Origin of the sequence: Candidatus Amarolinea dominans (assembly GCA_016719785.1) — a bacterium.
Taxonomy (GTDB): Bacteria; Chloroflexota; Anaerolineae; order SSC4; family Amarolineaceae; genus Amarolinea; species Amarolinea dominans.
Genome location: JADJYJ010000001.1, coordinates 173014 through 230684 on the forward strand (window position 1 = coordinate 173014; position 57671 = coordinate 230684).

At 62.1% G+C, this 57671-nt stretch carries 37 protein-coding genes, 2 tRNA genes and 6 rRNA genes (1 of these 45 running past the window's edge); 11 read left to right on the top strand and 34 right to left on the bottom strand.

What is annotated here, in order from left to right; translation table 11 throughout:
• The 16 genes from IPM84_00780 to dnaX all read right to left on the bottom strand — a co-directional run.
• Window positions 1-1824 carry the 5' portion of a hypothetical protein gene (locus IPM84_00780; protein MBK9091328.1) on the bottom strand. It extends 324 nt beyond the left edge of the window, so 1824 of the gene's 2148 nt are visible here — the first part of the coding sequence; the start codon lies at window positions 1822-1824; the stop codon falls past the left edge of the window.
• A 142-nt stretch (window positions 1825-1966) separates the two neighbouring features.
• Window positions 1967-2647 carry a hypothetical protein gene (locus IPM84_00785; protein ID MBK9091329.1) on the bottom strand — a complete coding sequence of 227 codons (681 nt, stop codon included), beginning with the start codon at window positions 2645-2647 and terminating at the stop codon, window positions 1967-1969.
• Window positions 2648-2758: 111 nt separating this feature from the next.
• The gene (gene recO, locus IPM84_00790; protein ID MBK9091330.1) at window positions 2759-3580 is read right to left on the bottom strand and encodes a DNA repair protein RecO; all 822 of its coding nucleotides are present in this window, start codon (window positions 3578-3580) and stop codon (window positions 2759-2761) included.
• A 4-nt stretch (window positions 3581-3584) separates the two neighbouring features.
• Complete coding sequence (gene cdd, locus IPM84_00795) at window positions 3585-3983, bottom strand: cytidine deaminase (protein ID MBK9091331.1); 399 nt, start codon at window positions 3981-3983, stop codon at window positions 3585-3587.
• 152 nt (window positions 3984-4135) lie between these two features.
• Entirely contained in the window at window positions 4136-5512 is a 1377-nt protein-coding gene (locus IPM84_00800; GenBank protein ID MBK9091332.1) for an HlyC/CorC family transporter, read from the bottom strand.
• Window positions 5513-5620: 108 nt separating this feature from the next.
• Window positions 5621-5737, bottom strand: a 5S ribosomal RNA gene (gene rrf, locus IPM84_00805).
• A gap of 118 nt (window positions 5738-5855) precedes the next feature.
• Window positions 5856-8837, bottom strand: a 23S ribosomal RNA gene (locus IPM84_00810).
• A 276-nt stretch (window positions 8838-9113) separates the two neighbouring features.
• Window positions 9114-9187, bottom strand: a tRNA-Ile gene (locus IPM84_00815).
• Between the two features lie 129 nt (window positions 9188-9316).
• Window positions 9317-10810, bottom strand: a 16S ribosomal RNA gene (locus tag IPM84_00820).
• A gap of 109 nt (window positions 10811-10919) precedes the next feature.
• Window positions 10920-11036 (bottom strand): 5S ribosomal RNA (rrf, locus tag IPM84_00825).
• A gap of 118 nt (window positions 11037-11154) precedes the next feature.
• Window positions 11155-14136 (bottom strand): 23S ribosomal RNA (locus IPM84_00830).
• Between the two features lie 276 nt (window positions 14137-14412).
• Window positions 14413-14486 (bottom strand) — tRNA-Ile (locus IPM84_00835).
• Between the two features lie 128 nt (window positions 14487-14614).
• Window positions 14615-16109 (bottom strand): 16S ribosomal RNA (locus tag IPM84_00840).
• The 16S, 23S and 5S rRNA genes sit together here with 2 tRNA genes alongside, the layout of an rRNA operon.
• Before the next feature lie 783 nt (window positions 16110-16892).
• Window positions 16893-17495 (bottom strand): recombination protein RecR, encoded by a 603-nt coding sequence (gene recR / locus IPM84_00845; protein ID MBK9091333.1) that lies wholly within the window; start codon window positions 17493-17495, stop codon window positions 16893-16895.
• A 20-nt stretch (window positions 17496-17515) separates the two neighbouring features.
• On the bottom strand, window positions 17516-17851 hold the full coding sequence (locus IPM84_00850) for a YbaB/EbfC family nucleoid-associated protein (protein ID MBK9091334.1): 336 nt from the start codon (window positions 17849-17851) through the stop codon (window positions 17516-17518).
• Between the two features lie 145 nt (window positions 17852-17996).
• Window positions 17997-19796, bottom strand: coding sequence for a DNA polymerase III subunit gamma/tau (gene dnaX / locus IPM84_00855; protein ID MBK9091335.1), 1800 nt, complete (start codon window positions 19794-19796; stop codon window positions 17997-17999).
• Window positions 19797-20080: 284 nt separating this feature from the next.
• On the opposite strand from dnaX, the gene rsmG reads away from it, so the two are divergent.
• The 10 genes from rsmG to IPM84_00905 all read left to right on the top strand — a co-directional run bounded on the left by rsmG (window position 20081) and on the right by IPM84_00905 (window position 32506).
• Window positions 20081-20836 (top strand): 16S rRNA (guanine(527)-N(7))-methyltransferase RsmG, encoded by a 756-nt coding sequence (rsmG, locus tag IPM84_00860; GenBank protein ID MBK9091336.1) that lies wholly within the window; start codon window positions 20081-20083, stop codon window positions 20834-20836.
• Window positions 20837-20938: 102 nt separating this feature from the next.
• Complete coding sequence (locus IPM84_00865; protein ID MBK9091337.1) at window positions 20939-21745, top strand: TetR/AcrR family transcriptional regulator; 807 nt, start codon at window positions 20939-20941, stop codon at window positions 21743-21745.
• A gap of 43 nt (window positions 21746-21788) precedes the next feature.
• A complete protein-coding gene (locus tag IPM84_00870; protein MBK9091338.1) occupies window positions 21789-24461 on the top strand; it encodes a phosphoenolpyruvate synthase in 2673 nt (890 codons plus the stop codon).
• Window positions 24462-24723: 262 nt separating this feature from the next.
• Entirely contained in the window at window positions 24724-25227 is a 504-nt protein-coding gene (locus IPM84_00875; GenBank protein ID MBK9091339.1) for an HNH endonuclease, read from the top strand.
• Window positions 25228-25379: 152 nt separating this feature from the next.
• Window positions 25380-26801, top strand: a complete 1422-nt coding sequence (locus IPM84_00880; protein ID MBK9091340.1) for a PQQ-dependent sugar dehydrogenase — start codon at window positions 25380-25382, stop codon at window positions 26799-26801.
• The gene (locus IPM84_00885) at window positions 26798-27526 is read left to right on the top strand and encodes an SURF1 family protein (GenBank protein MBK9091341.1); all 729 of its coding nucleotides are present in this window, start codon (window positions 26798-26800) and stop codon (window positions 27524-27526) included. Before IPM84_00880 ends, IPM84_00885 begins: the two co-directional genes overlap by 4 nt.
• A gap of 37 nt (window positions 27527-27563) precedes the next feature.
• The gene (gene hutI / locus IPM84_00890; GenBank protein ID MBK9091342.1) at window positions 27564-28880 is read left to right on the top strand and encodes an imidazolonepropionase; all 1317 of its coding nucleotides are present in this window, start codon (window positions 27564-27566) and stop codon (window positions 28878-28880) included.
• 152 nt (window positions 28881-29032) lie between these two features.
• A complete protein-coding gene (locus IPM84_00895; protein MBK9091343.1) occupies window positions 29033-30013 on the top strand; it encodes an ABC transporter ATP-binding protein in 981 nt (326 codons plus the stop codon).
• Between the two features lie 5 nt (window positions 30014-30018).
• Window positions 30019-31575: an ABC transporter permease gene (locus IPM84_00900; protein MBK9091344.1), complete on the top strand. Its 1557-nt coding sequence runs from the start codon at window positions 30019-30021 to the stop codon at window positions 31573-31575.
• Between the two features lie 154 nt (window positions 31576-31729).
• The gene (locus IPM84_00905) at window positions 31730-32506 is read left to right on the top strand and encodes a mechanosensitive ion channel family protein (protein MBK9091345.1); all 777 of its coding nucleotides are present in this window, start codon (window positions 31730-31732) and stop codon (window positions 32504-32506) included.
• 10 nt (window positions 32507-32516) lie between these two features.
• Here IPM84_00905 and IPM84_00910 read toward each other — a convergent pair whose 3' ends face one another.
• From IPM84_00910 to IPM84_00925, 4 genes are all read right to left on the bottom strand, one after another.
• A complete protein-coding gene (locus IPM84_00910; protein ID MBK9091346.1) occupies window positions 32517-33332 on the bottom strand; it encodes an ABC transporter ATP-binding protein in 816 nt (271 codons plus the stop codon).
• Window positions 33333-33416: 84 nt separating this feature from the next.
• Window positions 33417-34571 carry an ABC transporter permease gene (locus IPM84_00915; protein ID MBK9091347.1) on the bottom strand — a complete coding sequence of 385 codons (1155 nt, stop codon included), beginning with the start codon at window positions 34569-34571 and terminating at the stop codon, window positions 33417-33419.
• 113 nt (window positions 34572-34684) lie between these two features.
• Complete coding sequence (locus tag IPM84_00920; GenBank protein ID MBK9091348.1) at window positions 34685-35767, bottom strand: HAMP domain-containing protein; 1083 nt, start codon at window positions 35765-35767, stop codon at window positions 34685-34687.
• On the bottom strand, window positions 35764-36471 hold the full coding sequence (locus tag IPM84_00925; GenBank protein ID MBK9091349.1) for a response regulator transcription factor: 708 nt from the start codon (window positions 36469-36471) through the stop codon (window positions 35764-35766). Before IPM84_00925 ends, IPM84_00920 begins: the two co-directional genes overlap by 4 nt.
• A 696-nt stretch (window positions 36472-37167) precedes the next feature.
• On the opposite strand from IPM84_00925, the gene IPM84_00930 reads away from it, so the two are divergent.
• Complete coding sequence (locus tag IPM84_00930) at window positions 37168-38010, top strand: alpha/beta hydrolase (GenBank protein MBK9091350.1); 843 nt, start codon at window positions 37168-37170, stop codon at window positions 38008-38010.
• A 346-nt stretch (window positions 38011-38356) separates the two neighbouring features.
• Here IPM84_00930 and IPM84_00935 read toward each other — a convergent pair whose 3' ends face one another.
• The 14 genes from IPM84_00935 to IPM84_01000 all read right to left on the bottom strand — a co-directional run bounded on the left by IPM84_00935 (window position 38357) and on the right by IPM84_01000 (window position 57318).
• A complete protein-coding gene (locus IPM84_00935) occupies window positions 38357-39523 on the bottom strand; it encodes an aminotransferase class I/II-fold pyridoxal phosphate-dependent enzyme (protein MBK9091351.1) in 1167 nt (388 codons plus the stop codon).
• Window positions 39524-39564: 41 nt separating this feature from the next.
• Window positions 39565-40557 (bottom strand): NTP transferase domain-containing protein, encoded by a 993-nt coding sequence (locus tag IPM84_00940; GenBank protein MBK9091352.1) that lies wholly within the window; start codon window positions 40555-40557, stop codon window positions 39565-39567.
• Window positions 40558-40582: 25 nt separating this feature from the next.
• Window positions 40583-42043 carry an Asp-tRNA(Asn)/Glu-tRNA(Gln) amidotransferase subunit GatA gene (gene gatA, locus IPM84_00945; protein ID MBK9091353.1) on the bottom strand — a complete coding sequence of 487 codons (1461 nt, stop codon included), beginning with the start codon at window positions 42041-42043 and terminating at the stop codon, window positions 40583-40585.
• Entirely contained in the window at window positions 42043-42336 is a 294-nt protein-coding gene (gatC, locus tag IPM84_00950) for an Asp-tRNA(Asn)/Glu-tRNA(Gln) amidotransferase subunit GatC (protein ID MBK9091354.1), read from the bottom strand. Before gatC ends, gatA begins: the two co-directional genes overlap by 1 nt.
• A gap of 326 nt (window positions 42337-42662) precedes the next feature.
• Window positions 42663-45752 carry a DUF11 domain-containing protein gene (locus tag IPM84_00955; protein MBK9091355.1) on the bottom strand — a complete coding sequence of 1030 codons (3090 nt, stop codon included), beginning with the start codon at window positions 45750-45752 and terminating at the stop codon, window positions 42663-42665.
• Window positions 45753-45966: 214 nt separating this feature from the next.
• Window positions 45967-47544 (bottom strand): hypothetical protein, encoded by a 1578-nt coding sequence (locus IPM84_00960; protein MBK9091356.1) that lies wholly within the window; start codon window positions 47542-47544, stop codon window positions 45967-45969.
• 461 nt (window positions 47545-48005) lie between these two features.
• On the bottom strand, window positions 48006-49505 hold the full coding sequence (locus IPM84_00965; protein ID MBK9091357.1) for a hypothetical protein: 1500 nt from the start codon (window positions 49503-49505) through the stop codon (window positions 48006-48008).
• A 14-nt stretch (window positions 49506-49519) separates the two neighbouring features.
• A complete protein-coding gene (locus IPM84_00970) occupies window positions 49520-50065 on the bottom strand; it encodes a hypothetical protein (GenBank protein MBK9091358.1) in 546 nt (181 codons plus the stop codon).
• The gene (locus IPM84_00975) at window positions 50056-53862 is read right to left on the bottom strand and encodes a hypothetical protein (GenBank protein ID MBK9091359.1); all 3807 of its coding nucleotides are present in this window, start codon (window positions 53860-53862) and stop codon (window positions 50056-50058) included. Before IPM84_00975 ends, IPM84_00970 begins: the two co-directional genes overlap by 10 nt.
• 55 nt (window positions 53863-53917) lie before the next feature.
• On the bottom strand, window positions 53918-54076 hold the full coding sequence (locus IPM84_00980; protein ID MBK9091360.1) for a hypothetical protein: 159 nt from the start codon (window positions 54074-54076) through the stop codon (window positions 53918-53920).
• 43 nt (window positions 54077-54119) lie between these two features.
• On the bottom strand, window positions 54120-54953 hold the full coding sequence (locus IPM84_00985; GenBank protein ID MBK9091361.1) for a hypothetical protein: 834 nt from the start codon (window positions 54951-54953) through the stop codon (window positions 54120-54122).
• Between the two features lie 3 nt (window positions 54954-54956).
• Entirely contained in the window at window positions 54957-55238 is a 282-nt protein-coding gene (locus IPM84_00990; protein MBK9091362.1) for a PqqD family protein, read from the bottom strand.
• A 254-nt stretch (window positions 55239-55492) separates the two neighbouring features.
• Entirely contained in the window at window positions 55493-56458 is a 966-nt protein-coding gene (locus tag IPM84_00995) for a hypothetical protein (GenBank protein MBK9091363.1), read from the bottom strand.
• 548 nt (window positions 56459-57006) lie between these two features.
• Window positions 57007-57318 carry a hypothetical protein gene (locus IPM84_01000; protein ID MBK9091364.1) on the bottom strand — a complete coding sequence of 104 codons (312 nt, stop codon included), beginning with the start codon at window positions 57316-57318 and terminating at the stop codon, window positions 57007-57009.
• Window positions 57319-57671: the final 353 nt, after the last annotated feature.

A 57671-nucleotide genomic window follows, 5' to 3' on the forward strand; every position in this document is an offset into this window, starting at 1 on the left:
GCCCAAGTCATCGGCTACAAATAGAAGGTCGCCCGCCAGACGCACGCGCCGGGCCAGGCCGGCCGTCTCCGCCGCAGCCACCCACTGCGGCGCGGCCGGATCGCTGACATCGAGGACGGTCAGCCCCCGCGCGTGGTTGCTGATGACGGCCAGTTGATCCAGCACGCTGATGCCGGTAGCGCCGGGGGTGTAGAAGGCGCTGCGCAAAATCGGCGCGGCCGGATGACTGCTGTCGTAGATCAGCAGGCCATCCTCCACATCGGCCACGTAGACCAGGCTGCCTACCACGGCCACCGCGGCGGCCCAGCCAGAAACGGTGGTGGTGCTGCGCACCAGGGGCGCAGCCGGGTTGGTCAGGTCCACCAGCAAGAGGCGTTTGCCGGCCGCCACCGCGGCCAGGTTGCCCATCAGCGCGACGTCATTGGCTGGAAACTCGGTCGCCAGGGTGCTGCGTACGATCGGCGCCGCGGGGTTGCTCACATCCACGATCACCAGGCCGCCCCAGGCATCGGCCACGGCCGCCAGCGAACCGCTGACCGCGACGCGGCGCGCCTGACCGGGCGTGTCGAGCAGGCCGCGGACGAAGGGCGCAAGGGGGTTGGTGACATCCACCAGGCGCAGGCCGCGCTCGCCCAGGGCGACAAAGGCCAGATTGCCCACCACATCCACCCCAAACGCCGCGCCGATCACATCGAGGGATGCCAGGTGCTGCGGCTGGCCGGGGTCGCTCACATCAAGCACCTGCAAGCCGTCATTGGCTGCGGCGATGAAGGCCAGGTTGCCAGCCAGCGCCACATCGAGCGCCGCGCCGGGCGGATCGTAAAACCCCACCAGGGTCGGCGCGGCCGGCTGGCTGACATTGACCAGCAGCAGGCTTTCACGGTCCGCAATGAAGGCCAGGCCGTTGAGCGCCTGCACATTGACGGCCAGTTCCCGGAACGTGGCGAAGAGCGTCGGCGCAGCCGGGTTGCCCACATCCACGATCTGCAGCGCGTCGCCGTCGGCCACGAAGGCCAAATTGCCCACCACGCTGACCGCCGAGGTCAGACCTGGCGTGTCGAACTGCCCCAGGCGGCGCGGCGCGGCGGGGTTGCTCACATCCACGATGCGCAGGCCCTCGCCCTGGTAGGCGAGGTAGGCCAGGCCGCCCACCACTGTCACGCCAACGGCCACACCGGCCGAACGCAAGGTGCTGCGCACGGTGGGCAGCGCGGGGTTGCTGATGTCCACGATGACCAAGCCATTGAAATCATCGGCCAGGTAGGCCAGGCTGCCGACAATCTGCACGGCGTGCGGGGTGCCGGGGGTGCGCAACTGCGCCAGCAAGGTGGGCGCAGCGGGATTGCTGGCATCAATGAGCGTCAGACCGCGGCCGTAGTCGGCCACAGCCACCAGGCCATTGGCCGCGCTGACTCCTTTGGCAAAGCCGGCCGTCGCCAGGTGACCACGCACGCTGGGCGCGGCCGGGTTGCCCACATCCAGCACGGTCAAACCGCCGGCGCCGCTGACCACGTAGGCCAGGCTGCCGGCCACACTGACCCCTTGCACGATGTCGCTCAGCAGCGGGCTGCGTCCCAGGACAACCGGCGCCGCAGGTTGGCTCACGTCCAGGATCAGCAGGCGCGGGCCGCTGCCGAGGTAGGCGCGTGAGCCGATCACCGCCAGCGCCGCGCTGCTGCTGCCGCCAAGTTGGCCCAGGGGATCAAGCACGATGGGCGGCTGAGCGGACTCCGCGCTGGCCGCGCCAAAGTGTGCGATCGGCAAAAGCAGCAGTACGATCAGCGGCAGGGAGGCGAGCAGTCTGAGCTTCAGACGGTGATGCATGATTGAGCCTCCGTTGTGGGTAGCGTACCCTTGCGGTCGCCCCGCGTCGTGGGTAGGGGCGTACCCTTGCGGTCGCCCCCGTCGCGGTCGCGGTCTCCCCGGTCGCGGGTGGCGACATCGAGGGCAGGTGCAAGACCTGTCTCTACCGATATTTCTCGTACCGTTCCACATCTTCCAGGTATGCCTCTACATTGGCCGGAAACGGACGTTTAGGCAGATTCTGCGAGTTATCTGGGTCCAACGCCCACTTCAATGGGTTCTCTCGGATGTAACGCCGGATCGCGTGCAATTGGGCCTCGCTGCGAATGATGTGTTCGTAATAACTGCGCTGCCAGAATTTGGCCCGACGGGTCGGGTCGTTGGCCCCGATCCCATCCAGGTATACCTTGAACACCAGCGATTTGAACGATCCAACCACGTCGCCCAACGTCGGCGTCAGGTTCACCGCGGTGGGTTCGGGAATGATCCAGGTCCGTTTGTTGGCTTTTGGGGCCACCGCGAGGGTTGCCCCTACGTCTGGCAGGGTTGCGGGGATTGCCTCTGTCCGTTCCGTCCCTACGCCAGCATTTGTACCGACAGGCAGAATCCATACGATGAAATGGGTGTGGTTTGGCATGATGACGAATTCATCCAAATCAATGCTCGGAAACCATCTCGGCAGCGCATACCAAACGTCAATGATGATCGCTGACACGATCGGATCCTCCAGGACACATTCGCGCCCCTGCGTGCAGATGGTGACGAAATATGCACCGGATTGGCTGTAATCGTAACCTGGCAACCGGATGGACTGGCGATGGTGTTTTTCGGGATTGTATGACATGTTTCTTTTCAACTAACAGGGCGGGCGCAAGGCCACGCCCCTACCGATGACCGATGTTTGTAGGGGCGCACCCTTGCAGTCGCCCCCCGTGTGCTTCAACAAAGAAAACGTCTACAAAGGCTGTGTCGCTTGATAGCGCATGCGGCGCAGGAAATCTACGGATTTGAGGTTGCGCTCCAGCAGGGCCATGAGGTAACGTTGCAGCAGCAGTTCGGTCTGGATCATGAGCGCTTCGCTGGGCGCCAGGGCCAGCACGGTGTCGAAATCGGAGCGCTGCACGAAGCGCAGGAGCTTGAAGACGGCCAGAGGTAATTCCTCGCTGCCGGCCAGGGCCTCGCCGCAGCGTGGGCACAAAACCCCGCCCCCAACATGGTTCCAGAAGTTTGTTACCGGCTGCAATTCGTCGCTGCAGTTGACGCAATGATAGAGCTGGGGCTGGTAGCCGACCAGGTTGAGCAGGCGCAGCTCGAAGAAACGCAGCGTGACGTCGAGTTTGGGCATGGAATCGAGACGCTGGAGGGTCGCGACGAGCAGGTCGAAGAGTAGCCGGTTCTCATCATGCTCGGTGGTGAAGCGATCCACCAGTTCGGCCACGTAGTAGGCGTAGTTGGCGCGCAGCATGTCCTCATGGATTTGCGGGAAGGGGTGGATCAGCTCGGCTTGGGTGATGAGGTCCCAGGTGTGACCTTTGGCGACCAGGAGCAGGCTGTGTGCAAACAGTTCGAGGTGACCAGTCTTGCGGCTGGTGGGCTTGCGCACACCTTTGGCCCGCAGCACCCGTTTGCCGTGCATGGGCGTGAAGACCGTCAAGAGACGATCGGTCTCACCGTGATCCTGGCGACGCAGCACCACCGCCTCCGTGCGGTAGACGCGGGCGCGGCGGCTGGTGGTGGCGTCGGTAGTGATTGCTGGCGTGTGCGTCGAAGCGTTCATAGCGTCACGGAGTCAGGTGTTCCGGGCCAAAAAAGCCGGGGATCAAGGCGTGCGCGGGCAGAGTCTGGCGAATCCCCTGCTCATCAGCAATGATGACCGGCATGTCAGGGGCAAATTCGACCATCACCTGCCGGCAGGCGCCGCAGGGAGAGCCACCGTTGGCGGTGACAAGGGCCAACATGACAAAATCGCGCTGCCCCGCGGCAATGGCGCTCGCGATGGCCACGCGTTCGGCGCAGATAGTCAGGCCATAGGAGGCATTTTCGATATTGCAGCCGGTGAACACATCTCCCGCGGCGGTCAGCACGGCCGCGCCCACGAGATAGCGCGAATAGGGCGCGTAGGCGCGCAGACGCGCCGCGCGCGCCTGTTCCACGAGTTTCTCCGGTTGCTCCAGTATCATCGCGTGCTCGGCCATGGCTTTCCCCCAGGTTTTGATCTTGTGCTGGCAGACGCTGTGCCGGCTATTGTATACTGCAAGCAGGCACGAATTGCGCCTGACCCCTTAGGCGGAAAAGTGAAGTCTATTGCCGCTTGCAGTATAGCACAGTGGCGCTAGAAGAAGAAGAGGGAGGAGAGGATGGCGCCTTTGACGGTCGGCATACTTCCCTCGGGGGTTGCTTCAGCCTCTGGGGTGGCGGCAGGCGGTGGGGTAATCAACGCCTGCACGCGATCAATGCTGTTGCCGTCCACCGACAGCACCTTGAGGATGCCCCCGTCGAAGGGTACCTCTTCGCCCTGCATGGGGACGCGGCCCAACCGGCTATAGATGTAGCCGCCGAGCGTGTCGCCGCCCTCGCTCGGTAGCTCGATGCCGAGCGCGTCATTGACCTCGTCCAGGCTGGCGCGTGCGCTCAACAGGTACTCGCGCTCGCTGACCCGGATGATTTCTGGCTCTTCCTCATCGTACTCATCCTGAATGTCACCCACGATTTCTTCCAGCAGGTCCTCGATGGTGACAACGCCGGCCGTACCGCCGTACTCATCCACCACGACCACGATATGCACTTTGCGCTTTTGTAGCTCGCGCAGCAGTTCACTCACTGGCTTAGAGTCGGGCACAAAATAGGGTTGACGCATGAGGATGCGCAGGTCAATGTTGGTTTGCGCCGCCGCGCCTGCATCCACCGTGCGCTGCTGTTCGCGAAAGACGCGCAACAGGTCCTTGGCATACAAGATGCCCACGATATTGTCCACAGTCTCATGGTAGACGGGAATGCGTGAATGACCGGCTTCGAGCACCACGTCGAGCACTTGTGACAGTGGGGTCTGATCGTCCAGCGTCACCAAATCAATGCGCGGCACCATCACCTCGCGCACCAGGGTCTTGTCAAGCTCCAGGATGGAGCCGATCATTTCTTTTTCGCTTTCTTCGATCTGGCTTTCTTCCTCGCTGACGTTGAGCAGGAAACGCAAACCGTCTTCGCTCAGGAAGATGCTCTCTTCGGTGGCTCTGTCATTCTCATCGTGCGTGCGCAGACGTCCGGCTACACGCAGGTACAGCCAGGTCAAGGGTGCCAGGAGGGCGGTGAAGAAGCTCACAAGGGGCGCCAGGAAGAGAGCTACCGGTTCCGGGCTGCGCACAACCAGGGCGCGTGCGACCGTTTGGATCAACACCATGGCAATCAGCAGCAGCGTCTGCAGTAGCAGCAGGGCGCCGAGGCCGAGCTGATAGGTCAAAACCCCGTAGGTTACCGCGGTAGCTGCAGCAATGAGGGCAAGCACTTTGAGTTGCAGGAGGGTCGTCAAGAAACGGCCGGGGGCCTCGAGCAATTCCATCACGCGGCGGGCAGGGGAGAGGCCCTGCTCGCTCATGAGTCGTAAACGGCCGCGGCTGAGGGAGGCGAGTGCCATCTCGGCCGCGGCGGCAAAAACGGTCACCACAATGGCCAGGGCTAAGACGCCCCAAGCTATCGCAGCTTCAAGGTCCAAGATAGAGAAACTCCTTCTGCAAATTCACACGCAAGCAAAATGCGGGCAAAAATGCAGGTAAATAAGAAAAGAGCCGATGATGGCTCTTTTTGAGATGAAATCAGGTTTTGTTGGCAGCGGCCTACTCTTGCACTCAGTCACCCGAGGACTACCATCGGCGCTGAAGGGCTTAACTGCCAGGTTCGAGATGGGACTGGGTGTACCCCCTCCGCTCTAGCCACCAACAAAACCTGTATTCAACTATCAATTTGCGACTTCTGCTGTTCGCACAGCAGCCGTCATCTCAACTCAATTGTGTGTGTGTAGCTTGCACGTCTCGACGCTTAATGCCTGCCGCCTCACGTGGATTAAGTCCTCGTGCATTAGTACGGCTCGGCTCAACACCTCACAGTGCGTACACCTGCCGCCTATCTAACCGGTAGTCTCCCGGTGCACTTACCCTTTTACAGTGGGGGATCTCATCTTGAGGCGCGTTTCCCACTTAGATGCTTTCAGCGGTTATCGCTGCCAGACTTAGCTACCCAGCAATGCCTCTGGCGAGACAACTGGTACACCAGCGGTCTGTCCACCCCGGTCCTCTCGTACTAGGGGCAGCCCCTCTCAAATCCCCTTCGCCCACAGCGGATAGAGACCGACCTGTCTCACGACGGTCTGAACCCAGCTCGCGTACCGCTTTAACGGGCGAACAGCCCGACCCTTGGGACCTCCTTCAGCCCCAGGATGCGACGAGCCGACATCGAGGTGCCAAACCTCCTCGTCGATGTGAACTCTTGGAGGAGATCAGCCTGTTATCCCCGGGGTAGCTTTTGTCCGTTAAGCCACGGCCCTTCCACTCGGAACCGTAGGATCACTAAGCCCGACTTTCGTCTCTGCTCGACTTGTTTGTCTCGCAGTCAAGCTCCCTTATGCCTTTACACTCTACGGCTGGTTTCCATTCAGCCTGAGGGGAACCTTTGCGCGCCTCCGTTACTCTTTAGGAGGCGACCGCCCCAGTCAAACTGCCTACCAGACACTGTCCCCATGCCCGATCAGGGCCACAGGTTAGAGCCAAGACTCCATCAGGGTGGTATTTCAACGTCGACTCCACCGATCCTAGCGGACCAGCTTCTTAGCCTCCCACCTATCCTACACAGACAAAGCCCTAACTCAATGTCAAGCTACAGTAAAGCTCCACGGGGTCTTTTGTCCTGCTGCGGGTAAACGGCATCTTCACCGCTATTTCAACTTCGCCGGGTCCCTTGTTGAGACAGTGCTCTGCTCGTTACGCCTTTCGTGCGGGTCGGAACTTACCCGACAAGGAATTTCGCTACCTTAGGACCGTTATAGTTACGGCCGCCGTTCACCGGGGCTTCGGTTCAAAGCTCATCACCTCTCCCCTTAACCTTCCGGCACTGGGCAGGCGTCAGCCCCTATACGTCAGCTTTCGCTTTCGCAGAGACCTGTGTTTTTGTTAAACAGTCGGCAGAGCCATTTCGCTGCGACCACCAATCGCTCAGACAAGCTAGTCGCCCTCACAACCAGTGGCAGTCCTTTTCCCTAAGTTACGGACTTAATTTGCCTAATTCCTTAACAAGGGTTCTCCCGTTCGCCTTGGTATTCTCTACCCATCTACCTGTGTCGGTTTGCGGTACGGTCACGCATACCTCGCTAGAGGCTTTTCTCGGCAGCTCGGGCTCAGCCACTTCCGGCCCTCTCAGGCTCCGCCATCACCCCTCAAGCTCCAGGAACGGTTTTCCCTATCCCCTTCATCGCCCTACAGGCTTAGCACCAGAATCCAATAACTGGCTGGCCTACCCCCCTGCGTCACCCCTTCACTCAAACGGTATCACGTGGTACAGGAATATTAACCTGTTGTCCATCGGCTACGCCATCCGGCCTCGCCTTAGGCCCGACTAACCCGACGCGGATTGACCTTCCGTCGGAAACCTTAGATTTACGGCGAACACGGTTCTCACGTGTTTTTCGCTACTCATGCCAGCATTCTCTCTTCTGCACGCTCCAGGCGTCTTTCCAGTCACCCTTCTCTGCTGTGCAGAACGCTCCCCTACCACTCATATACCCGCAAGTATATGAATCCGCAGCTTCGGTGACGAGCTTTAGCCCCGTTAAATTTTCGGCGCAGGATCACTAGACCAGTGAGCTATTACGCACTCTTTCAAGGATGGCTGCTTCTAAGCCAACCTCCTGGCTGTCTGGGTAATCCCACATCCTTTCCCACTTAGCTCGTACTTCAGGACCTTAGCTGGCGATCTGGGCTGTTTCCCTTTTGACCACGAAACTCATCTCCCGTAGTCCGACTCCCAAGCTACAACTACCGGTATTTGAAGTTTGGTTTGGTTTGGTAAGCTATACGCCCCCTAGCCAATCCAGTGCCCTACCCCCGGTATTCAACACTTGAGGCTAGCCCTAAAGCTATTTCGGGGAGAACCAGCTATCTCCAAGTTCGTTTGGCATTTCACCCCTACTCACAGTTCATCTCATAATTTTGCAACATTAACGAGTTCGGGCCTCCACGAGGCGTTACCCCCGCTTCACCCTGACCATGAGTAGCTCACCTGGTTTCGGGTCTACTCCCAGCAACTTGTCGCCCTTTTCAGACTCGCTTTCGCTACGGCTCCGGCTGTATCTGCCTTAACCTCGCTACTGAAAGTAACTCGCTGGCTCATTCTCCAAGAGGCACGCCGTCAGACCTCCCCTTTCGGGTATTGTCCTCCGACTGCTTGTAAGCATACGGTTTCAGGTTCTATTTCACTCCGGTTAACCCGGTTCTTTTCACCTTTCCCTCACGGTACTTGTTCACTATCGGTCGCCATAAGTCTTTAGCCTTAGAGAGTGGTCTCCCTTGCTTCCCACAAGATTTCTCGTGTCCCGTGGTACTCAGGGTACTAGCAGGAGTTTCAGACCTTTCGTCTACAGGAGTCTCACCTTCTGCGCTCTGCCTTCCCAGTACAGTTCGACTAGACCTGAAATTTCTTACTCCTTCGTGTCTCTGCAACAACACGCCCTAGCCCTTCAACCCCCACGCTGCAACGGCTGCAGCCTTCTACACAACGTGGGTTTAGGCTCCTCCCCTTTCGCTCGCCACTACTCAGGGAATGTTCTCTTTTCCTCCGGGTACTTAGATGTTTCAGTTCCCCGGGTGCCCCCTGCTCACCCTATGTATTCAGATGACAGTGCCTGGGCATTCCCCCAGGCGGGTTTCCCCATTCGGATATCCCCGGCTCTCACGCTTGATGACAGCTCACCGAGGCTTTTCGCAGCCATCCACGTCCTTCTTCGGCTTCTGGCGCCTAGGCATCCACCGTATGCCCTTACTAACTTAATCCACGTGAGACGGCATTCATTAAACGTCTTCTATCCTCTTCCATCGCCTTCTTCGCTATCATGCCATCTACACTCACACAATTCAGTTGTTAATGTCCTCGGCCAGATCACTACCTTCCAGTAATAACCTCTCCGCCCAGCGTTGCACGCTAGCGGCTAAGCTCCTGCTCTCTCCGCACAAGCTCACCCGCTATCTCACAACCCATTCAAAAACCCGGCTTCCCAACCGGGCTCTCGCTTTATCTCTCGCTCTATCCTTCTTTCCCCCCACTCTCAGTGGGCCTTTCTGGACTCGAACCAGAGACCTTTCCCTTATCAGAGGAATGCTCTAACCAGCTGAGCTAAAGGCCCTCTCTCTCCCTCTCAATGTGCCTTAACCGCTAAAGAGTGATAGGAAAATTCAAAGATAGCTACAGCCCTAACCTCAGAGTAGGCTCCCAAAAACCGCTTCCGCAGCCCTCGGCACGCCTTTCTCCCTAGAAAGGAGGTGATCCAGCCGCACCTTCCGGTACAGCTACCTTGTTACGACTTCGTCCCAGTCACTAGTCCCACCCTCGGCGGCTGCCTCCTCGCGGTTAGCTCACCGACTTCAGGTGTTACCAGCTCCCATGACGTGACGGGCGGTGTGTACAAGGCCCGGAACGTATTCACCGCCGTATTGCTGACCGGCGATTACTAGCAACTCCGACTTCATGGAGGCGAGTTGCAGCCTCCAATCTGAACTGAGGCCGGCTTTGTGAGATTAGCTCTACCTCGCGGCTTTGCAACCCTCTGTACCGACCATTGTAGCGTGTGTGTAGCCCTGGATATAAAGGCCATGCTGACTTGACGTCATCCCCACCTTCCTCCGGCTTGATACCGGCAGTCTCGCCAGACACTTATAACTGGCAACAGGGGTTGCGCTCGTTGCGGGACTTAACCCAACACCTCACGGCACGAGCTGACGACAGCCATGCAGCACCTGTGGACGCTGCCCGAAGGCTCGTTCCCCTTTCGGTTCACTACTACGCCCATGTCAAACCCAGGTAAGGTTTTTCGCGTTGCATCGAATTAAACCACACGCTCCGCTGCTTGTGCGGGCCCCCCGTCAATTCCTTTGAGTTTTAGCCTTGCGACCGTACTCCCCAGGCGGTGAACTTATCGCGTTTGCTACGGCACCGACGGAATTCATACCGCCAACACCCAGTTCACATCGTTTACAGCGTGGACTACCGGGGTATCTAATCCCGTTCGCTACCCACGCTTTCGCGCCTCAGTGTCAGTTGCGAGCCAGGGCGCCGCTTTCGCCACTGGTATTCCTCCCGATATCTACGCATTCCACCACTACACCGGGAATTCTGCACCCCTCTCTCGCCCTCAAGCCAAGCAGTCTTGAACGTCTCCTCCCAGTTAAGCCAAGAGATTTTACATCCAACTTACTCAACCACCTACGCGCTCTTTACGCCCAGTAAATCCGGATAACGCTCGCCACCTACGTTTTACCGCGGCTGCTGGCACGTAGTTAGCCGTGACTTATTCCCAGGGTACCGTCCTTCCTCGTCCCCCGGAAAAGGAGTTTACAACCCGAAAGCCTTCGTCCTCCACGCGGCGTTGCTGGGTCAGCCTTTCGGCCATTGCCCAATATTCCTCACTGCTGCCTCCCGTAGGAGTTTGGCCCGTGTCTCAGTGCCAATGTGGCTGATCGTCCTCTCAGACCAGCTACCGATCATCGCCTTGGTAAGCCGTTACCTTGCCAACTAGCTAATCGGACGCAGGCCCCTCCTCAGCGCATTGCTGCTTTCCTTGTGGCCCTCTAACAACCACAAGCTCATGCGGTATTAGCTCAAGTTTCCCTGAGTTATCCCCCACTAAAGGATAGGTCACCTACGCGTTACTCACCCGTGCGCCACTGTCTACCTAAGCAGACCGTTCAACTTGCATGTGTTAAGCACGCCGCCAGCGTTCATCCTGAGCCAGGATCAAACTCTCCATTTAATCCTAACCTTTATCTTATCTATCAGATAGCTAAAACTGCAACACTATCTCCTCTTACCTTCCTATCACTCTTTAACTGTTAAGGTGCATACAAGATGAAATCAGGTTTTGTTGGCAGCGGCCTACTCTTGCACTCAGTCACCCGAGGACTACCATCGGCGCTGAAGGGCTTAACTGCCAGGTTCGAGATGGGACTGGGTGTACCCCCTCCGCTCTAGCCACCAACAAAACCTGTATTCAACTATCAATTTGCGACTTCTGCTGTTCGCACAGCAGCCGTCATCTCAACTCAATTGTGTGTGTGTAGCTTGTACGTCTCGACGCTTAATGCCTGCCGCCTCACGTGGATTAAGTCCTCGTGCATTAGTACGGCTCGGCTCAACACCTCACAGTGCGTACACCTGCCGCCTATCTAACCGGTAGTCTCCCGGTGCACTTACCCTTTTACAGTGGGGGATCTCATCTTGAGGCGCGTTTCCCACTTAGATGCTTTCAGCGGTTATCGCTGCCAGACTTAGCTACCCAGCAATGCCTCTGGCGAGACAACTGGTACACCAGCGGTCTGTCCACCCCGGTCCTCTCGTACTAGGGGCAGCCCCTCTCAAATCCCCTTCGCCCACAGCGGATAGAGACCGACCTGTCTCACGACGGTCTGAACCCAGCTCGCGTACCGCTTTAACCGGCGAACAGCCGGACCCTTGGGACCTACTTCAGCCCCAGGATGCGACGAGCCGACATCGAGGTGCCAAACCTCCTCGTCGATGTGAACTCTTGGAGGAGATCAGCCTGTTATCCCCGGGGTAGCTTTTGTCCGTTAAGCCACGGCCCTTCCACTCGGAACCGTAGGATCACTAAGCCCGACTTTCGTCTCTGCTCGACTTGTTTGTCTCGCAGTCAAGCTCCCTTATGCCTTTACACTCTACGGCTGGTTTCCATTCAGCCTGAGGGAACCTTTGGGCGCCTCCGTTACTCTTTAGGAGGCGACCGCCCCAGTCAAACTGCCTACCAGACACTGTCCCCATGCCCGATCAGGGCCACAGGTTAGAGCCAAGACTCCATCAGGGTGGTATTTCAACGTCGACTCCACCGATCCTAGCGGACCAGCTTCTTAGCCTCCCACCTATCCTACACAGACAAAGCCCTAACTCAATGTCAAGCTACAGTAAAGCTCCACGGGGTCTTTTTGTCCTGCTGCGGGTAAACGGCATCTTCACCGCTATTTCAACTTCGCCGGGTCCCTTGTTGAGACAGTGCTCTGCTCGTTACGCCTTTCGTGCGGGTCGGAACTTACCCGACAAGGAATTTCGCTACCTTAGGACCGTTATAGTTACGGCCGCCGTTCACCGGGGCTTCGGTTCAAAGCTCATCACCTCTCCCCTTAACCTTCCGGCACTGGGCAGGCGTCAGCCCCTATACGTCAGCTTTCGCTTTCGCAGAGACCTGTGTTTTTGTTAAACAGTCGGCAGAGCCATTTCGCTGCGACCACCAATCGCTCAGACAAGCTAGTCGCCCTCACAACCAGTGGCAGTCCTTTTCCCTAAGTTACGGACTTAATTTGCCTAATTCCTTAACAAGGGTTCTCCCGTTCACCTTAGTATTCTCTACTCATCTACCTGTGTCGGTTTGCGGTACGGTCACGCATACCTCGCTAGAGGCTTTTCTCGGCAGCCAGGCTCAGCCACTTCCGGCCCTCTCAGGCTCCGCCATCACCCCTCAAGCTCCAGGAACGGTTTTCCCTATCCCCTTCATCGCCCTACAGGCTTAGCACCAGAATCCAATAACTGGCTGGCCTACCCCCTGCGTCACCCCCTTCACTCAAACGGTATCACGTGGTACAGGAATATTAACCTGTTGTCCATCGGCTACGCCATCCGGCCTCGCCTTAGGCCCGACTAACCCGACGCGGATTGACCTTCCGTCGGAAACCTTAGATTTACGGCGAACACGGTTCTCACGTGTTTTTCGCTACTCATGCCAGCATTCTCTCTTCTGCACGCTCCAGGCGTCTTTCCAGTCACCCTTCTCTGCTGTGCAGAACGCTCCCCTACCACTCATATACCCGCAAGTATATGAATCCGCAGCTTCGGTGACGAGCTTTAGCCCCGTTAAATTTTCGGCGCAGGATCACTAGACCAGTGAGCTATTACGCACTCTTTCAAGGATGGCTGCTTCTAAGCCAACCTCCTGGCTGTCTGGGTAATCCCACATCCTTTCCCACTTAGCTCGTACTTCAGGACCTTAGCTGGCGATCTGGGCTGTTTCCCTTTTGACCACGAAACTCATCTCCCGTAGTCCGACTCCCAAGCTACAACTACCGGTATTTGAAGTTTGGTTTGGTTTGGTAAGCTATACGCCCCTAGCCAATCCAGTGCCCTACCCCGGTATTCAACACTTGAGGCTAGCCCTAAAGCTATTTCGGGGAGAACCAGCTATCTCCAAGTTCGTTTGGAATTTCACCCCTACTCACAGTTCATCTCATAATTTTGCAACATTAACGGGTTCGGGCCTCCACGAGGCGTTACCCCCCGCTTCACCCTGACCATGAGTAGCTCACCTGGTTTCGGGTCTACTCCCAGCAACTTGTCGCCCTTTTCAGACTCGCTTTCGCTACGGCTCCGGCTGTATCTGCCTTAACCTCGCTACTGAAAGTAACTCGCTGGCTCATTCTCCAAGAGGCACGCCGTCAGACCTCCCCTTTCGGGTATTGTCCTCCGACTGCTTGTAAGCATACGGTTTCAGGTTCTATTTCACTCCGGTTAACCCGGTTCTTTTCACCTTTCCCTCACGGTACTTGTTCACTATCGGTCGCCATAAGTCTTTAGCCTTAGAGAGTGGTCTCCCTTGCTTCCCACAAGATTTCTCGTGTCCCGTGGTACTCAGGGTACTAGCAGGAGTTTCAGACCTTTCGTCTACAGGAGTCTCACCTTCTGCGCTCTGCCTTCCCAGTACAGTTCGACTAGACCTGAAATTTCTTACTCCTTCGTGTCTCTGCAACAACACGCCCTAGCCCCTTCAACCCCCACGCTGCAACGGCTGCAGCCTTCTACACAACGTGGGTTTAGGCTCCTCCCCTTTCGCTCGCCACTACTCAGGGAATGTTCTCTTTTCCTCCGGGTACTTAGATGTTTCAGTTCCCCGGGTGCCCCCCTGCTCACCCTATGTATTCAGATGACAGTGCCTGGGCATTCCCCCAGGCGGGTTTCCCCATTCGGATATCCCCGGCTCTCACGCTTGATGACAGCTCACCGAGGCTTTTCGCAGCCATCCACGTCCTTCTTCGGCTTCTGGCGCCTAGGCATCCACCGTATGCCCTTACTAACTTAATCCACGTGAGACGGCATTCATTAAACGTCTTCTATCCTCTTCCATCGCCTTCTTCGCTATCATGCCATCTACACTCACACAATTCAGTTGTTAATGTCCTCGGCCAGATCACTACCTTCCAGTAATAACCTCTCCGCCCAGCGTTGCACGCTAGCGGCTAAGCTCCTGCTCTCTCCGCACAAGCTCACCCGCTATCTCACAACCCATTCAAAAACCCGGCTTCCCAACCGGGCTCTCGCTTTATCTCTCGCTCTATCCTTCTTTCCCCCCACTCTCAGTGGGCCTTTCTGGACTCGAACCAGAGACCTTTCCCTTATCAGAGGAATGCTCTAACCAGCTGAGCTAAAGGCCCTCTCTCTCCCTCTCAATGTGCCTTAACCGCTAAAGAGTGATAGGAAAATTCAAAGATAGCTACAGCCCTAACCTCAGAGTAGGCTCCCAAAACCGCTTCCGCAGCCCTCGGCACGCCTTTCTCCCTAGAAAGGAGGTGATCCAGCCGCACCTTCCGGTACAGCTACCTTGTTACGACTTCGTCCCAGTCACTAGTCCCACCCTCGGCGGCTGCCTCCTCGCGGTTAGCTCACCGACTTCAGGTGTTACCAGCTCCCATGACGTGACGGGCGGTGTGTACAAGGCCCGGGAACGTATTCACCGCCGTATTGCTGACCGGCGATTACTAGCAACTCCGACTTCATGGAGGCGAGTTGCAGCCTCCAATCTGAACTGAGGCCGGCTTTGTGAGATTAGCTCTACCTCGCGGCTTTGCAACCCTCTGTACCGACCATTGTAGCGTGTGTGTAGCCCTGGATATAAAGGCCATGCTGACTTGACGTCATCCCCACCTTCCTCCGGCTTGATACCGGCAGTCTCGCCAGACACTTATAACTGGCAACAGGGGTTGCGCTCGTTGCGGGACTTAACCCAACACCTCACGGCACGAGCTGACGACAGCCATGCAGCACCTGTGGACGCTGCCCGAAGGCTCGTTCCCCTTTCGGTTCACTACTACGCCCATGTCAAACCCAGGTAAGGTTTTTCGCGTTGCATCGAATTAAACCACACGCTCCGCTGCTTGTGCGGGCCCCCGTCAATTCCTTTGAGTTTTAGCCTTGCGACCGTACTCCCCAGGCGGTGAACTTATCGCGTTTGCTACGGCACCGACGGAATTCATACCGCCAACACCCAGTTCACATCGTTTACAGCGTGGACTACCGGGGTATCTAATCCCGTTCGCTACCCACGCTTTCGCGCCTCAGTGTCAGTTGCGAGCCAGGGCGCCGCTTTCGCCACTGGTATTCCTCCCGATATCTACGCATTCCACCACTACACCGGGAATTCTGCACCCCTCTCTCGCCCTCAAGCCAAGCAGTCTTGAACGTCTCCTCCCAGTTAAGCCAAGAGATTTTACATCCAACTTACTCAACCACCTACGCGCTCTTTACGCCCAGTAAATCCGGATAACGCTCGCCACCTACGTTTTACCGCGGCTGCTGGCACGTAGTTAGCCGTGACTTATTCCCAGGGTACCGTCCTTCCTCGTCCCCGGCAAAAGGAGTTTACAACCCGAAGGCCGTCATCCTCCACGCGGCGTTGCTGGGTCAGCCTTTCGGCCATTGCCCAATATTCCTCACTGCTGCCTCCCGTAGGAGTTTGGCCCGTGTCTCAGTGCCAATGTGGCTGATCGTCCTCTCAGACCAGCTACCGATCATCGCCTTGGTAAGCCGTTACCTTGCCAACTAGCTAATCGGACGCAGGCCCCTCCCTCAGCGCATTGCTGCTTTCCTTGTGGCCCTCTAACAACCACAAGCTCATGCGGTATTAGCTCAAGTTTCCCTGAGTTATCCCCCACTAAAGGATAGGTCACCTACGCGTTACTCACCCGTGCGCCACTGTCTACCTAAGCAGACCGTTCAACTTGCATGTGTTAAGCACGCCGCCAGCGTTCATCCTGAGCCAGGATCAAACTCTCCATTTAATCCTAACCTTTATCTTATCTATCAGATAGCTAAAACTGCAACACTATCTCCTCTTACCTTCCTATCACTCTTTAACTGTTAAGGTGCATACAAGGTCAGATAGCCGAAAAAACAGCAGGCCAGTTCATGTGCCTGCTTTCGATCTAACCTATAGGTTGCTGCCTACGCAACAACACGAGCTATTCTACTACACAACCAGTGCGTTAGCAAATCGCAGACAGGCTCCGATTGAGCCAACCGGTCTTCACCCAGGAAGTCGCCAGCTTTGTCTCACGATTTTTGATTGTGATGTAAAATTACGCTTCTCAAAGAACCGCCCGCCAGTATCTCTACTGTGCGAGCGCATTTGCAGTTGGGTATTGTATCAGGCGCACCACGTCCTGTCAAATCTGCTGCGCCTGTCCGGCCGAAACTCTTCACCACGCACCAGGGTATGTAGTCCTACAAGCCACGCCGAGTCTGCGTCCCGTGGGTGGCCCTGAAGGCGTGTCCTGTCAAATTCGCGAGCGACTTCGGTGATCCACTCTTGCACTTGCGAACCGATGAACTCACACACAGACGTGACTCACGCGCAACGCCTGGTACGGGGCATACCATGCACTTGTTGCTGAACCACTACCCCTTTGAAAGAACTTTCTCTCTCGGCTGCCCCAACAGGCAACGAGGGCCGAATTTACCACGCCCTCCCCGATGTGTCAAATCCAACGCACAAGCCGGACAAACTCGCTGGGGCATCTCTCCGGCCACGACGCTGACCCGCGTCGCGGCCCGGCGCCTGTCGCCTAGCGCATCTCGCTGCGCCCATCCAAGGCGCTCGCCAGTGTCACCGCGTCCGCATATTCCAAGTCCCCGCCCACCGGCAAACCACGCGCCAGCCGTGTCATCCGCGTCCCCGCGATCTGCAACTGCCGCTGAATCCAAGCTGCCGTATTGTCGCCCTCCAGGCCAGGGTTGGTGGCCAGGATGATCTCCTGCACCGGGCGCCGCTGAATGCGCCGAATCAACTCCGCAATTTTCAGTTCCTCCGGCCCGATGCCGTCAATCGGCGAAATCACCCCATGCAGGACATGATAGACGCCCCGATAGCTCCCCGTCCGTTCGATCGCCAGGACATCGAGCGGCTCTTCGACCACACAGATGACAGAATGATCGCGACTCTCATTCGCGCAGATCGAGCACGGGCTGGTCTCGACTACGTTGAAACATTCCGCACACAACTGCGTGTGTGCTTTGAGATCCAGCAGCGCCTGGCCCAGCCCTTGTGTGATCTCATCCGGCGCGCGCAGCAAGAAGAAAGCCAGGCGGGAAGCCGTTTTCGGCCCGATGCCAGGCAAGCGTGCAAAGGCATCAATGAGGCGCGCAACGGGTGGTGCGAGTGGTTCCATAGTCGTAATCCGCCGTAATCCTAGAAAAGACCAGGCAGGCTCAAACCGCCAGTGAGCGCCGCCATCCGTTTGGATGCCAACGCCTGCGACTGCGCCAACGCCTCGTTGACAGCCGCTACCAGCAGGTCCTGCAGCATCTCGACATCCCCTGGGTCAACCGCCTCAGGCTTGAGCGTGATAGAGGTAATCCGCTGATCCCCGGTGGCAACCACCGTGACCGCCTCTCCGCCCACGGAAACCGTGACCGTTTCCGACTTGAGCGCCTCTTGCGTCTTACCCATCTCTTCCTGCAGCTTCTGGATTTGCGACATCATGTTGCCGCCCCCGCCCGCGCCGCCGCCAGGACCGCCCCGCATGGGTGGCTGTGGCACAAACCCGCGATGTTTACCTTTTGACATGACCGATCTTCATTCCTTTCTATTTCTTCCTGTCTCTTTCTGTCTCTTTCTGTCTCTTCCTGTCTCTTCCTATTTCAATGCTATTTCACATCGAAACGTTGGGTTAGTCCGCTGGCAGTTCGCGCACCACGGCGCCCAGTTCTCTGGCATGCGCCAGGACCGAATCGTCCGCCGGTTGACTGCCAACCGCCCGCGACGCCACCGCCTCAGGCTCGGCAGCCTGCACGCTGACAATCTCCGGTTGCACCACTGCCGGGGTTGTGCGCACCCGTGGCTGGTATTGATCCTCGGCTATCACGATGATACGATGAGGTCCGCCCAGGACCTCACTTAACACCGCTTCCAGCGTGGCCTTGTTCTCCGGCTCCAGGAGGCGACGTGCACTGTAAGGCGCGCCCTGCTTGTTGCCGTCAAAACCAATGATCACCTGGGACTGCTCGACCGCCAGGAAACGCACACCGCCTGTCAGAATGCCCAGCAACGTGCGGCGCCGATTCTGTAGCAATTCCTTGACGCGCGCCCAATTCTGACGCAGCACGGTGAGCTGATCAACATCGGCGGCGTCCTCAGGCGCGGGCGGGGCCTGCGTCGGTGTCGGCGCCATCGCGACTCCCGCCGCGGGCGCGGACGCCGGGGTCAGGGGCGCAGGTTTCTCAGCCACTGTTGGCTGGCCGGGCACAGAGACAGGCTGACTTTCTGCCAGGGCGTCGGTCGGCTTGTCGGCCACGGGAGCGACTGCGGGAGCGCTGCGGGCCAGGCCAGTGACCGGCGCGGCCTGCCTCTCGCTCACAACAGATGGCGCCTGACCAGCGCCGTCCAGTGCAGCGTCAACCACGGCCAGCTCCAGCGCCAACTGGGGGACGCCCTGCAAATTGCCGCGCAGATCAACGACGGCCTGGCTGAACAGGCGAATGGCACGCAAGAGCGCGGCCGGATCGAACCGCCGCGCCTGCTGGGCCATGTCGCGGATCGTCTCGGCCGGCAGATCAATCAGGGTCTCGTTGCCGCCCAGTTGAATGAGCAAAAGCGCACGCAAATAATCCACCGTCTGGCGCGCCAGCTCGCGCAGCTCGACGCCAGTGATTGACAGATCTCCGATGACATCGAGGCCAGCCGCGGGATCGTGCGCGGCCAGGGCGTTCACCAGGCGCGCAATGGCCGCACTCGGCACCGTGCCCAGCATCGCCTCCACCTGCTGAGCCGTGATCGTCTCACCGCCATAGGCCATCAGTTGATCCAACAGGCTGATCGCGTCGCGCATACAGCCCGTGGCGTGGCGCGCAATGGTATTCAGGGCATCCAGTTCGGCGCGGCGTTCCTCGGCCTGGCAAATCGCCTGCAGATGCTGCACCATCTCCCGCTGCGGGATACGCCGGAAATCGAAGCGCTGACAGCGCGAAATTACCGTGGCCGGCACCTTCTGCACGTCGGTGGTGGCCAGGATGAAAATGACGTGCGCCGGCGGCTCTTCCAGCGTCTTCAGCAGCGCGTTGAAGGATGAAGTCGAGAGCATATGTACTTCATCTATAATGTAAATTTTATAGCGCGCTTCGCCAGGGCGGAAGTTGACCCGATCAATGACGGTCTCACGCATGTTGTCAACGCCCGTGTGAGACGCCGCATCAATTTCGATGAGATCGAGCATGCGATCCTCGTTGATCGCGCGGCAGATGCGACACTGATTACAGGGGCGCTCAGCGGGCGCAGCCTCGCAATTGACCGCCTTGGCCAGAATACGCGCCATGCTGGTCTTACCGGTGCCCCGCGGGCCGGTGAAAAGATAGGCGTGCGCGATGCGATCATCGCGCAGGGCGTTGCGCAGTGTCTGCGTGATCGGCTCCTGGCCAATCAACTCGTCGAATGTCTGGGAACGCCACTTGCGATAGAGGGCCTGCGCTGCCATTGCCATCTCCTTACCAACGGTCCTGTAGGCTAGGGGCTTGTCAAAACACAACTGCCTGTTCTTGCCTGCATTTTGCTCAGAAAAAGCGAGAACTCATTCTTTGGCAAGCCCTAACCGGCCAGAAGTTTATCACTTTCAGGCTGGATTGGCAAGCGACTTACGCCGACCGCACGTCGCGATCACGACCGCTCCAGCCAGCAGCGCAGCCTGGGCGCCGGCTGACGTTGACAGGCTGGCGTGGCGACGTATAATAGACTTAGCTTGTGAACGACAAAGGTTGATATATGCAGCATTTTGCGGAACACGCCACCGAATTGGGTCTCACCTTGAGCAGCGAACAGTGCCTACGGTTCGAACAGTATGCCGCGGCGTTGGCGGAGTGGAATGAGCGATTCAATCTCACCACCATCACCGAGCCGGCGCAGGTGGAAACCCATCATTTTCTCGATTCTCTGAGCGCGTTGCCGGTGCTGGCTGCCGTTCAGAGCCTGAAACTACCCGCGCTCCTGACTTCGACACCCACAGCAATTGATGTCGGTACTGGGGCAGGGCTGCCAGGATTGGCCCTCAAACTGGTGTGGCCCAGCCTGCAGTTGACGCTGCTGGAAGGCACGGGCAAGAAGGTCACCTTCCTTGAGCATATGATTCAACTCTACGGATTGAGCGGAGTCAGGGCGGTGCATGGTCGCGCCGAAGAGCTGGCCGGTCACGCGCCCTGGCGTGAAGGGTTCGACCTGGTGTTGGCGCGTGCCGTCGCGCCCCTGCCGATCTTACTCGAGTACCTGCTGCCCCTGGCGCGCGTCGGCGGTTGGATTCTCGCCTACAAGGGCGCCGTGCCGCAGGTTGATGCCGAGTTGGCCGCCAGCGGCGATGCCATCACCCAACTGGGCGGGCAACTGATCAGCGTGCAGGCGCTGCAGGTGCCGGGCCTGCACGAACGGCGCAGCCTGATCGTCATGCGCAAGGTCAAGCCTACTCCGCGCGCCTTTCCTCGCGCCAGCGGCGTCATCCGCAAGCGCCCGTTGGGCAGCAGCCAGTAGGCCCCACAGAACACCTCCGCCCAACCACCCCTTTTTCCTTGACAAATCGCCTGTGCTGATGTATCATTACTATGAACGGTCGTTCATAATAATAGGTGACTTATGGAAGAAGAACTCAGCAAAGGCGAACGCACGCGGGCAACCATCCTGGCTGTTGCCTACAACCTGTTCGTCACCACTGGCTATCACGGCACTTCGATGCGCCTGATTGCTGACGGCGCCGGGTTGGTCGTCGGCGGGGTGTACAACCATTTTCCCAGCAAGGAAGAGATTTTCAAGGCGGTGGTGCGCACCTATCACCCGTTCGTGACCATGATTCCCCAACTCAATGCGTCGTCCACCGGGCAGACGGCCGAGGAGATTCTGCGGGCGACGGCCCAACGTCTCATGGCTGAAATTGACCGGCAGCCGGGCCTGATCAACCTGATGTTCATCGAACTCGTGGAGTTCAACGGTCAGCATATCCCGGAACTGGTGGAACTTCTGCTGCCCAGTGTGTTCGGGTTCCTGGAGCGGTTGCAGGCCGCGCCCGGGCGTTTGCGCCCGTTCAGTCCGCCGGCCATTTTCCGCATCTTTCTGGGCAGCATCTTTGCCCATTACCTCACCGCTTCCCTCCTGAGCCGTTCGACACTCAACCAGGCCACCCCTGCCACGGGCGGCCTCGGCACCCTGGACGATGTCATGGACATGTTCTTTCACGGGATCATGGCCCCGCTGACGCCGGAACTTCCGCCCGCCCCGGTGCTTGACGATGTCGCCCGACCCGCTTCGTTCAGCCCGACGCCGCCGCCTGACGCGGCGCCTCAGCCACAGGACACACCGACCCCGCCATTGTCACCCGTAGAACCTACCGCCCCTGGCCCCACCTGGAAGGGCGGCCGGCGTGTATCCCCGCGGAGAAGTGTCTGAAATCAAGCAGGCGTTTTCTGTTTTGACGCCACGGAGCATAGGTATGAGCACAAAACCCACGGTGTTAGCGCTCGCTCAAGCTGACGCCTCGCTGGCGACGGCGGGCGGGAAAGGCGCCAATCTGACCCGCCTGGTGCGCGCCGGGTTGCCGGTGCCGCCAGGCTTCATTATTTCCACCGCAGCCTACCAGGCCTACGTTGGCAGCAACCACCTGGATGCCGTCATTACGGTGGCGTTGGCCGCGCTGCGCACCGATGACCCGGCCGCGCTGGCAGCCGCCTCGGAGACCATGCGCAGCCGCTTCGCGGCCGGGGTGATGCCCGCCAACCTGGCTGCGGAAATCAGCCAGGCCTACGCCAACCTGGGACGCCCGCCCGTCGCCGTGCGCTCATCTGCCACGGCCGAAGACCTGCCCGATATGTCCTTTGCGGGACAACAGGACACCTACCTGCACATCATCGGCGACGCGGCGCTGCTGACCGCGGTCATCAACTGCTGGAGCAGCCTGTGGACCGCACGCGCCATTGGCTATCGCGCCCGCAATGGCATTGACCAGGACAGCGTGGCCCTGGCCGTCGTCGTACAAGAGATGGTGCCCAGCGCAGCCTCTGGTGTCCTTTTCACAGCGAACCCCTTGAGCGGCAAACGCAACGAGCTCGTCATTGACGCCATCTTCGGCCTGGGCGAGGCCCTGGTCTCCGGCCTGGTCGAACCTGACCATTACGTGGTGGATGCGCAGGGCCGCATCGTCAGCAAGACCCTGGGCGCCAAAGCCCTGGCGATTCACGGTCAGGCCGGCGGCGGCACGATCACCGCGCCCAACGATGCCGGTCAGCGCCAGGCCCTACCCGACCCGGTGATTACGGAACTGGCCGGCCTCGGCCGCCGCGTGGCCGAGCTCTTCGGTACGCCGCAGGACATCGAATGGGGCTGGGCGGAAGGTCGCCTGGCGCTGCTGCAGGCACGGCCGATCACCTCACTCTTCCCCCTGCCAGCGCCGTTTCCGCCCGAACCGTTGCGCGCCTTCTTCTCGTTGGGCGCGGCGCAGGGAATGCTCGACCCGATTACGCCCCTGGGCCGGGACTTCTTCATGAATCTCGTGGTTTTCGCTTCTGGCCTGTTTGGCGCCCGCTGCACGCTGCAAACGCAGAAGGCCCTGGCCGAAGCGGGTGAACGTTTGTTCATCAACATCACCGGCGCGCTCAAGAATCAAACCACGCGTGGTTTGATCAACGGATTCCTCAGCGTCATTGAGCCGGGAACGCATGAATTGCTGGCTCCCCTGTTGAACGACGCGCGCCTGGCGCCTAACAGCCGCGGTTTTAGCCTGCGCGCGCTGTGGAACATGGTACGCTTCTTCGCTCCACTGGTGCGCACCGTGGCGGTCAATTTGTCACGGCCTGAGCATGGCCGAGCTGTCACCCAGCAGTCCATCGAGCGAATGCTGACTGGCATGGAAGCAGAGGCTCAGGCCGCCACCAGTCTGAGTGCGCGCGTGGCCCTGGTCGAAACGTTGCCGCGTCACCTTCTCACCACCTTTATGCCTTACATCATTCCGAGCGTGGCGTCCGGCATCATCCCACTACGCCTGCTCAACGTGCTCTCCCAGGATGTGCCCGACGGACCGCAATGGGTGCTAACCACCACCCGCGGCCTGCCGCACAACGTGACCACCGAGATGGACCTGGCGCTGTGGACCACGGCCCAGCAGATCAAGGCCGATGCCGCGGCGGCCGCGGCCTTCAAGCAAGCGGATGCCGTCGCCCTGGCCCGCGGCTATGAGGCCGGGCAGCTACCGCCGGTCGCCCAGACGGCGCTCAGCGCCTTCCTGCGCCGCTATGGCATGCGCGGCGTGGGCGAAATTGACATTGGCCGCCGGCGCTGGCGCGAAGACCCCACGCAAATCATGCAGGTGGTGCAGAGCTATCTCAACATCGAAGACCCTAACCAGGCGCCGGATGTCGTTTTCAAGCGCGGCGCGGTGACGGCTGAAGCAGCCATCGAACACCTGACGCACGCGATACGGCGGGGCAAACGCGGCTGGATCAAGGCGCGGCTGGCGCGTGCGGCCGCGCGGCGCATCCGTGCCCTGGCCGGTCTGCGCGAAACGCCCAAATTTTCGATCATTCGCGCCATGGGCATCTTGCGTCAGGTCTTATTGGACAGCGGCCGCGCCCTGGTCGCAGCCGGTATTTTGGAGCAGGCCGAGGATGTCTTTTTCTTGACCACAGCCGAGTTGCAGCAACTGGCATCGGGCGCGCGCGCCGCGTGGAAGCCGCTGGTGGCCGCACGTCGCGCCTCCTACGATCGCGAGAAGCAGCGCCGCCAGGTGCCGCGCCTCCTGCTGAGCGACGGCCAGGTCTTCTATGCGGGCCTGGGGGCAAGCAACGCGGATGGCGCCATCACCGGCAGCCCCGTCTCGCCCGGTGTGGTCGAAGGCGTGGTGCATGTCGTGCTTGACCCGCGCGGCGCGCAGTTGGCGCCAGGCGAAATCCTGGTCTGTCCTGGCACCGATCCGGCCTGGACCCCACTCTTTTTGGCGGCGGGCGGCCTGGTGATGGAGGTCGGTGGCCTGATGACGCACGGCTCGGTCGTCGCGCGCGAATACGGCATCCCGGCCGTGGTTGGCGTGCATGAAGCCACGACGCGCCTCAAAACCGGTCAGCGTATCCGCGTGGACGGCTCGGTCGGGCGGGTGACGGTGCTCACCCCCTGATTTTGACAAACGCTGCCAATTGAAGTAGGATATTGCCGTAACCCGAAAGAGTGTCTCAGGAGTGAGGTTCGAAGATGACGGTTTGTAGTCAATCACAGAAGGCCTGGTTTGACCTGCGACGGGAATTCCCGATCACGGGTGCGACCGCGCGCGGCTCTGCCTGGGTAGGAGGAGGAGAGTAGTTTTCTATTCTCAGCCATCTGCCGTCAGCGAGCCGCCAAACAGGCGGCTTTTTTATTGCCTGCGATCGGAGGTAAACAGTATGGTAGCTCAATCCATCTTGCTGCTGAATGCGTCGTATGAGCCACTGACCGTGGTGACGATGGCGCGCGCGGTCAAGCTCCTGCTGCGAGGTCGCGTGGAGGCGGTCAGCGCCGAGCATGTCACGGTGTCCAGCGCCGCGCAGACGCTGGCAGTGCCGCAGGTGCTGCGCCTGAAGATCTACGCGCGCGTCCCGCATCGCCGCACGCCGGCCTGGACGCGCAGCGGGGTGTTCGAGCGCGATGATTTCACCTGCGCTTACTGCGGTCGTCGCCATGCGGGCCGCGATCTCACGGTGGATCATCTCATCCCGGCGTCGCGGGGTGGAGCCTCCACCTGGGGCAATACGGTCGCGGCCTGCGCGCGCTGCAATCAGCGCAAGGCCAATCGCACGCCGCATGAGGCTGGCATGAAGCTGCTGATCGAGCCAAAGACCCCGCGCACCAGCTACCTGATCGCCAGCGGCGATGTGCCCGCGGCCTGGAAGATGTGGATTGAGCTGTGAGGTGTAGGGAGGTGGGACATCTATAGCACAACGTGCGACTTCGATTTGTTGGCATAACTCGCCAACGATGGTACCATAGGCCGTCAGCAGATAACCCAGGTCAACCAACACCGAAAGGAAAAATGCTCATGCCAACTATTCACCGTACCTTGATGATCCTCCTGCTCGCCTGTCTGCTTGCCAGCCTGCCGCCCGCCAGCGCCCTGGCTGCTGAACTTTCGCAAACAGGCAAAGCGCCGGCCGCGGACCAAACCGGGCCGGCTGTCACCATCGCCACCACGCTGATCGTCGGCAGCCTGGAACGCCCGGTCTATGTCACGGCTGCGCCGGCCGACCGCGCCCGCCTCTTCATCATCGAAAAGCGCGGGCGTATTCGCATCTACAAAAACGGCGGCCTGCTGCCCACCTCGTTCCTGGATGTCTCCGCCCTGGTGAGCTACGGCAATGAAGAAGGGCTGTTGAGCATGGCGTTTCATCCCAACTACGCCAGCAACGGCTACTTCTACATCTACTACGTCAATCTCTCCGGCAACCTGCAAATCGTCCGCTACAGCGTGTCCGCCAACCCTGATGTTGCCAATGCGGCCAGCGCCCTGACGATCATCACCATCGCCCATCCCACTAACTCCAACCACAACGGCGGCCAACTGCAGTTTGGGCCGGACGGCTATCTCTATCTCGGCACGGGCGACGGCGGCAGCGGCGGTGATCCGCCCAACAACGCGCAGAACACCGGCGTCCTCCTGGGCAAGATGCTGCGCCTGGATGTGGACGGCGGCACACCCTACGCCATCCCGCCCACCAATCCCTTTGTGGGGGCAGGCAATCCGCTGGATGAAATCTGGGATCTCGGCACGCGCAACCCCTGGCGCTTCAGCTTCGACCGCCTCACCCATGATCTCTGGATCGGCGATGTGGGGCAGGGCGACTGGGAAGAGGTGGACCTGGAACCGGCCGGCAGCGCGGGCGGCGTCAACTACGGCTGGCGCTGCATGGAAGGCAACGCGCAGTACAACTTCTCAGGCAACTGCAGTTCGCTGACCCTCACCCCGCCGGTGCATGTCTACAGCCACGGCAACGGCTGCTCCATTAGCGGCGGCTACCGCTTTCGCGGCTCGCCCAACAGCAGCTTCTTCGGCCAGTATTTCTTTGCCGATTACTGCGGGGGCAGCCAGGCGCGCAGCCTCACCTTCGGTGGCAGCACCTGGACCGCGGCCAACCACACCTTGACGCCTCCGGCCGGCCGCAGTATTGCCTTTCTCAGTTCCTTCGGTCAGGACGCCATCGGCGATCTGTACATCGTCACCGATTGCTCCAACTATGGCGGCACCTGCGGCAATGGCTCCGGCGCGGTCTACAAGCTGAGCCTGCGTCCCGTCTGCACTCCCGGCGCGTTCACCACCGATGTCAACGGCGATGGTCTGCAGGACGTCCTGGATGTGCAGCTCGTCGCGGCCGATTTCCAGCGCACCGATTTCGTGCCCGATCATGATCTGGACTGCAGCGGCGCGGTGGAGGTCGGTGATATTCAGGCCGTGGCCACGGTGTGGGGCAACCAGGGTTTGCAGCCATGATGCGGCGCGTCGTCAGCCGGCGCTGGCTGCCGCTAACGATCCTGGTCGCAGCTGCCGTCATCGGCCTGGGCAGCCTGGGTGTGTGGCAGGTGCGGCGCCTCAACGAGCGGCGGGCGCTCAACACCGACATCCAGGCGCGCCTGGCCGCGCCGGCCATCGAGTTGACAGGCGCGGTGGCGGATCCGGCGGCGCTCAACTATCGGCATGTGCGGGTGCAAGGCGCCTTCGACCCCGGTCCGGAGATCGTCCTGCGCAATCAAGCCCGGCAAGATGAGCCTGGTGTCCACCTGCTGACGCCGTTGCGTCTGGCCGGCAGCGACCAGGCCGTCTTGATTGATCGCGGCTGGATCCCCTACGATGCGCCTCGCAGTCAATACCCGGCCCCGGGCGAGGCCGTCATCATCGAAGGCATTGCACGCGCGACCCAGGCGCGGCAGGGCTGGTTGTCCCCGCTCGACCCGGCCCTGACGGCCGAGCTGACCCGTGTGGAAAGCTGGTATCGGGTAGACATTGCGCGCATCCAGGAACAGACGCCCTATCCGTTGCTGCCTATTTTTGTGCAGCAGACCCAGGGCTTTGCCGGCGGCGTGCTACCGGCCGCTGATGTGGAGATTGATCTGAGTGACGGGCCGCATCTCAGCTACGCCATTCAGTGGTTTGCCTTCGCCACAACCCTGCTGATTGGCTATGGATTCCTGATCCAGCACCAATCAGCGGACGCCTGAATAGCCCATGCTGCAGTCGTGAAAACGAGGTAACGCCATGCATGTCTCGCGTATCATCTATCACGCCCGCCAACTGCTGACCGTGGCGGCGCCGCCGGGCGGTGGGCCGCGACGCGGCGTCCAGATGGCCGACAGTGGCCTGATCGAGGATGGCGCGCTCGCCATCAAGGGCGAGGTCATTGTTGCGGTGGGCACGTCCGCGCAGATCATGGCCGCCTACACCGCGGATGACATGCTGGATGCCAGCGATTGCATCGTGCTGCCGGGCTTTGTAGACCCGCACACGCATGTGGTGTGGGCCGGCGACCGCGCAGCGGAGTTCGATCTGCGCATTGCCGGCGCCAGTTACATGCAGATCATGCAAGCCGGCGGCGGCATTGTCAGCACGGTCAAGGCCACGCGCGCCGCCTCCATCGAAGAACTGGTGGCACAGACCGCACGCCGCCTGGACCGCATGTTGGCGCATGGCACCACCACGGCCGAGGCCAAGACCGGCTATGGCCTCAACCTGGACGATGAAATCAAGATGCTGGACGCCATTCGCATCCTGGATGAGGATCACGCCATTGACCTGGTGCCCACGTTCCTGGGCGCGCACGCGGTGCCGCCGGAGTTCAGCGGCCGCACCGACGCCTATGTGGATTTCCTGGTTGCCGAGGTGATCCCGGTCGTGGCCGATTTGCAGTACCAGGTGGTGCTGAACGCAGCCGACGGCGGGCCTGGCTACACCACCTATGTGCCTGCGGCGCGCTTTTGTGATGTCTTCTGCGAGCACGGCGTCTTCGACCTGGCGCAGAGTGAGCGCATCCTGACCGCCGCGGCTGAGGGGGGCATGGCGCTCAAGCTGCACGTGGATGAGTTCGCGCCCCTGGGCGGCACCCCGTTGGCCGTGCGTCTGGGCGCCACCTCGGTGGATCACCTGGTCAGCACTCCGCCCGATCACCTGGCCCTGCTTGCCCAGTCCAACACCATCGGCGTGGCGCTGCCTGGCACGCCATTCGGCCTGGGGCATCATGAATTTACGCCGGCGCGGCGCCTGCTCGACCTGGGCGGCGCGCTGGCCCTGGCGACCGATCTGAACCCCGGCACCTGCTGGTGCGAGTCCATGCAGTTCATCATTGCCCTGGCCTGCCGCTTTCTGCGCCTGACGCCCGCGGAGGCCATCTGCGCGGCCACCCTCAACGCCGCGCACGCCATCGGCCTGGGCGCGGTGGTGGGCAGCCTGGAGGTGGGCAAGCAGGCCGATATCCTGCTGCTCGACGCGCCCGACTTCCGCCATCTTGGCTATCGCTTCGGCACCAACCTGGTGCAGCAGGTCATCAAGAAGGGGCAAGTGGTGTGGAGGGAGGAGTGAGGCGTGTGGAGCACGAAGGCGAAGAAGCGAAGGCACGAAGACGCGAAGACGCGAAGGGAGGGCGCGAGGGGGCACGAAGGCGCAAGGGGGGGGCGCGCGAAGGCGTGAGGAGGCGCGAAGGCGCGAAGGCATGAGAATCGGAGATGAGAGACATGGCGCCAGTGATCGAGGTCAGCCAGGTGAACAAGGTTTTCGGAGAGCAGGTTGCGCTCCGGGATGTGAGTCTGCGGGTGGAACCCGGAGAAATTTTCGGCCTGCTCGGCCCCAGCGGCAGCGGCAAGACGACCCTCATCCGCCTGCTCAACGGCGTCTATTTTCCCACACAGGGCCGGGTAACGGTCTTTGGCAAAGAACCGGCCCGTTTTTCACGCCAGGATCGTGAACAGATCGGCTATATGCCGCAGATGTTTGTGCTCTACCCCAACCTGAGCGTGGCTGAAAACCTCAACTTCATCGCGTCGATCTATGGCCTGAGCTGGCGTGATCGGCGTCAGCGTCTGTCGCGCCTGCTGGAATTGGTCAACCTGACCGAGCATCAGCGCAGCCTGGCCGGCAACATCTCTGGCGGCATGAAACGGCGCCTGGAACTGGCCTGCGCGCTGCTGCATGAGCCGGCGCTCGTCTACATGGACGAACCAACGGCCGGTATTGACCCCATTCTGCGCGCGTCGTTGTGGAAGGAATTCCGCAGCCTGCGCGACGAGGAACGCATTGGCCCGCAGGGCGAATTATTGGGCAGGCGCACGCTTTTCGTCACCACCCAATATGTCAACGAGGCCGATAGTTGCGACAAGGTCGCGATTGTGGCCAAAGGCGAACTGGTGGCCCTGGGCACGCCGCAAGAACTGCGCGCCCAAGCCCTGGGCGGCGAAGCCATTGAAATCACAGCCGACCGGATGACCCGCCAGCACATGACCATCCTGCAGGATATACCCGGGGTGAAGGGAATCGAGCGCCTCAAATTCGATCAATTGCGCATTGCGGTGGATGACGCCCAGACACGCCTACCCCTGATCGTGCAGACGTTGTACGAGCAGGGACTCGACCTCGATAGTGTGGACATCGTAGAACTCAAATTCGATGAGGTTTTCGTCCGCTTGATCGAGCAGCACGAAAAAGAAAAGCAGGGGTAGGTGTCATGCCGAAGTTTTTATTGCGTCTGATCTCGTTCCCAAGCAAAGAAATCTGGGAGGTGTTGCGCCAGCCGCGGCTGGTGCTGTCCCTCATCCTCGGCCCGTTCCTGATCCTGCTGCTCTTCGGTGTGGGCTATACCGGCGCCCGGCCCCAGGTCAGGGTGCTGTTGGTGGTGCCTGAAGGAGCCGCCATCCGTGACCAAATCCAGCCCATCGCCGGTCAGTATGGCGGGCCGATCAAGGTGGTGGAGATCACCAGCGACGCCGCCGCGGGGCAGGAAAAGCTGATCAACAAGGAAGTGGATGTGCTGGCGCAGTTCCCGGACGATGCCTATGCCAAGTTTCGCAGCGGCCATCCGATCACGCTGACGGTGCTTGTCAACGAAATTGACCCCGTGGGCGCGGACTATGCCGCCTACCTGGTGAATGCACTGGTCACACGTATCAATCAGGACCTGGTGGTCCAAGGGCTGGCCCGGGCGCGCACGCTGTCCGCGGGGCTGGATGAGTTCTCACAGGACACCCTGGTTCGCCTGGATGAATTGGACCAGGCGCTGGGCAACGGTGATACGGCCACCGCGCTGCAACGCCTGGATGAACTGGAAGCGCAGGTGGATGCCGCGTCCGTGGGTTTGGACACGGCCTTGGGTCTGAGCGGCGGCATCTACGCGGCCGTTGGCAGCGCGGTGGGCGGATCCGACGAGGAGGTGCAGAAGTTGCAGGCGTCGCGCGAAGCGCTGACCGACATGAAAGCCACGATCCGCGAAGTACGCGGCCAGATCGTACAGGCGGATGGCGGTGACGTGGCAAAATCACGCGCCCAACTGCAAGAGACACGCGGGCTGCTGGATCAACTGCAAGAGGTGGGCACGCTGCTGCGTGACATCCCGCCGGAGGTGCTGGTCAATCCCTTCACGCTCGACATTCACAACATTAACAGCGACCGCCTGCAGGGCCGGCCGCCTGGCTACATTGATTTCTATGCGCCGGCGGTGTTGGCGCTACTCGTGCAGCACCTGGCCGTGACCTTTGGCGCGCTCTCGCTGGTGCGCGAAAAGCTCCTGGGCGCCGACGAGATTTTCCGCGTGGCGCCCATTGCGCCGGTCGAAATTCTCGCGGGCAAGTATCTCAGCTATATCATTCTGGGGTTGGTGCTCGGCGGTATCTTGACCGCACTCATCCTCGTACTCGGCGTGCCATTCTTCGGCAGTGTGTGGGCTTTTCTGCTGACCCTGCTGCTGGTGACGGTGGCCTCGCTGGGTTGGGGCTTCTTCATCTCGATCATCTCCCAATCCGAAAGCCAGGCAGTGCAACTTTCGATGATTTCACTGCTGGCCGCCGTTTTCTTCAGTGGCTTCTTCCTGCCCATCAGCGGCCTGCGCCTGCCTGTCCAATACCTGGCCTACGCCCTGCCGGTCTACTACGGCCGCGAGGCGTTCCAGCGTCTTTTCCTGGTCGGCGCCTGGCCCAATCCGCAGCACCTGCTGGCTTTGCTGGGCCTGGCAGTCTTCTTTTTCGCCCTCAACAGCGTCCTGTTCGCGCGCGACTACCGCAAGCAGTAGCGGCAGCCAGCCTGCGGGGGGGATGGCGGACTTGCCTGGCAACGACAATTCGTGGTAGAGTGAGAGCAACCGGCCGCGTGTGGGGCCGGCGCGATCTTTCAGGCAACGGGGTGCCGTGATGTCTTTTCCGCCCTCTTCGATGATCAGTCAGCCGATGGCCACAGCAACCCTGCTGATTGCCCTCTATTTCTTGCTCGCTCTGCTAATCGCGGCGCTGTCACAGCAGCTCGCACGGGTGGTGGCCTGGGTCACCTACCTGGCGCCGCGGCACAGACGGCCCTCGCACGAGCGGCGGGAAACGCTGCAAGGTCTGCTTGCCAGCGGCATCAAATTCGCCGCATTTATGGCCGCCATCGTGGCGACACTGGCCCTCTTCATCCGGTCCGACACGCTGATCTGGATGATCGGCCTTTTCAGCGCCGCGTTTGGTCTGGGTGCGCGCGCATTCGTCAACGATCTGCTGGCCGGCGGCAGCTTTATCTTCCGCAACACCTTTGCTATTGGCGAAAAAGTCGAGATGGTCGCGGGCATGGATCGCATTCAAGGGGTGATCGAACGCGTCAACGTGCTGGACACGTTGGTGCGCGCGCCGACCGGAGAGCTGTTCACGGTGCCCAACGGCGAGGTTCGGGTCATTCGCAATTTCAGCCGGGCCAGCTTTTCCACCGTCAAACTGGCCTTCATGGTCGCACACAGCGACCTGGCCCGCGCCCTGGCCCTGGTAGAGGCGCTGGGCGTGGAGGCGGTTACGCTGCTGCCCGACCTGATCGAACCCTGGCAGGTGATTGCCGGCGGTGAAATGCTGGGCAACAAGACCCAGCTCACCGTCATTGCCAAAGCGACCTTCGCGCACGCGGCCTCGCTCAAACTGCAAATCGCCACGCTCTTACAGGGCCGCGTGCAAGGGGCCGGCATCGAGTTGACCGACTAAGTGCAGGTGCTCAGAGGGTGTTGAGGGCAGCCGTCAGCTCCGGCGTCCTGGTCGGTTTGACGGGACGCGGCTCGGTGGTGATGTCGCGCAGCGGCGGTCGTTCCCCACGACCCGTGCCAGCCAGGGCGGTGATTTCGGCGCGGTCGGTGATGATGCGCGCCAGTTTGCCATCGAGCATCTGAATGACGCGGTCGGCGAAGGGCACCATGCGCAGGTCATGCGTCACCATGATGCCGGCGCGGCGCTGCTCGTGAATCAGCGCGGCGAAGGTCTCGACCGCCTGAAAGGCGCGCTCCGTGTCGAGCGAGGCGGTTGGCTCATCGGCCAGCACCACCTGCGGGTTGTGAATCAGGGCGCGGGCGATAGCCACCCGCTGCTGTTGACCGCCCGAAAGCTGGCGCGGCAGGCTGTGCAGGCGATCCCCCAGGCCCAAGCGTGCCAGCAGGTCACGTGCCCGCGCCTGGCTTGCCCTGTCCCGCTGGCCATTCAGACGCAGCATCAGTTCCGTGTTCTCCAACGCGGTCAGATAGGGCACCAGGTTGTTCGCCTGAAAGGTGAAGCCGATCTTTTCACGACGAAACGCGGTACGCTGCGCTTCGCCCATGGTGCTCAAGTCCTGTCCGCCGATCAAGAGCGCGCCGGTCGTCGGCTTGAGCAGGGCTGCCAGCATCGCCAGCATCGTCGTTTTGCCCGAACCGCTGGGGCCGACCAGGGCGACGAATTCGCCCTCGCTCACCGTGAGCGAAACAGCGTCTACCGCATTGATCGTGCCGCTGCCGCCCTGGTAGGTTTTCGTGACCGCGCGTGTTTCCAGTGCAATCGTCATGATTTCTCTTTGCCTTTCGTTCTTTGCTCGCAAGACCGGTTTCTGCGCGAAACCTGCCTTGTTACCTCTCCGCGTGACGCGTTGTCAGGAAGCCAGCCCCAGCGCCATCAACGGCTCCACCTTGAGCGCCTGGCGGATGGAAAGCAGGCCGCCAACCGGGCCGATCACCAGTAGTGAAACGATGCCCACGATGACATTAGGCCCGGTGAAAGCAATGGGGACGGTGGGTGGGAAGACCAATGAGAGGCCAATCGTCACCGCGCTGCCAATGGCGACACCGATCGCAGTCACCAGGATGATTTGAATGATGGAAGCTGCCGCGATGGTGCGGTTGGGCGTGCCAATCGCTTTCAACATGCCGATCTGCGCGACCTTCTGCAAGGTCTGAATCTGGAAGAAGCCGCCGATGACGAGCACACCGATCAACAGCACGAAGCCGCGCTGCGTGTTCAAGGTGCCCTGCTGCGCAGAGTAACCGGGCGTACTCTCGTAAGCCGTCACCAGGTCAGCCGCCTGAATGTCGCTGACTTCAGACTCCAGGCGCAATTTCATGGCCGCGCCGGCGGCAGGATCGAGCAGGCGCACGGCCACCACGTTGGAGATCAGCTCGGCGTCGGCTGGGCCGGCCGCGGCCTGCGGCTTGATCTTCTCGAAAGTCAGCATCGGCACCACGACCGAAGGCTGCAAGGAGTATTGGCGCGCATCGCTGACGCCCACCACGAGCAGATCGTAGTATTCTTCCTTCGCGGCCTGAATCGTCTTGACCCGGATCGTATCGCCGACGCCCACTTTGGCGCGCACGGCCGTGTTGCGGTCAATCACCGCCTCGCTGGCGCGGCGGCCGCTCAGTTGCTGCCCCTGCAGAGCCGGAATCTCGCCAGGCAGCCCCGGCTCCACCCCGATCAACGAGACATTGAGCGGCTTACGATTATCGTCGAAGACGAGCGAAGCCGCGGAGAAGCTAATCGGCCCCACCTCGGCCACACCTTCAACCCGACGGATGGCGTTGAGTTTGGAGCGCTCGATCTTGCTCGTGCCGATCGAATAGTCCACTTTGGCTTTGAAGACGAGTAAATCGGCATCGAGCTTTTCGATATACTGTTTGTTGCCCGAACCCAGGCCTTCGCCCAGGCCGGCAATGAAAAGCACCAACAGCGTAATCAGCGCAATGACCATGCTGAAGAGCAAGAAGCGTCCCCGATTGCGCAGCATTTCTTTGTAGGCCAGATAGGCGCCCATCACATTCATCTCCCCGTACGAATAAGTTCTTTATTGAACTGGGAGATTGGACGGCGCGCCGCGCGAAAAAGCCACACTGGGCGGGCGCCAGTTCGAGACTTCGAGCCGGTTCGTTAGCGGCCCGGCAGCGTGATGACAAACCGGCAGCCGCGGCCCTTGCCCTCGCTGTGCGCTTCGATGCGGCCGCCGTGAGCTTCGACGATCGCTTTGACAATCGCCAGCCCCAGCCCGGTGCCGCCGGTTTCACGGCTGCGCGAGCGATCCGCGCGGTAGAACCGATCGAAGACGGCGGCCAGATGCCCCGCCTCCAGCCCTTCGCCGCTGTCCTGCACCGCCAGCCAGGCTTCCCCCTCACGCAGGCCGGCGCTGATGAACACCTGGCCGTCTGCGGGTGTGTGCCGCAGCGCGTTGAAGAGCAGATTGAAGAGCACCTGCCGCATGCGGATGGGATCCACCGTGAGTTGCGGCAGCTTGTCTGTTTGATCCGCCAACTGCACGCCTTTTTCGACGGCGAGCGGCTCCAGGGCCTGCAAGGTCTCGGTCACCAGCGCGTTGAGATCGGTCGGTTGTTTTTCCAGGGGAAGCTGATGGGTTTCGGCCAGTGACAGGTCGCGCAGATCGTTGACCAGGCGCATGAGGTGGCGCGTCTGCCCGTAGAGATTGGCGATCTCGGCTTCGTCCAGGGCATAGACATGATCCAGCGCGGCGCGCAGGTTTCCCTCCAGCACGGTCAGGGGCGTGCGCAGTTCATGCGAAACGTCCGCCATCAGGTTGTTGCGCAGCGTTTCGGCGTGCTGCAGGTCGGCCGCCATCTTGTTGAAGGTGTCGGCAAGCTGCAACATCTCGCGGCTGCCGCGGGCCTTGACGCGTGTGTCCAGATTGCCCGCGCCGATGTGCTGCGCGGCCCGCGCCAGGTCTGTCATCGGCGCGCTGACGACGCGGCCGATCACCACGCCGGCCATCAGTCCCACCACCAGGGAGAGCGCCATGAAGTTGAGCAAGCGCCGTGCAATCTCAGCCTGATCCGGCTCGCCATCCGCACCCGGCGCGCCCGGCGTTTGCAGCGTGGGCGCAGCGCCGCTTCCCGGCCCATTCTGCGCATCCCTGTCGAACGTGATGGCGAGGAACTGCATGAAGAAGACGAGAAACAACACGCCGCCGATCATCAGGCTGAGCCGAACCCATAACCGGTTCATGGCGCACCGCCGGTCAAGCGATAGCCGACGCCGTAGACGGTCTGAATGATCGTCGGATTGTCCGGGTCGTGCTCGATCTTGCGGCGCAAATTGCGCATATGGGTATCGAGCGCCCGCCCCATGCCTTCGCTGGCGTAACCGAGGGCCTTATCCAGCAGATCATCGCGGGTCAGGGTGTAGCCCGGATTCTGCATGAACAGGGTGAGCAGATTGAACTCCGTGCGCGTCAGCTCCACCGGCCGGCCTTCGATCGTCAGCGTGTGCTGGTTGAGATCGAGCCGCAGGTTGCCTGTCACCAGGACCTGGCCGACCGCGCCCGGCCGTTGATCGAGCCGGGTGCGGCGCAGGAGCGCGTTGACCCGCGCCACCACCTCGCGCGCATTGAACGGCTTGGTGATGTAATCGTCCGCGCCCAGCTCCAACCCCACGATCTTGTCGGTGTCTTCGACGCGCGCGGTCAGCATGATGATCGGTGTTGCGGCCAGGATGCGATCGGCGCGCACGATGCGCGTCACCTCCCAGCCATCGCGGTGGGGCATCATCAGGTCAAGGATGACCAGGTCTGGGCGTTCGTGGCGCAGCGTGTGCAGCGCGGCTTCGCCGTCGCCCGCCAGCAGCACCAGGTAGCCCGCCTGCTCCAGGTAGGCGCGCAGCACTTTCAGAATAGATCGGTCGTCGTCAACCACCAGGATTCGTTGTGGCATAGGCTCATTCTCCCGCAGTCGTCTGGCGTCTCACAACCGCCAGTGAATATCGCTTCGCTGATGTGATGATAACACAGCAATCTCAAGACAATGTCAAGAAGTTCTCGAGCGATACAGTCCGAGCGCACGATCGCGCCCACGCAGCTTGCTGGACACGGATCAACACGGATTTCTTGTCAAGCGGCGTAAAGGCTCAGCCTGCCTGGAATTCAGACAGGATTCACAGGATTGACAGGATATTCGAACCCTCGTGGCGGTAGTTTTGCACACCACAGAGCAAGAATCCTGTTCATCCTGTTCATCCTGTCAAATCAACTTGCAGGGTGAGCAGTTACCAGGCGGCCCAACAAAATCCAGATTCTGTGTAGACGATCTTGAGGATTTCTTGAGATTTCGGTGTTAGCATGGAATTCGTCGGGGCGCACCGTGATGGTCGCCCGAAATACTCAAGAGGAGTTCCAAACCATGTTCAGTTCATCAATCACTCATCGCCCTGCCCGGCGCCGTTCGGCGACGCTGAGGCAAATCGCTGTCGGTCTCCTGGCCCTGCTGGTCAGCAGCATCATGACCGGCTGCGCCGCGCCCGCGCCGGCTGCGCCGGCGGCTACTGCCACCACTGCGGCCGCCGCGCCGGCGGCTCCTGCGGCCACTGCCACCACCGCGCCGGCGGCCGCCGCGCCAGCCGGTCGCCCCGCTATGGGCGGCGGCGTGACGGCGATCAAGGCCACGCCTGCGTTCAAGGATGTGGCTTACGCCAGTGCTTCGGCCACGCAGAAACTCGACATCTACCTGCCCGAGGGCGATGGCCCGTTCCCGGTCGTCATCAACGTGCATGGCGGCGCGTTCAAGATGGGCGATAAGAGCAATCCGGCCAGCGCGGACGATTTCCTGGCCGCCGGTTACGCCGTGGTCAGCGTGGACTACCGCCTGAGCGGCGAAGCCCTGGCGCCCGCACAGATTCAGGATGTCAAGGCGGCCGTGCGCTTTCTGCGCGCCAACGCCGCCGCCTACAAGCTGGCCCCGCAGCGCTTTGCCGCCTTCGGCCAGTCGGCCGGCGGCAGCCTGGTGGCGCTGCTGGGCGCCTCGTGCGGCGCGGCGGCGCTGGAAGGGGCTGAATTGGGCAACGCCGAGCAGTCGAGCTGCGTGCAGGCCGTGATTGACTGGTTCGGCCCCACCGATTTCCTGCAGATGGACCAGCAGTTTGCCGGCACCTCCTGCCCCGCGACCCACGACGCCGCAGACTCGCCTGAATCGCTGGTCGTCGGTGCGGCGATCCAGACCGTGCCCGATAAGGTCAAGCTGGTCAATCCGATCACCTACGTCACCGCAGACGCGCCGGCCTTCCTGATCCAGCATGGCACCGCGGACTGCAACGTGCCGCCGCAGCAGGGCCAACTGCTGTACGATGCCCTGCAGGCCGCCGGTTCAGACAAAGCCACGCTCACCTTCCTCGAAGGCGCAGGCCACGGCGGTTCACAGTTCAGCGACGCCGCCAACATGAAGGTCGTGCTCGATTTCCTGGCCGCCAACCTAAAGTAGGGGCATGGCCTTGCGCCTGCCCGCGTGGGCGACCGCAAGGGTGCGCCCCTACAGATTGAGGCCACCAACCTGAAGGGCATAGCCTGCCCGCGTGGGCGACCGCAAGGGTGCGCCCCTACAAATCGAGAAGATACGACGGCCCCATACCGCCCAAAAACAAAGCCCACGGACAGCGTTTTGCTGTCCGTGGGCTTTCGACCCCGATCCCCGATCCCCGATCCCCGATCCCCGATCCCCGATCCCCGATCTCTAATCTCCGGTCTCCGATCTTCGCGCTTCGCGCTTCGCGCCCTTCGCGCTTCGCGCCCTTCGCAACCTTCGCGTCTTCGCGCTCCAAACTCCGCTCTCACCCATGCCGCCGCATGAAACGGTACATCTTCTCCAGCGCCTGCTCGAGCTTCTCGGTTGCCGTGGCATAGGAACAGCGCACGTAACCGTCACCGCCGACGCCGAAGGCATTGCCGGGCACCACCGCGACATGTTCCTCTTGCAGCAGGCCGTTGGCAAACTCCTCATCGCTCATGCCGCTCTTTTGCACCGATGGGAAGGCGTAGAACGCGCCCTGCGGCTCGAAGCAGTCCAGGCCGATCTCGTTCAAGCCCTTGACGATCAAGCGGCGGCGGCGATCGTAGCTGGCAATCATCGCCTGCACCGCGTCCTCCGCGGCCGGGTCCGACAGGGCCACTACGCCGGCCACCTGGCCCGTGGTGGGCGCGGACATGATCGTGAACTGATGCACCTTGCGCATCGCGGCCAGCAGGTCGGCCGGCCCGGCCGCGTAGCCGATACGCCAACCGGTCATGGCGTAGTTCTTGGACAGCCCGCCCAGCAGGATGGTGCGCTCCTTCATGCCGGGCAGAGCCGGTACGCAGGTGTGCTGCACGCCGTAGACCAGGCGGTCGTAGATTTCATCGGACAGAACGATCAGGTCATGTTTCTGCGCCACCGCGGCGATTTCGACCATGCGCTCATGGCTCATGACCGCGCCGGTTGGATTGTTCGGATAGCCGATCAAGAGGGCTTTGGTGCGGGGAGTGATGGCGGCCTCGATCTGCTGCGCCGTCACCTGGAACTGCGTTTCGACGTAGGTGGGGATGGGCACAGGCACGCCGCCGGCAAACGTGACTTCCGCGGTGTAGGCCACGAAGCAGGGCTGCGGCACGATCACCTCATCGCCCGGATCGAGGATAGCGGTCATCGCCAGGTAGAGCGCCTCGGAGACGCCGACGGTGATGAGCAGCTCGGTCTCTGGATCGTACGACACGCCGTAGAGGGCCGCCAGTTTGGCGGCCACCGCGCGGCGCAGTTCGATCGTGCCAGAGTTAGAGGTGTAGCGCGTTTCTCCGCGCTGCAAGGAGGCAACGCCGGCGTTGCGAATAGCATCAGGGGTGACAAAATCTGGCTCGCCGATGCCCAGCGAGATCACATCGGGCATGGTGGCGGCAATGTCGAAGAAGCGGCGAATGCCAGAGGGGGGCACGCTGGCAACGCGCTGCGAGATACGATCTGACATACGATGGTCCTCCTGCGAATGACGGGGTGGGAGGGGGGGGATCAGGCGGCGCTGAAATCTACCTGTGACGAATCGCCGACGTTGAGTTTGCGGTAGGCGCCGCGCACGAACGCGCCTTTGCCGATCAGCGATTCGCTGAGCATCGTGTCCCCGATCACGGCATCTTCATCCACGATCGAATTGCGGATGAGCGAATTCTGCACGCACGCGCCGGCGGCAATGGTGGCGAAGGGGCCAATCACCGAGCCTTCGATGCAGGCATTGTCGGCAATGTAGACCGGCTGAATGATCGTGGAGTCCACGATGCGCGCCTGGCCCACATACGCGCCGTTGTGCTCCAGCAGGTAGCGATTGGTGTGCAGCACCGTCTCCGGCTTGCCGCAATCCTCCCAAACCTCCACCTGCCGCGTGACGAAGCGCGCGCCCTGCTCGATCATCACCTGGAACGCATCGGCCAGGTAGAACTCCCCCTTGGTCTGGCGATTTTCGGCCATGAGCTGCTCGATGGCCCGGTTGAGCCAGGCGCCGTCATGAATGTGATAGACGCCCACCACCGCCATGCGCTGGTCGAAGCCGGCGGGTTTTTCGATCAACTGAGTGACGAGACCGTCCTCGTCGGTCACCGCCACGCCGAAGCGCCGCGGGTCGGCCACTTCTTTGACGTAGAGGATGCCATCGGCGTCCACCTGCGGGATTTCCAGCAGATTGGCTTCGAAGATGGTGTCCACGAAGATGATCAGGATCGGCCCGGCGATGGCCTCGCGCGCCAGCCAGATGGCGTGCGCCTGGCCGAGCAGCTCCTTCTGTTCGAAGAAGCGCGCCGGGAAATGATAGTTGGCCTCCACGTATTCCCGAATCTGGTCGCCCAGGTAGCCAACGATGAAGATCACTTCGTCCAACTCGATGCCTTTGAGCTGGTCGAGGATGTGACCGAGAACCGGCTTGCCGGCCACGTTGAGCAGCGGCTTGGGTTTGGTGTAGGTGTGAGGGCGCAGACGGGTGCCAAAGCCCGCCAGGGGAATGACAACTTTCATAGCACTGATTGACTCCTCGTTGTTTTTACAGCGGCGGGTGCGGCAAATGCCAGGCGGTGGCCTGCTCGAAGGCGTGCGCAGCGCGCAAGATCTTCTCCTCGCCAAAGGCCGGGCCGAGCAACTGCAGGCCGATGGGCAGCCCGCTGCTATCGAAGCCGCAGGGCATGGAGAGTCCGCAGTTGCCGGCCAGGTTGAGCGACAGGGTGAAGATGTCGGCCAGGTACATCTGCAGGGGATCGTCCGCCTTTTCGCCGATCTTGAAGGCAGTGAAGGGCGAGGTGGGGCAGGCCATCACATCTACCTGCGCAAACGCCCGCTCGAAGTCGCGGCGGATCAGGGTGCGCACCTTCTGCGCGCGCAGGTAATAGGCGTCGTAGTAACCGGCGCTGAGCGCGTAGGCGCCGAGCATGATGCGGCGCTTGACCTCCGGGCCAAAGCCGGCCCCGCGCGTCTGGCGGTAGTTCTCCCAGATGTCGGTGGCGCCGGCGGAAAGGCCAAAGCGCACGCCGTCGTAACGGGCCAAGTTGGCCGAGGCCTCGGCTGGCGCGATCAGGTAGTAGACCGGCAGGGCCTCGGCGGTGGTCGGCATGTTGACTTCGATGATCTCCGCGCCCAGGTCGGCCAGTCTGGCGATGGCCGCGCGCACCGCCTGCTCGGTTTCGGGCTGCATGCCGGCGATGAAATACTCGGCCGGCACGCCGATGCGCATACCGCGCACATCGCCGGTCAGGGCGCGGCGATAGTCCGGCGTCGGCAGGGGCATGCTGGTGGAATCGAGCGGATCGTGCCCGGCGATGGTTTGCAGGAGGATGGCGGCGTCGGTCACGTCTTTGCCAAAGACGCCCACCTGGTCGAGCGAAGAGGCAAACGCGATCAGGCCATAGCGGCTGACCCGGCCGTAGCTGGGCTTGAGGCCGACGACGCCGCAGAAGGAGGCGGGTTGGCGCACGCTGCCGCCGGTGTCGGTGCCGAGCGCGCCCAGGCACAGGTCTGCGGCCACGGCCGCGGCGCTGCCGCCGCTGGAGCCGCCGGGCACGCGCGTCAGATCCCACGGGTTGTGCGTGGTGCAAAAGGCGGAGTTCTCGGTGGAGGAACCCATGGCGAACTCATCGGTGTTGGTTTTGCCCAGGAAGACCGCGCCGGCCGCTTCCAGGCGGGCGACCGAGGTGGCAGTGAAGGGGGGGATGAAATCTTCCAGGATGCGCGAGCCGCAGGTGGTGCGCACCCCTTCCAGGCAGAGCACATCCTTGATGGCGAGAGGAATGCCGAGCAGGGGATGGTCTTCGCCCTGGCTGCGGCGTTGATCCGCGGCCGCGGCCATTTCCAGCGCCATTTCGGGCACGATGGTCAGGTACGCCTGCAGATCGTTGTCCAGGGCGAGGATGCGGTCGAGCACCGCCTGGGTCAGAGCCAGGGAGGTCAACTGCCCGCGTTGCAACAGGTCATGCGCGTCGTGAATGGTAAGGCGAAAGAGGTCCACGGCCATCACTCTTCTTCCAGCACCGCGGCCACGCGGAAATGGTTGTCTTCGGCGTTAGGCGCGTTCGCCAGCACGTCTTCGGTGGGCAGGCAGGGCCGCGCCACGTCCTCGCGCCAGACGTTGGTCAGCGGCAGGACGGAGGCCGTCGCCTCGATGTCGTCGGTCGCTAGGTTTTGCAGGCGTTGGGCGTAATCGAGGATAGTGGAGAGCTGCGTGCGAAAGCGCTCTTTCTCTTCGGCAGTCAAGCCCAGCTTCGCCAGCTCGGCAATGTGTTCGACGTCTTGCAGCGTCAGGGCCATAGTTTATGCTCGATGGGTGAGATGCGATCCTGAACACATTATAGCATCGCCCGCAGTTGCCAGCAAGATTAGCGCCGCCTGTACACTCATTCTTCACTGCAAAGGCGCAAAGATGAAAAGGAAAAGTTCCTTGCGTCCTTGCGCTAACTTCTAACGCAAAGACGCCAGGACGCAAAGGCGCAAAGACAAAAGCAAAAAAACCTTGCGTCCTTGCGTCTCTGCGCCCTGGCGTTAAATTTCTAACGCAAAGATCGCAATGGCTCACACAGGGACACAAAGAAGAAATCTCTGTTCTTGGTGTCCTTTGTGTCCCTGTGTGCGAATTTCTAGCGCCGGCGGCGGAGGGTCAGGGCGGACAGGCCGGCCAGGCCCATCGCAACCAGGGGCAGAACGATGGGGGATGCGGGCGCGGCGCTGATGTCGAGGAGATGCACGGCCGTGGGCGCCGCGTAGGTCGCGCTGATGGGGCCGTGCCGCGTGACCGCGCCGGCCATGTCCACATCCTCCAGCCAATAATAGTAGGTGGTGTTGTTGACCAGGTTGGCCGCGTCCAGCCATTCGTAGCTGAAGCCCTGGCTGCTGCCCGGCGCCTGCGACGGGATCAGGCTGGCGTTGAGCTGCACGTCTGGTGCGTTCGGCGTGGTTCCGCGCCAGAGGTTGAAGCCGACGTTGCCGATCTCGCTGACCGTCTCCCAGGTCACACGTATGGCCTCCCCACTCTGCACGGCGTCGAAGCTCGCCAGCGCCGCGGCCAGGGGCGTGCCTGCGGCGTTCCACAGGCTGAGGCAGGAGGCAGCCGGCGACTGCGTCACCGAGGTGGTGGGCAGACAGTTGACGGCGTTGCTGTTTTCGGAGCATTCGGTCAGGCTGGACGCGGAATCGAGGGTCGTACTGGTGACTTGCAGGGCGCCGCCGGTGAGCAGGCTGCCGCTGCATGCGCACTGCACGGTGGTGTTGACTGTTTCGGTGCGTTGGGCGTACGCGGCCAGCGTTGCTACGCTGCTGTGGGTCGCGCTGTTGGCCGCATCGGCGTCGCTGATGGTGAAGGCGTTGCTGAAGGGGCCGGTGGCCGCGCCGCAGCTCGGATTGGCGAGATTGTAGCTCACGGTGATGGGCGCGTCCACTACGCCGCCGCTGCACGCGGCCGGGTTGACCGCGCCATTGGCAAGGATTTCCAGGGTGGTGTCAATGACCAGTTCAGGCAGGGCAGACGTGGCGGCCAGGCCGGGCGCATTACCGCCGCTGCACTGCGTCGCACCGTTGAAGTAGACCTGCTGCGCGCCCAACTGAGTGCTGCCGTCGTAGCAGAAGCTCTGCAGACTCCAGTTGTAGCCGGTGGCGCGATCAGACTGCAGGGTGTAGGCGCCGCAGCCGTTGGCCGCAGCGCTCAGGTCAATCTCCAGGTAGATCTGCGCCTGGCTGTTGTAGTTGGAATCGCCCGGCGAGGCCGACTCGCACAGGCCGCCGCCTGCGCAGTAGCCTTTAGACACGGTGGGGTCCGGCGGCGGATCGGTGTAGCAGGCATCGCCCCAGTATTCCTCGTTGGTGATGACGTTGCTCAGATTGAGCGCATCGCCGTCGTACCAGGCCACGGTATCGTTGTCGCTGTTGACTGCCGGAATGGACTTGCCGCAGTAGGAGCCGTCATACGTGCCGCTGGTAGAGCTGGGGTCGCCGCCCGCATGCGACCAGTAGGTGCAATCGGTGGCGCCCTGCACGCGATGGACCGAGACCGCGGCCAGCGTGGTGGTTGACGGCGCGCCGCCCGCGCCCGGCTTGAAGACCTTGAGGCCGGTCATGTTCTCGAAATCATCGAAGGGAAGGCGCAGCTTTTCACCGCAGCGCGCCAGCACGGTGAAGTCGAACTTGCAGGTGGGGCAGAAGGTTTTGTTGGACATGCACCAGGCGTCCGAGTGAATACGGCCGGTCGCGCCGGAGGGAGTGGCGAACTTGACGTACAGGTCGCGCACCTCGCCGCCCGTGCCCTCGAAGCAGACCTGGTATTGATCCACGCCGCTGGCCGGCACGGTGATGCTGGTATCCTTGACGCCGGTGGCATCGCCCTGGTTGGTCGCAGAACCGGCCGCGCCCTGGTAATAGGGGGTTGTGGTCAGATTGCCCGCTGCGGTTGTGCCGTTGGAATGGATCGTCAAGCTCTCATTGGCCTGCACATCCACCATGAAGCACATCTTGCCGGCGGCCCGGCAGGGGCTCATGCTCAAGAGGATGCTTTCCGCGCCCGGGCCGGTGGCGGCGTCGCAGAAACCGGGGCCTTCAGCGTTCACACCGCCGGCCGTGCCGCAGGTCTTGGAGCCGTTGGTGGTGATGGATGGGGTGGGAATCGCCACGATGGAGACGGCCGCCGTGTTCGAGGTGGAGACGCCCAGGCCGGCGCCGGTGGCCGTGGCGGCGTTGTTGACCGTGCCGCTGGCGCCGCCCAGGGTGTTGACTTCCACGTTGATGGTGGTGGAAGCGCCCGCGGCCAGCGCGCCGATGCTCCAGGTGGCCGCCTGCGTGCTGCTGTTGAAGGAGGATGTGGCCGGAGATGAGTTGAGAAAATCGAGCTTCGTCTCATCGAAGTCATCGCTCACCGTGACGCCGCTGGCGACTATTCCAAGATTCTGTACCTCCAACGTATAGTTGAGTGCATCGCCAGGGCTGGCCGAGCTTTCACTGGCGGTTTTTGTCACCACCAGATACGGTTGTGCAGACACAGAGAAGTCGTCAATAGACAACCCGTGATCGTCGCCGCTGCTGTTATCATCCTGCCAGCGGAGCCAAATCTCCTGACCATTGGTCACGGTCACATTGATTACCGCAAACAACGTGGTTCGGTTAGCAGCAAGATTTCCGTCCAGCGCGCCAGCCGTGCCTCCTGAAATTGGACCGGCAAAATTGAGCGAACTTGCGGCGGTCCACGAACCGCCGGTGAGGCTGGTAGCACCGACCTGGTAGGCAAACGCGAGCGAGTGCTGCGATGCATCTGCACTGTTTCGCCACTGTTCGCCGGTGTAGCCTATGGCTATGGCAGACACAGTAGAGCCGGTGTCGTTGACCAGGCGCACGCCGTAGTAAATGGCACCGGTCGTTCCAGATGCCACCGAGCCTAGCGCGCGTTCCGTGGAACCGGTCGAACCAAAACTGAAGACAGATCCGGTGGTGCTGGTGCCGGTTCCGGCATTGTAGGTTGTCTTGTTGGTGTACCAACCGGCAATAGTTGAATCATCGGTCCAGGGATTTCCGGTGCCAGTATTGGACAATGTATCGAAGTTCTGTTCGTAAGGAGCGGAGAGGCTGATGGCCGCAGCCGGCGCGGCGCGCACGTGCTCCGCATTGGGTGTAACGCCGGCCAGGGGCAGGAGGGCCATCACAACGACGAGGGGAAACAGGCGCGCCAGGTTTCGAGGAATCCGCATCAGTGTATTTCCTTTCCGGGGAAGACAGGAACGGCTGCGGGATATCGGTGACAGCCGATTCCGCCGTAGCGCGGGGATAGCAACGATACTGCAACCGGACTAACTGATAGACGGATGGATTTTTCGCGTTGCCGGCGATGCTCACACAGGGACACCAAGAAACAAAGAAGAAATCTCTGTTCTTGGTGTTCTTTGTGTCCCTGTGTGCGAATTTCTAGCGCCGGCGGCGGCGCCCGGCGGCGGCCAAACCGGCCAACGCCAGCAGCCCCGCCGCTACCAAGGGCAGCACCCCCGGCAGTGCGGCCGCGGAATCGGCGCCGAGCAGGCGCACGGCCGTAGGCGCGGAATAGGTCGCGCTGATCGGCCCGTGCCGCGTGACCACGCCCGCGATGTCCACATCCTCCAGCCAGTAGTAGTAGGTGGTGTTATTGACCAGGTTGGCCGCGTCCAACCACTCGTAGCTGAAGCCCTGGCTGCTGCCCGGGGCCTGCGACGGGATCAGCGTGCTGTTGAGCTGCACGTCCGGCGCGTTCGGCGAAGTGCCGCGCCACAGGTTGAAGCCCAGGTTGCCGATCTCGCTGACCGTTTCCCAGGTGACCAGGATGGCGTCGCCGCTCTGCGTCGCATCGAAGCTGGCGAGAGGAGCGGAGAGGGGGGCTTGCTCGCCTCCCGTGAAATCGGAAAAACCGGTGACGGTACCCGACAGTTTGTTGTTTGGCGCATCCACGGCATCGAGCAGCGTCCAGGTGGAGCCGTTGTACTTGCCGGCGTAGAGGCTGGCCTCTGTGCCAGCAATGTCGGCATCCAGGTAGAAGAACGAGGCGCTGCAGGAGAAGCTGCTGATGCCAGACGACGTCACAGTCCAATAGCGCGTCACGAAATTCGTCGCGCTAGTGTTACTGGGATGTTTGGCGTCGGTCAAACGGACGGCCGCATAGGCGCTGCTGAAGGCGCCGCTGGTGAAGTTCAGCGTCACCGGCGAATACTCGGCTGTGTCGGTGTTGTCACCCACCGGGAAGGTGAATGAACCGGTCCCGGTGAACCCCCGACGAAACTCCCCGGTACTGGTGGGGACGACCATGTTGGTTGCGCTGAAGGTCGAGCCGCCGGAGCCATCCTGAACCGAGGCGCCAGCGTCCACGATCAAATTGTTGCTGCCGAGCGTCACTAGCCCGCCCAGCTTGAGGCGGTTATTGACGGTGGTGGCCGCATTGAGCGAAACCCCGGTTGACGATGCATTGTTGACATAGAGATAAGCAAACGTCGTCGCGCCGTTGATGGTCTGGGCGGAGGCGCCATTGAACGTCACCTCACGGGAGTTGTGCGTGAAGGTGCCCGCATGGGTCCAGTCGCCGCCCACATTGAGGTCGCCGCTGCCGGCCGCAGAAAGGGTTAGTGTGCCGTTGTTCGTCACGCTGCCGAGCACGGTCAGGGAGTTTGTCATGGCGCCCATGGATAAAGTCGAGCCAGTATCAATCGTCAGGCTACCCGCCATTTGGCGGTTTGCGCTGCCACCGTTACTCAGGTCGAGGGTGGTACTGCTGCTGATCTGCACATTGGCGGGATAACCAGGGCTACTGGTGGCGCTCCATTCCAGGCCGCGGCCGTAAGTGCCGCCCGTGTTGTACTTGAGGGTCGAGGCGCTGCCGTAGGTCGGTGGGTTAGTGCTGACGTAGCCGCCGGGGTTGATGGTCAGCGTGCCGTTTACAGTGGAGCTACTGCCAAAATTCGCGCCAGTGCCGGTGATCGTCATGTTGTAGAAAGTAATTGAGCTGCTGACTGTTGAAACCACAACACCATAACTGCTGTTGAACAACACAGTGCCAGTGCCAGCGGTGAAAGTGCCATTTCGTAGAATACCAGGGGTACCGCCAGAAGAGCTGATAGTCAACGTGTTAGAGCTTCCATCGAACGTTGCCCCACCTTCTATCTCCAGAAAATAGATGGCTCCCGGGCTAGTATTGAGTGTTACCGTGTGACCATTCTTAATGGTAACGTAATCGTTGGTGCTCTGGCCAGGGTAGTTGCTACCACAACCGCCCCAGACCGAAGTATCGTTCCAGTCCCCGGATTTTGTCGTGTAACAGGATGCAGCGCTCGCATCATTAGGAGTCAACAAAACCGCTGCGGCAATCAGACAAACCGCGACTACGCTCAGGCGCATCACTTTGCTTGTGCTTTTCATACTTTCCTCCTCGATGTGCCGGTTACCCCCGGCTGGGTGTCAGGTTGAGATGTTTACTGAAAGGTGAGCTACCTGACCAGCAGGACCCAGCGGCTCACGGTGGGCAGGGGGATTTCACGATAGGTTTGGGGGAGCGCAGCCCACCAGGCGGCCAGGCCTTGCTGGACAGCCAGGGCATCGCTGCGCGGCGGCCCGTCTCCAGGCCGCCACTGCCAGGCGGGCATGATGATCGCTTGCGGGGGTTGTGCGGCCAACCGGCGCTGCACCAGGGCCGCGTCGCTGCCCGTGGTTCCCAGGCCGGCATGCACGATGTCGAACGGCGTCGGGTTGGGGCGGCCGGCCAACAGATACCAGCCGGGCGCAAAACCGGTGACGAAGATCGGCTCGCCCACCGCCTCCTGCACCGCCTCCTGCAGCGGCCGCACCTGCTCGACCACCTCCTGCGCCAGCGCAACCGGGCCTACCGCGGTCGTCACCCAACCGCGCGGCTGCGTGAAGTAGAGATCAGGCAGCAACGCCTGGCCGCCCAGGTTGAGCACGCCAACCACGGCCGCGGCCCACAGAACCAGGGAGCGCCGCCAGCCGCCGAATGAATTCGGGGCGAAGGGGCGTTCCGCCGCCAGGTCGGCCTGCGCCGACCCGTCCCGCGTCCACGCAGGTGGACGCCCGGCGGCACGCCCGTCAGGCGCGATTTCAATCGCTCGCCCGCCGAATGAATTCGGGGCGAAGGGGCGTTCCGCCGCCAGGTCGGCCTGCGCCGACCCGTCCCGCGTCCACGCAGGTGGACGCCCGGCGGCACGCCCGTCAGGCGCGATTTCAATCGCTCGCTTTGCCGGCGCTCGCCTTCCCAACGCCGGCTGTCGCCCGGCCTCGGCATCCGGACCAGGTTCGATCCACAGCCACCAGAGGAGCGCGGCCGAGGGCACGGCCACGAAGCCGTTGGCGGCGCCGATCATGACGTAGCGCAGGTTGGCCAGCACGGCCAGCGCCCACAGCGGCCACCAGGCCGCGGGAACGGGCTGACGCCGCGCATGCCAACCGGCCGCCAGCAGCACGAAGAACAAGGCGCCCCAGGGCAGAGCGGCCAGCCAGACCAGCGCCTGCGCGGGTGCGAGCTGAATCTGCTGCCACTCGCCGCGGCGCAGGTGCGCCAGGGCTGCGCTGCCGCCGCCCACCGCCAGATCAGGCAGCAGCAGGCCCAGGGTGAGCAGGCCGGCCAGCAGGGCCAGGCCAATGCCGGCGCGCCGCCAGGCCGGCCGCGTCCGGGTCACGGCCAGGGCCGCGAGGCCGAACCAGAAGCTGCCCAGCCCGAGCAGCCAGCGCTGGGAGACGAGCACGCCGGGCTGAATGCCCCACACCTGGCGGCTGACCAGTTCATCGTACAGCGCGTAGCCCCGCCAGATCGGCCACCAGCCGGCGCTGGCCGCCTGCCAGGCCAGGCCGCCCGCGGATACCAGCAGGCTGCTGCCCAGGAAAAGGGCTGCGGCCCGGGCTGAGCGCGGCCGGTGCAGGAGGAGCGCCGCGGCGCAGGCGCCGGCGGCCATCACCCCGAACTCGATCTTGCTCAAGACCGCCAGCCCGGTCAGGAGGCCGGCCAGCAGAGCCAGCGCGGGCGTTGATCGCGCTGCCAGGCCAGCATGGCGGCCAGGCTCGCCAGACCCAGCACCGATCCCCAGGCGATGGCCGGCGTGTAGATGTAAAGGTGCAGGCGGGCCAGGTCGCCGCCCACGTAAACGCCGACCACGGCCATATACCCGGTCAGCAGCAGGGCCGTGGCCGGGGTCAGCAGGGCGCGGGCCAGGAGGTAGCTGAGCCAGACGCCGGCCAGCAGCAGCAGGCCGTTGAGCAGCGAGGCCAGGGCCGCATCCGGGCCGAAGCGGCGCCAGAGCGCGGCCAGCAGTTGCACCGGCAGCGGCCCGTACTCCCAGGCCACGTCGCGGTAGAGGATGTCGCCCTGGCTCACACGCAGGCTGACCAACAGGTACCAGCCCTGGTCCTGCAGCAGCGAAGGAAAATGGCGCCAGGCCTGCGCCGTTTGCCACACGGCCCAGGCGATCAGACCGGCCCAGCCGGCGGCCAGGCCCCAGGCGGCGCGCCGCGCCGGCGCCGCCGCTCGGTCTACTGCCATGCCGCCGCCACACGCACGACATCGAGCGTGTCAATGACACCGTTCGCGTCCAGGTCAACCTGCGGCGCGTAGAGCGGATCGCCCACCACGGCGCCCCAGCGCACCGCCACCGACTGCACATCCACCACGTTGACGAGGCCGTTGCAGTTGACATCGGGCACGGCCAGGTTGACCGCGACGGTGCGCGTCAGGGTGCTGCCCCAGGCATCGGTCAGGTCCGCGGGCAGGCTGACGCTTCCGCAGGCGGTGAGGGTGGGGGAAATGGTGCTGCTGAACGAAACGGTGACCGGGCTGGCGGGCGCGGCCGGCCCCTGCCAGCGCACCTGGCGGCTGGCGCCATCGTAGAGCACGGCGGGCGCGGTGGCGGTCAGCCAGAGCGGCGCGGTCAGGCTGGCGGGCAGCGTGGCGGTGAGCCAGGTCTGCGGGGAGGCCATGTTGCCGGCGTTGCTGATGACCAGGGTGTAGGTGACCGCCTGGCCGGGCGCGGCCCAGGCGCGGTCGGCCGCGAGGACCGAGGGCGTGAGATCGGCCGTGGCCAGCAGCGAACTGGCGGCCGCCAGCGTGACCGTAGGCGCCATGCTGCTGCCGACGGCTACCGGGAAATTCAACAGATAGAGACCGGGGGTGATGACCGCGGCGGCCGCCAACCCGGCGCTGATGCTGCGGCTGGCCCCGGGCGCCAGGTTCGATAGCGTCCAGGCGATCAACCCGCTGCCCACCGCGCCGCCGTTGGCATCCAGAACCGTCATCAGGTCTTGCGGGTAGGCGGCGGCCACGCGGGGGTTGGTCAGGGTGAACATGCTGCTGTTGGTCAGCGTGACTGTCAGCGTCAGGCCCTGGCCCGGCGTGATCTGCGGCGCGCTGACCTGTGCGCTGGAGGTGGAGAGATCGCCCTGCGGCAGGCGCAGCAGCATGGCCGGATCGCCAAAGAGGACCGTGGTGTCAAGCACGTCGAGGGCGTAACCGGCGTTGGCGAAGAAGAAGAGCTTCATGGCGGTGTACGCGACGCCGACGCGGGTCAGGCGCTGGGTGAAGAGGGCCTGGTGCATGCCGTGCGCCATGATTTGCAGGGGCGGCGCGGTGTGCGCGCCGGTGGCCGACACATCGGCGATGCCGCCCTTGCCGGGGGTTCGCATCAGCATCTCGCCAAAGGAGTAGTTGGGCCAGGCGCTGGTGGGCGGCTCGATCAGGATGAAGTAGCCGGTCCAGCAGCCCCATTCCAGGAAGAGCGGCAGGTCGGCGCGCACGGGCAAGGCGCTTTGATCGAGAACGCCCAGGGGTCGCGGGGTGCCGCTGTAGCCCCAGCGGAACTTCGAGCCGTGACCGAACCAGTGCATCACCATTTGACCGTCGCCCAGCGCAGCCAGGTTGGCGGCGCGCACGGCCGTGTAGTTGGGATAGCCCGGCGCGAGGGTGTAGATGGGCTGCGCGGTCATGTCGGCGGTCAGCCAGTTGAAGCGAATTTCGTTGGAAATGTTATGGAAGTTGCCGCCGCCGCCCGGATCGGGCTGGTTGTCGGCCACGTAGGCGATTTCACGCTGCCAGTTGCCGGCCGGCGCGGCCTGGTAGGCCAGGATTTTCGCCACCATGTCCTGCACTTCCTGCACGGAGTTGGCAGGCAGGCGGCCAATCGCCATGTCGGGCAGGATGTCACCCGGGCCGCTGACGCTCACCAGCGCGTTGTCGGTGACCGTTTCGATGATGTAGGGATCAATCGGCTCCAGGTAGGGCGGGACCGGGTTGGGAAGATTGCGGCCGGTGTCGTTGCGGAAGTCGTATTGACCGTCGCCCAGCAGGGCGACATAGGTGGGCGCGGGGCGCTGCCAGAAGAAGTAGGCGTAGGTCAGAAAATCGCGGATGGCCTGCGGTTCACGGTGCCCGCCGGCAAACTGATCGAAGATGTCCTGAATGTCCACCGTCAGCACGCGCAGCCCTTCGGCGCTGTGGACATTGAGCAGCGGTTGGGCCGCGGCCAGGAAATCGGCCGGGCCGATCATCAGATAGTCGGCGCCGAGGCTGGCGCTGCGCAGGTCAGGGGTCGTCACCAGGGCCAGGGACTGCGGGGCCAGGAGCGCGGCGCTCTCGCTGAGCAGGAAATGCACGCCCTCGGCCTCGAAGCGCTGCGTGAACTCAGTGTCCTGCTGGCTGCTGACCAGGCCGTCCAGGCGCACGGGGTGCCAGGGGTCGCTGACATCGTAGGCCAGCACCGCGGGGCTGCTGAAGCCGCCGGCCACGAAGGTCTGCAGCCCTGGCAGGGCCTGCTGAATGTCGAGGCGATCGGCCGTGGCGCGCAGCAGCGCGCGGTAAGTCACGTCGAACCAGTCCGGGTTGATCCAGTAGGCGCTCAGGCCCGAAACCTGCGCCAGCGACGCTTCGAGCGTGATGGTGTTGGTGGTGGAGACAACCGCGGCCGGGAAGGTGACGCTGGCGGTGTAGATTGTAGCCGGGCCGTAGCCGTTCCAGGCGTAACCGCTGCTGTCGAAGGGCTGGCCGTTCAGCCACAGGCGCATCCACCAGTGATCGGGCAGACCCTCGGTCTGGCCGCCCCACACCCGGCCGGTGACCGTCACCCCCGGCACGTTGGCGGACCCAGGCGCGCTGAAGGGATACGAGCCGATATCGGTGGTGTGGCCGGGATAGACAAAGACATCGTCGTAGAACCAGTGATCCTCGTCCTTGTCCACGAAGGCCGTGCCCAGGTAGACGGTCTGCTGTTCCAGGCGCAGGGTGCGCGTGAAGGTGGTGGTTTCAGGCGTGCTGCCCGACGGCGCGGCGTTGCGCAGGCCCATGCGCAGGCCAGAAGCGCCGCCCCAGTAGAGCCAGTAGATGGAGACAAGGCCGTAGCGGCTGCGCTGCGGCGGGGCGTAGAAGCGAACCTCGTCACCGGGGTCGAACCCGCCGTCATCCCCGCCGGCGACCTGGATGGCAATCTCCTGGTCCCGGTAGAAGATGCGCAGCGTGGCGGGGTCGAGCGCGCCTACAGGCACACTGAGGCCGGCCAGGTCGGCGTAGGTGAGGCGCTGCAGCCCGGCCGCGGCCACGGTGATGCGCACGCCGGTCTGCCAGGGCAGGTCGGGCGCGGGCGCGAGCGAGTCGGGCGGCGGGGCCGGGGGCCAGGCGGACGCAACCGGCCAGTTGAGGACATGCTCCGCCAGCAGCGCGTCGAAGGGGGAAGCGTCCAGCGCGGGGCCGGGCGCGGCCGCAGGCGGCTGCGAGAAGGAGACGTGAATTTCGATGGTGCGGCAGAAGCGCAGGGCGCCGCTGAGGGGCGTGGTCTGCCAGGGGTAAACGCGCACCTGCACCAGGCGCACGCCCCGCATGGTCTGCGGATCGCCTAGTTCCACCAGGTTGGGCGGGAAGGGGCTTGGCGAGTCGTAGATGGCGGGGTCTTCGCGGAGGGACTGCTGCCACTGCCAGCCCTGCTCGGCCACCTGCTGCATGAAGTCAGGGCCGCCGGCTGCCAGCGACCAGGCCGGCGCAGGCTCCAGGCGCCAGCGGCCGGGGACCGGTGCGCATGTGGCCGAGGTGACCTGGGCCGCGGCCGCGCCCTGGCCGGGGATGGCGAGCGTGGCGATGACGAAGGGCAGCGCCGGCGCGCCCGGCTGCGCCATCTGCGCGGTCTGCGGCGCGCTGAGGCGGACGTAGGTCGCCGCGCCGGGAACCAGTGCGGGCATGGCGGCCGGCGCTTGCACGCGCAGAGAGACCCCGTCCGCATCGGCCTGCAGCACGCTCACCACCGGCGCTTCACCCTCCGCGTGGGCGGTGCTGAACGCGAGACAGGCGGCCAGGGTAATCAAACCTGTGATCCCAAGTCGCCAACGCTGGTTCATCGTGTGATTGGAAAAACGAAAATCAGGGCGAGCCGCTGAACGGTCCCAGCCCCTGCGCCAGGGCCTTCAGCTCGCGTTCGAGGATGATTTGCGGAGCCTGGAAGGGACGCCGGCGGGTGATGGCCGGCGCGGGTAGAACGGATGCGGGCGACGATGGTGATGATGTTGTTGTGTGAGTCATTTTACTCCTCCAAAGATGAGATTAGCCGATGAATATGACAATCCTAATAACGCCCGTTCAGTTCGTGCAGGGTTTGCCACACGCCCTGGTCGGGCCGAAACCACAAGTCGTATCCTGGCACAGCCTGGGCCAGGGCTGTGCTCACATCCAACCAGCGTTGACTGTCCGCGGCGGTGGTCAGCGGGACATTTTCGGTGTCCAGCAGCCGCAGGAGCAGCGACCCGGGCGACAGGGGATGCAAGGCGTGGGCGGACGCCTGTACCAGGCGTAAAAGACCCGCCAGCGGAGCGGCCAGGGGCTTTGCCTGGGTACGGCGTTGACACACGCCCGGTTCCCAATATGGAAATGAGTGAACGAACCAGTCACCTCCCTGTGGTATGAGCAGGACGGCTTCGTCGCCCAGCACGGGTAAATGGGCAGCGAGCGCCAGGTGCATCAGCGTGGTCTTGCCGGCGCCAGAAGGGCCGAAGCAGGCCAGGCCACGTCCATCCAGGACGATGCCGGCGGACCGGAGCAGGATGCCGCCCGCATCCAACGCGATCAGTTGCCCCAGGTACATCAGCACACGGCGCAAACCCAACGCCGCCTGCTCCACCTGGCGAATTTCGGCTACGAGCAGGCAGCGACGGCGGTCGAGCCGGCCGGTCACCTGTGCCAGCTCGAAATCCACCCCATCTGCGCCGTAGACAACCTGTTCGGCGCCAGGTGCAAGGGCCGGATGGGCGCCGCCGGCCAGGCTGAGGCGCACGGTGTAGGCGAGCGGCGCGTCCAGCGCAAAATTCGCCAGCGGGTCCTGCTGCAAGAGCACGGGCGCCAGCGTTGGGGCCAGCTCCAGGCGAACGCCTTGCCCCGCCAGGCCCAGCGTCAGGCTAACCACGCGTCACACCCAGGTCAGGAGGCCGCGGGCGTGCAGTTCGCCCAGGAAGCGCGCCGTGTGGGTCTGGGCGTCGGGCAGTTCGACCTCATACTCCTCGGTCAACAGCGCGGCAATGTCGGCCGGGGTGCGGGTGCCATCGGCCAGCTCCCAGATACGGGTGCCGACCTCGTTGAGCATGCGCACCATGTGTTGTTTGGGCGAGAGGACCACCGCTTCGCCCGCCACCGTGCGGGCTGCGACGTCGGGATGCGCCGCCGGCCGCCCAGGGGGTAGGTTTTCCATCATCGTGACACTGTCCCCTTTTAGCCGACAAGCGTGGACCTTTTGTTTCGTGAAATTGGTGAAATGGCGAGAATCCGGATCTCTGCCACGAATTGCACGAATGGACACGAATTTTTTGTTTCGTGAAAATTCGTGAAATTCGTGGCGAAAGAATCCTCGCTTCTGTACAAGAAATCAATTGGTAAGATACGGCTGCTGCAAAAATTGTAACACAGGTTTGGCGGCTGTGCAAGCAATTTGCGGCCGGGGGATTGCCGTTAGCGGCGGCGCCAGGCCACGGCCGCGGCGGCCAGCGCGGTGAGGCCGGCGGCGGCCAGCGGCCAGGCGACAGGGAGCGTGGTCACGGGCGCGAAGCCGCTCAGGCTGACCGCGGTGGGTGCGTTGAAGGTCACGCTGACGGGGCCGTGGCGCGTGACGACGCCGGCGATATCCACATCCTCCAGCCAGTAGTAGTAGGTGGTGTTGTTGACCAGGTTGGCGCTGTCGGGCCATGCGTAGCTGAAGCCCTGGCTGCTGCCCGGCCCCTGCGAGGGGATCAGGCTGGCGTTCAACTGCACATCGGGCGCGGTGGGCGAGACGCCGCGCCAGAGGTTGAAGCCCAGGTTGCCGATCTCCGAGACCGTTTCCCAGGTGACCAGGATGTGGTCGCCGAAGGCGGCGGCGTTGAAGTCGGCCAAGGGGGCAGCCAGGGGGGCTTGCTCGCCTCCCGTGAAATCGGAGAAACCGGTGACGGTTCCCGATAATTTGTTGTTTCCGGCATCCACAGCATTGAGCAGCGTCCAAGTGGAGCCGTTGTACTTACCTGCATAGAGGTTTGTCTCTGTGCCGGCAATATCGGCATCCACGTAGATGAACGAGGCCGCGCACGAGAAACCGCTGATGCCCGATGAGGTCACAGTCCAATAGCGCGTCACGTAATCGGTCGTACTGGTGTTGCTGGCATGTTTAGCATCCGTCAAACGGACGGCCGCATAGGCGCTGCTGAAGCTGCCGCTGGTGAAGTCCAGTGTCACCGGCGAGTATTCGGCCGTGCTGGTGTTGTCGCCCACCGGGAAGGTGAACGAACCGGTGGCCGAGAACTGCTTACGCATCTCACCGGCGCCTTCGGCCACCACCATGTTGCTGGCGCTGGGGGTGCCGGATACGCTGGCGGCCGTGCCCAGGGTCAGGTTGTTGGCGCCGAGGGTGAGCCGGCCGCTGGTAAGGGTGAGCAGTTCATTCACTGTTACGTTACCAGCCAATACAGCATTTCCGCTATTCATGTTCAAGACCGAGTAAGTTCCTGCAGGGAACGAGGCAACCGTCGAGTAACTACTAATCGAAGGAGGTACGGCTTGATTCCACCAACGGATGTTATCAAGATTAATCGTGGCAACATTGCCAGTGGAACTCTCGCCGTAGAAGCGGAAAGCATTGATGGTTGTTCCGTTTGCCAGTTCGGCCTTTGCCAAATCGTCTCCAATCAATACGCCGTTAACCCACAAATCATGCTTATATGCCGCCACTGTTCCGGCCCCATAGTCCACCGAAGGCTGAGTTATTGCCATGATGGACCGTATAGCGACATCCTGAGCAAACGGCGTGCCTGATATACCTGTGTGTTCCAAATCCGTTATCGTTGGTGGTAATTGAACTGGACGCACCGTAAACAAACCGCAAACCAGTGAATACGTGGCTGCCGGTAAACCCAGTAGATTGTGCTGATGCAAAACTAGTACCGTTGCCGGCAAAGAAATACCATGTGCCACTGCTGCCACCCGAAAAGTAAACTTCAAATGCAACCGTAAACACAGTGGCTGCCGTTCCATATTCGGCTGATGTTACTCCGACGCTGTTGATGCTTCCGCCGGTTGGTGCCATGCCAAGCTCGCGTCTGTTCCAATTTCCTGCCGGGATCTTGATCGTGAACACCGCCGACCAATGACACCAAACCAGTGTTACCTGTTGTGGCTGTTGTGCCATCAGCCGTTGTACCGAAATCGAGACTGCCGCTGGCAGCGCTCGCCCGCGGTGCGGGCATGACAATCAGCGCCGCCAGGGTGAGTGCGAGGGCCAGGAGGCCGGAAATCCATTTACGTTGCATGTTGCTTTCTCCTTCCAATTCACGTTTTGTCCGAGCGGCAGGCCGGGGTGCGCCGGGGGCGAGCGAAGGGGGGTGCGGGGGCGAGATGGCTGTATTCGAGAACAAGGTAGATCACACAGAAGCTATCGGGTTGCACTCCGCACTGGCCGCGGCGCCGCGTGCAAAATCACAGCACGCATGTTGGTTCAACTGGATTATAGCAGACCGACTAGGGGGCGTCAAAAGCAGTGTTCTTTGCCACGAATTTCACGAACTGACACGAATTTTTGTTTCGTGAAAATTCGTGAAATTCGTGGCGAAAGAATCCCTGGGATCTCTGCCACGAATGACACGAATTTTCACGAATTGGTTTT

What these genes read in the sequence shown, in the direction of transcription:
- IPM84_00905 (MBK9091345.1), top strand. Translation starts at nt 31,730, where the DNA reads ATGGCCACAGCAACCCTGCTGATTGCCCTCTATTTCTTGCTCGCTCTG.
- IPM84_00785 (MBK9091329.1), bottom strand. Translation starts at nt 2,647, where the DNA reads ATGTCATACAATCCCGAAAAACACCATCGCCAGTCCATCCGGTTGCCA.
- IPM84_00910 (MBK9091346.1), bottom strand. Translation starts at nt 33,332, where the DNA reads ATGACGATTGCACTGGAAACACGCGCGGTCACGAAAACCTACCAGGGC.
- IPM84_00930 (MBK9091350.1), top strand. Translation starts at nt 37,168, where the DNA reads ATGGGCGGCGGCGTGACGGCGATCAAGGCCACGCCTGCGTTCAAGGAT.
- IPM84_00925 (MBK9091349.1), bottom strand. Translation starts at nt 36,471, where the DNA reads ATGCCACAACGAATCCTGGTGGTTGACGACGACCGATCTATTCTGAAA.
- hutI (MBK9091342.1), top strand. Translation starts at nt 27,564, where the DNA reads ATGCATGTCTCGCGTATCATCTATCACGCCCGCCAACTGCTGACCGTG.
- IPM84_00900 (MBK9091344.1), top strand. Translation starts at nt 30,019, where the DNA reads ATGCCGAAGTTTTTATTGCGTCTGATCTCGTTCCCAAGCAAAGAAATC.
- recR (MBK9091333.1), bottom strand. Translation starts at nt 17,495, where the DNA reads ATGGAACCACTCGCACCACCCGTTGCGCGCCTCATTGATGCCTTTGCA.
- IPM84_00990 (MBK9091362.1), bottom strand. Translation starts at nt 55,238, where the DNA reads ATGATGGAAAACCTACCCCCTGGGCGGCCGGCGGCGCATCCCGACGTC.
- IPM84_00980 (MBK9091360.1), bottom strand. Translation starts at nt 54,076, where the DNA reads ATGACTCACACAACAACATCATCACCATCGTCGCCCGCATCCGTTCTA.
- IPM84_00895 (MBK9091343.1), top strand. Translation starts at nt 29,033, where the DNA reads ATGGCGCCAGTGATCGAGGTCAGCCAGGTGAACAAGGTTTTCGGAGAG.
- recO (MBK9091330.1), bottom strand. Translation starts at nt 3,580, where the DNA reads ATGAACGCTTCGACGCACACGCCAGCAATCACTACCGACGCCACCACC.
- IPM84_00880 (MBK9091340.1), top strand. Translation starts at nt 25,380, where the DNA reads ATGATCCTCCTGCTCGCCTGTCTGCTTGCCAGCCTGCCGCCCGCCAGC.
- IPM84_00915 (MBK9091347.1), bottom strand. Translation starts at nt 34,571, where the DNA reads ATGGGCGCCTATCTGGCCTACAAAGAAATGCTGCGCAATCGGGGACGC.
- IPM84_00850 (MBK9091334.1), bottom strand. Translation starts at nt 17,851, where the DNA reads ATGCGGGGCGGTCCTGGCGGCGGCGCGGGCGGGGGCGGCAACATGATG.
- IPM84_00920 (MBK9091348.1), bottom strand. Translation starts at nt 35,767, where the DNA reads ATGAACCGGTTATGGGTTCGGCTCAGCCTGATGATCGGCGGCGTGTTG.
- gatC (MBK9091354.1), bottom strand. Translation starts at nt 42,336, where the DNA reads ATGGCCCTGACGCTGCAAGACGTCGAACACATTGCCGAGCTGGCGAAG.
- IPM84_00955 (MBK9091355.1), bottom strand. Translation starts at nt 45,752, where the DNA reads ATGCGGATTCCTCGAAACCTGGCGCGCCTGTTTCCCCTCGTCGTTGTG.
- IPM84_00875 (MBK9091339.1), top strand. Translation starts at nt 24,724, where the DNA reads ATGGTAGCTCAATCCATCTTGCTGCTGAATGCGTCGTATGAGCCACTG.
- rsmG (MBK9091336.1), top strand. Translation starts at nt 20,081, where the DNA reads ATGCAGCATTTTGCGGAACACGCCACCGAATTGGGTCTCACCTTGAGC.
- dnaX (MBK9091335.1), bottom strand. Translation starts at nt 19,796, where the DNA reads ATGGCAGCGCAGGCCCTCTATCGCAAGTGGCGTTCCCAGACATTCGAC.
- IPM84_00935 (MBK9091351.1), bottom strand. Translation starts at nt 39,523, where the DNA reads ATGTCAGATCGTATCTCGCAGCGCGTTGCCAGCGTGCCCCCCTCTGGC.
- IPM84_00885 (MBK9091341.1), top strand. Translation starts at nt 26,798, where the DNA reads ATGATGCGGCGCGTCGTCAGCCGGCGCTGGCTGCCGCTAACGATCCTG.
- IPM84_01000 (MBK9091364.1), bottom strand. Translation starts at nt 57,318, where the DNA reads ATGCAACGTAAATGGATTTCCGGCCTCCTGGCCCTCGCACTCACCCTG.
- cdd (MBK9091331.1), bottom strand. Translation starts at nt 3,983, where the DNA reads ATGATACTGGAGCAACCGGAGAAACTCGTGGAACAGGCGCGCGCGGCG.
- IPM84_00865 (MBK9091337.1), top strand. Translation starts at nt 20,939, where the DNA reads ATGGAAGAAGAACTCAGCAAAGGCGAACGCACGCGGGCAACCATCCTG.
- IPM84_00970 (MBK9091358.1), bottom strand. Translation starts at nt 50,065, where the DNA reads ATGGCAGTAGACCGAGCGGCGGCGCCGGCGCGGCGCGCCGCCTGGGGC.
- IPM84_00940 (MBK9091352.1), bottom strand. Translation starts at nt 40,557, where the DNA reads ATGAAAGTTGTCATTCCCCTGGCGGGCTTTGGCACCCGTCTGCGCCCT.
- IPM84_00870 (MBK9091338.1), top strand. Translation starts at nt 21,789, where the DNA reads ATGAGCACAAAACCCACGGTGTTAGCGCTCGCTCAAGCTGACGCCTCG.
- gatA (MBK9091353.1), bottom strand. Translation starts at nt 42,043, where the DNA reads ATGGCCGTGGACCTCTTTCGCCTTACCATTCACGACGCGCATGACCTG.